The organism is Paenibacillus sp. Y951, assembly GCF_056786395.1.
Genome location: NZ_JBXCIY010000012.1, coordinates 1 through 57,671 on the forward strand (window position 1 = coordinate 1; position 57,671 = coordinate 57,671).

At 39.7% G+C, this 57,671-nt stretch carries 52 protein-coding genes and 1 pseudogene; 3 read left to right on the top strand and 50 right to left on the bottom strand.

Going from position 1 to position 57,671, the window contains the following annotated elements; translation table 11 throughout:
* Nucleotides 1–1,016: IS110 family RNA-guided transposase (locus AC1TPB_RS16530; protein WP_482077518.1), on the top strand; the 1,016-nt coding region annotated here is incomplete at its 5' end.
* Nucleotides 1,017–1,392: 376 nt separating this feature from the next.
* Here AC1TPB_RS16530 and AC1TPB_RS16535 read toward each other — a convergent pair.
* From AC1TPB_RS16535 to AC1TPB_RS16555, 5 genes are all read right to left on the bottom strand, one after another.
* A complete protein-coding gene (locus tag AC1TPB_RS16535) occupies nt 1,393–2,307 on the bottom strand; it encodes an ornithine carbamoyltransferase (protein WP_482077519.1) in 915 nt (304 codons plus the stop codon).
* A 174-nt stretch (nt 2,308–2,481) separates the two neighbouring features.
* On the bottom strand, nt 2,482–3,504 hold the full coding sequence (locus AC1TPB_RS16540; protein ID WP_482077520.1) for a DUF2332 domain-containing protein: 1,023 nt from the start codon (nt 3,502–3,504) through the stop codon (nt 2,482–2,484).
* A 520-nt stretch (nt 3,505–4,024) separates the two neighbouring features.
* On the bottom strand, nt 4,025–4,975 hold the full coding sequence (locus tag AC1TPB_RS16545; RefSeq protein ID WP_482077521.1) for a hypothetical protein: 951 nt from the start codon (nt 4,973–4,975) through the stop codon (nt 4,025–4,027).
* Entirely contained in the window at nt 4,975–6,558 is a 1,584-nt protein-coding gene (locus AC1TPB_RS16550; RefSeq protein WP_482077522.1) for a class I adenylate-forming enzyme family protein, read from the bottom strand. Before AC1TPB_RS16550 ends, AC1TPB_RS16545 begins: the two co-directional genes overlap by 1 nt.
* 457 nt (nt 6,559–7,015) lie before the next feature.
* Nucleotides 7,016–7,258 carry a hypothetical protein gene (locus AC1TPB_RS16555; RefSeq protein WP_482077523.1) on the bottom strand — a complete coding sequence of 81 codons (243 nt, stop codon included), beginning with the start codon at nt 7,256–7,258 and terminating at the stop codon, nt 7,016–7,018.
* A gap of 520 nt (nt 7,259–7,778) precedes the next feature.
* On the opposite strand from AC1TPB_RS16555, the pseudogene AC1TPB_RS16560 reads away from it, so the two are divergent.
* Nucleotides 7,779–9,196: pseudogene (locus tag AC1TPB_RS16560) on the top strand (RNA-guided endonuclease InsQ/TnpB family protein).
* A 325-nt stretch (nt 9,197–9,521) separates the two neighbouring features.
* Here the strand turns inward: AC1TPB_RS16560 and map are convergent.
* The 22 genes from map to AC1TPB_RS16670 all read right to left on the bottom strand — a co-directional run bounded on the left by map (nt 9,522) and on the right by AC1TPB_RS16670 (nt 33,109).
* Entirely contained in the window at nt 9,522–10,259 is a 738-nt protein-coding gene (map, locus tag AC1TPB_RS16565) for a type I methionyl aminopeptidase (protein ID WP_482077524.1), read from the bottom strand.
* Between the two features lie 89 nt (nt 10,260–10,348).
* On the bottom strand, nt 10,349–11,248 hold the full coding sequence (locus tag AC1TPB_RS16570) for a phosphatase PAP2 family protein (protein WP_482077525.1): 900 nt from the start codon (nt 11,246–11,248) through the stop codon (nt 10,349–10,351).
* Nucleotides 11,249–11,635: 387 nt separating this feature from the next.
* Nucleotides 11,636–12,145 (bottom strand): YlbF/YmcA family competence regulator, encoded by a 510-nt coding sequence (locus tag AC1TPB_RS16575; RefSeq protein ID WP_482077526.1) that lies wholly within the window; start codon nt 12,143–12,145, stop codon nt 11,636–11,638.
* 22 nt (nt 12,146–12,167) lie between these two features.
* Complete coding sequence (gene miaB / locus AC1TPB_RS16580; RefSeq protein ID WP_482077527.1) at nt 12,168–13,718, bottom strand: tRNA (N6-isopentenyl adenosine(37)-C2)-methylthiotransferase MiaB; 1,551 nt, start codon at nt 13,716–13,718, stop codon at nt 12,168–12,170.
* Nucleotides 13,719–13,940: 222 nt separating this feature from the next.
* Nucleotides 13,941–14,513 carry a phosphate propanoyltransferase gene (gene pduL, locus AC1TPB_RS16585; RefSeq protein ID WP_482077528.1) on the bottom strand — a complete coding sequence of 191 codons (573 nt, stop codon included), beginning with the start codon at nt 14,511–14,513 and terminating at the stop codon, nt 13,941–13,943.
* A 163-nt stretch (nt 14,514–14,676) separates the two neighbouring features.
* Nucleotides 14,677–15,612: a dipeptidase gene (locus AC1TPB_RS16590; RefSeq protein WP_482077529.1), complete on the bottom strand. Its 936-nt coding sequence runs from the start codon at nt 15,610–15,612 to the stop codon at nt 14,677–14,679.
* A 95-nt stretch (nt 15,613–15,707) separates the two neighbouring features.
* Nucleotides 15,708–15,968, bottom strand: coding sequence for a stage V sporulation protein S (locus tag AC1TPB_RS16595; protein ID WP_068534754.1), 261 nt, complete (start codon nt 15,966–15,968; stop codon nt 15,708–15,710).
* A 133-nt stretch (nt 15,969–16,101) separates the two neighbouring features.
* A complete protein-coding gene (locus AC1TPB_RS16600; RefSeq protein WP_482077530.1) occupies nt 16,102–16,899 on the bottom strand; it encodes a TIGR00282 family metallophosphoesterase in 798 nt (265 codons plus the stop codon).
* Between the two features lie 76 nt (nt 16,900–16,975).
* Entirely contained in the window at nt 16,976–18,517 is a 1,542-nt protein-coding gene (gene rny / locus AC1TPB_RS16605; protein ID WP_482077531.1) for a ribonuclease Y, read from the bottom strand.
* A gap of 208 nt (nt 18,518–18,725) precedes the next feature.
* Nucleotides 18,726–19,397 carry a regulatory protein RecX gene (locus tag AC1TPB_RS16610; RefSeq protein WP_482077532.1) on the bottom strand — a complete coding sequence of 224 codons (672 nt, stop codon included), beginning with the start codon at nt 19,395–19,397 and terminating at the stop codon, nt 18,726–18,728.
* Between the two features lie 262 nt (nt 19,398–19,659).
* Complete coding sequence (gene recA / locus AC1TPB_RS16615) at nt 19,660–20,709, bottom strand: recombinase RecA (protein ID WP_482077533.1); 1,050 nt, start codon at nt 20,707–20,709, stop codon at nt 19,660–19,662.
* A gap of 728 nt (nt 20,710–21,437) precedes the next feature.
* Entirely contained in the window at nt 21,438–22,691 is a 1,254-nt protein-coding gene (locus AC1TPB_RS16620) for a competence/damage-inducible protein A (RefSeq protein ID WP_482077534.1), read from the bottom strand.
* 87 nt (nt 22,692–22,778) lie between these two features.
* Complete coding sequence (gene pgsA / locus AC1TPB_RS16625; protein ID WP_482077535.1) at nt 22,779–23,354, bottom strand: CDP-diacylglycerol--glycerol-3-phosphate 3-phosphatidyltransferase; 576 nt, start codon at nt 23,352–23,354, stop codon at nt 22,779–22,781.
* An 83-nt stretch (nt 23,355–23,437) separates the two neighbouring features.
* Nucleotides 23,438–23,929, bottom strand: a complete 492-nt coding sequence (locus tag AC1TPB_RS16630; protein WP_482077536.1) for a YajQ family cyclic di-GMP-binding protein — start codon at nt 23,927–23,929, stop codon at nt 23,438–23,440.
* 34 nt (nt 23,930–23,963) lie between these two features.
* Complete coding sequence (locus AC1TPB_RS16635) at nt 23,964–24,824, bottom strand: helix-turn-helix domain-containing protein (RefSeq protein ID WP_482077537.1); 861 nt, start codon at nt 24,822–24,824, stop codon at nt 23,964–23,966.
* Nucleotides 24,825–24,844: 20 nt separating this feature from the next.
* Complete coding sequence (locus AC1TPB_RS16640; protein WP_482060965.1) at nt 24,845–25,612, bottom strand: DUF3388 domain-containing protein; 768 nt, start codon at nt 25,610–25,612, stop codon at nt 24,845–24,847.
* A 152-nt stretch (nt 25,613–25,764) separates the two neighbouring features.
* Entirely contained in the window at nt 25,765–26,016 is a 252-nt protein-coding gene (locus AC1TPB_RS16645) for a DUF3243 family protein (protein ID WP_482077538.1), read from the bottom strand.
* 106 nt (nt 26,017–26,122) lie between these two features.
* On the bottom strand, nt 26,123–26,872 hold the full coding sequence (gene ymfI, locus AC1TPB_RS16650; RefSeq protein ID WP_482077539.1) for an elongation factor P 5-aminopentanone reductase: 750 nt from the start codon (nt 26,870–26,872) through the stop codon (nt 26,123–26,125).
* Nucleotides 26,872–28,158: an EF-P 5-aminopentanol modification-associated protein YfmH gene (yfmH, locus tag AC1TPB_RS16655; RefSeq protein ID WP_482077540.1), complete on the bottom strand. Its 1,287-nt coding sequence runs from the start codon at nt 28,156–28,158 to the stop codon at nt 26,872–26,874. Before yfmH ends, ymfI begins: the two co-directional genes overlap by 1 nt.
* 2 nt (nt 28,159–28,160) lie before the next feature.
* The gene (gene yfmF, locus AC1TPB_RS16660) at nt 28,161–29,432 is read right to left on the bottom strand and encodes an EF-P 5-aminopentanol modification-associated protein YfmF (protein WP_482077541.1); all 1,272 of its coding nucleotides are present in this window, start codon (nt 29,430–29,432) and stop codon (nt 28,161–28,163) included.
* 110 nt (nt 29,433–29,542) lie between these two features.
* Nucleotides 29,543–30,322: a spore cortex-lytic enzyme gene (gene sleB / locus AC1TPB_RS16665; protein WP_482077542.1), complete on the bottom strand. Its 780-nt coding sequence runs from the start codon at nt 30,320–30,322 to the stop codon at nt 29,543–29,545.
* Nucleotides 30,323–30,424: 102 nt separating this feature from the next.
* Nucleotides 30,425–33,109 (bottom strand): DNA translocase FtsK, encoded by a 2,685-nt coding sequence (locus AC1TPB_RS16670; RefSeq protein WP_482077543.1) that lies wholly within the window; start codon nt 33,107–33,109, stop codon nt 30,425–30,427.
* Between the two features lie 270 nt (nt 33,110–33,379).
* Here AC1TPB_RS16670 and AC1TPB_RS16675 point away from each other — a divergent pair, with 270 nt between their 5' ends.
* A complete protein-coding gene (locus tag AC1TPB_RS16675; protein ID WP_482077544.1) occupies nt 33,380–33,574 on the top strand; it encodes a hypothetical protein in 195 nt (64 codons plus the stop codon).
* Here the strand turns inward: AC1TPB_RS16675 and AC1TPB_RS16680 are convergent.
* From AC1TPB_RS16680 to rimP, 23 genes are all read right to left on the bottom strand, one after another.
* The gene (locus AC1TPB_RS16680) at nt 33,558–33,764 is read right to left on the bottom strand and encodes a YlzJ-like family protein (protein ID WP_482077545.1); all 207 of its coding nucleotides are present in this window, start codon (nt 33,762–33,764) and stop codon (nt 33,558–33,560) included. The two genes, AC1TPB_RS16675 and AC1TPB_RS16680, sit on opposite strands and share 17 nt — an antisense overlap.
* Nucleotides 33,764–34,507 carry a ClpP family protease gene (locus AC1TPB_RS16685; RefSeq protein ID WP_482077657.1) on the bottom strand — a complete coding sequence of 248 codons (744 nt, stop codon included), beginning with the start codon at nt 34,505–34,507 and terminating at the stop codon, nt 33,764–33,766. Before AC1TPB_RS16685 ends, AC1TPB_RS16680 begins: the two co-directional genes overlap by 1 nt.
* Before the next feature lie 297 nt (nt 34,508–34,804).
* Nucleotides 34,805–35,659 carry a CAP domain-containing protein gene (locus tag AC1TPB_RS16690; RefSeq protein WP_482077546.1) on the bottom strand — a complete coding sequence of 285 codons (855 nt, stop codon included), beginning with the start codon at nt 35,657–35,659 and terminating at the stop codon, nt 34,805–34,807.
* Nucleotides 35,660–35,800: 141 nt separating this feature from the next.
* The gene (locus tag AC1TPB_RS16695) at nt 35,801–37,480 is read right to left on the bottom strand and encodes a ribonuclease J (RefSeq protein ID WP_482077547.1); all 1,680 of its coding nucleotides are present in this window, start codon (nt 37,478–37,480) and stop codon (nt 35,801–35,803) included.
* Nucleotides 37,481–37,742: 262 nt separating this feature from the next.
* A complete protein-coding gene (gene dapA / locus AC1TPB_RS16700; RefSeq protein WP_482077548.1) occupies nt 37,743–38,636 on the bottom strand; it encodes a 4-hydroxy-tetrahydrodipicolinate synthase in 894 nt (297 codons plus the stop codon).
* Nucleotides 38,637–38,723: 87 nt separating this feature from the next.
* On the bottom strand, nt 38,724–39,938 hold the full coding sequence (dapG, locus tag AC1TPB_RS16705) for an aspartate kinase (protein WP_482077549.1): 1,215 nt from the start codon (nt 39,936–39,938) through the stop codon (nt 38,724–38,726).
* A gap of 52 nt (nt 39,939–39,990) precedes the next feature.
* A complete protein-coding gene (locus AC1TPB_RS16710) occupies nt 39,991–41,025 on the bottom strand; it encodes an aspartate-semialdehyde dehydrogenase (RefSeq protein ID WP_482060977.1) in 1,035 nt (344 codons plus the stop codon).
* 36 nt (nt 41,026–41,061) lie between these two features.
* Nucleotides 41,062–41,649: a dipicolinate synthase subunit B gene (locus AC1TPB_RS16715; protein WP_482060978.1), complete on the bottom strand. Its 588-nt coding sequence runs from the start codon at nt 41,647–41,649 to the stop codon at nt 41,062–41,064.
* Nucleotides 41,646–42,545, bottom strand: coding sequence for a dipicolinate synthase subunit DpsA (gene dpsA, locus AC1TPB_RS16720; RefSeq protein ID WP_482077550.1), 900 nt, complete (start codon nt 42,543–42,545; stop codon nt 41,646–41,648). The genes AC1TPB_RS16715 and dpsA overlap by 4 nt, the downstream gene beginning before the upstream one ends.
* Before the next feature lie 568 nt (nt 42,546–43,113).
* Complete coding sequence (gene dut / locus AC1TPB_RS16725) at nt 43,114–43,557, bottom strand: dUTP diphosphatase (RefSeq protein WP_482077551.1); 444 nt, start codon at nt 43,555–43,557, stop codon at nt 43,114–43,116.
* Complete coding sequence (locus tag AC1TPB_RS16730; protein WP_482077552.1) at nt 43,538–44,806, bottom strand: M16 family metallopeptidase; 1,269 nt, start codon at nt 44,804–44,806, stop codon at nt 43,538–43,540. The genes dut and AC1TPB_RS16730 overlap by 20 nt, the downstream gene beginning before the upstream one ends.
* 285 nt (nt 44,807–45,091) lie before the next feature.
* Nucleotides 45,092–46,102: a polysaccharide deacetylase family protein gene (locus tag AC1TPB_RS16735; protein WP_482077553.1), complete on the bottom strand. Its 1,011-nt coding sequence runs from the start codon at nt 46,100–46,102 to the stop codon at nt 45,092–45,094.
* Between the two features lie 153 nt (nt 46,103–46,255).
* Nucleotides 46,256–48,358 carry a polyribonucleotide nucleotidyltransferase gene (pnp, locus tag AC1TPB_RS16740; RefSeq protein ID WP_482077554.1) on the bottom strand — a complete coding sequence of 701 codons (2,103 nt, stop codon included), beginning with the start codon at nt 48,356–48,358 and terminating at the stop codon, nt 46,256–46,258.
* A 100-nt stretch (nt 48,359–48,458) separates the two neighbouring features.
* Nucleotides 48,459–48,728: a 30S ribosomal protein S15 gene (gene rpsO, locus AC1TPB_RS16745; RefSeq protein ID WP_482060984.1), complete on the bottom strand. Its 270-nt coding sequence runs from the start codon at nt 48,726–48,728 to the stop codon at nt 48,459–48,461.
* A 142-nt stretch (nt 48,729–48,870) separates the two neighbouring features.
* Nucleotides 48,871–49,830, bottom strand: coding sequence for a bifunctional riboflavin kinase/FAD synthetase (locus AC1TPB_RS16750; protein WP_482077555.1), 960 nt, complete (start codon nt 49,828–49,830; stop codon nt 48,871–48,873).
* 37 nt (nt 49,831–49,867) lie between these two features.
* The gene (gene truB / locus AC1TPB_RS16755) at nt 49,868–50,776 is read right to left on the bottom strand and encodes a tRNA pseudouridine(55) synthase TruB (RefSeq protein WP_482077556.1); all 909 of its coding nucleotides are present in this window, start codon (nt 50,774–50,776) and stop codon (nt 49,868–49,870) included.
* A 1-nt stretch (nt 50,777) separates the two neighbouring features.
* Nucleotides 50,778–51,767: a DHH family phosphoesterase gene (locus AC1TPB_RS16760; RefSeq protein WP_482077658.1), complete on the bottom strand. Its 990-nt coding sequence runs from the start codon at nt 51,765–51,767 to the stop codon at nt 50,778–50,780.
* A complete protein-coding gene (gene rbfA, locus AC1TPB_RS16765; protein WP_482077557.1) occupies nt 51,767–52,120 on the bottom strand; it encodes a 30S ribosome-binding factor RbfA in 354 nt (117 codons plus the stop codon). Before rbfA ends, AC1TPB_RS16760 begins: the two co-directional genes overlap by 1 nt.
* A 7-nt stretch (nt 52,121–52,127) precedes the next feature.
* The gene (gene infB / locus AC1TPB_RS16770) at nt 52,128–54,890 is read right to left on the bottom strand and encodes a translation initiation factor IF-2 (RefSeq protein ID WP_482077659.1); all 2,763 of its coding nucleotides are present in this window, start codon (nt 54,888–54,890) and stop codon (nt 52,128–52,130) included.
* A gap of 8 nt (nt 54,891–54,898) precedes the next feature.
* Entirely contained in the window at nt 54,899–55,225 is a 327-nt protein-coding gene (locus tag AC1TPB_RS16775) for a L7Ae/L30e/S12e/Gadd45 family ribosomal protein (RefSeq protein ID WP_482077558.1), read from the bottom strand.
* Nucleotides 55,222–55,527: an RNase P modulator RnpM gene (gene rnpM, locus AC1TPB_RS16780; protein WP_258199703.1), complete on the bottom strand. Its 306-nt coding sequence runs from the start codon at nt 55,525–55,527 to the stop codon at nt 55,222–55,224. Before rnpM ends, AC1TPB_RS16775 begins: the two co-directional genes overlap by 4 nt.
* A 28-nt stretch (nt 55,528–55,555) precedes the next feature.
* Nucleotides 55,556–56,653 carry a transcription termination factor NusA gene (gene nusA, locus AC1TPB_RS16785; protein ID WP_482060991.1) on the bottom strand — a complete coding sequence of 366 codons (1,098 nt, stop codon included), beginning with the start codon at nt 56,651–56,653 and terminating at the stop codon, nt 55,556–55,558.
* A 33-nt stretch (nt 56,654–56,686) separates the two neighbouring features.
* Nucleotides 56,687–57,148 carry a ribosome maturation factor RimP gene (rimP, locus tag AC1TPB_RS16790; RefSeq protein WP_482077559.1) on the bottom strand — a complete coding sequence of 154 codons (462 nt, stop codon included), beginning with the start codon at nt 57,146–57,148 and terminating at the stop codon, nt 56,687–56,689.
* Nucleotides 57,149–57,671: the final 523 nt, after the last annotated feature.

Below are 57,671 nucleotides of genomic sequence, written 5' to 3' on the forward strand. Positions count from 1 at the left end.
GACACTACTGGTTCAGCCTCGCTCGTTGGCTTTTAGACAAAGGAATTGAAGCCGTTTTGGTGAATCCCCACCTCGTCAAAAAGAACAAAGAAAACCGCGACAATACCCCATCTAAAAGCGACCGTAAAGACGCACTCGTCATCGCAGATATGGTCAAAAATGGCTACTATTCTCCTGTACGTTTCAATCCGGAAGCATACGAGGAGCTGCGGATTCTTATGGCCAACCGGGACACAGTCACCAAAAGACTTAACAGCGCCGTTAACCAGATTCATCGTTGGGTAGACATTGTGTTCCCAGAACTTCGGCATGTCTTCAAAATTCTCACCTGCACCAGTGCCATTACCACATTAAGGTTGTTTCCTCTTCCGAAGGAAATTAGTCGGTTAACAACAGAACAAGTTATCGCCGGTTGGAAGCAATACGTTAAGCGTCATGCGGGTTTGCGGCGAGCTGAACAACTTATCTCACTCGCTAAACGTAGCGTAGGCGCTACTCAGGCTTTGTGTGCATACAAACTGCATTTAGGCCACTTACTTGAAGAATATGACTTGGCAAATCGTCAGCTGGAGCAGGTTGAATTTGAACTTCATCACATCTTGGAGCGTATTCCTTATGCTAAGAAGATGCTTGCTATCCAAGGTGTAAATGTAACCAGCTTGGCTGGAGTTTTAGGAGAAACAGGTGATCTCAGCGGTTATGCGCATGGAAATGCCTTGCTTCGCCATGCAGGGCTAAACCTGGCTGAGGCCAGCTCCGGAAAATGGCGTGGAAAAATGGTTCTCAGCAAGCGCGGACGCCCTCGGCTCCGGCGTTTCCTCTTTCTTATGACGATGTGTATGGTCATGACCAATCCAGATATTAGAGCTCTGCACCACTTCAATGTTGATGTGAAAAAGCTCAAGAAGATGAAGTCCATTATGAAATTATGTGGTAAGGTAGCCCGAATGCTTGTTGGTCTAGCCAAGAGCAGTGAAGATTACGACTCAACCAAAGTTATTCCACGAGCAGCTTAAGAGCGTTGTTTCACCAGCTGATGCATTCGCAGGATAATAAGAAGCACGGAGTATCGGGAGACGTTACGCAAAAGGGCTCGGACCCGTTCCGTTAGAAAGACCGACCTCCACCCCTTAGTTAGATGTGACGAAGGAATGAAAGGGCTTAGACCCGTTGAGACATGGGAGCGAGAATCGCTAAGGCTACGTGGAGACGTGCAGAATATGGAATAATATAGGTGATTAACACATCACTTTTGTTCCTGCATGCCCTTTTCACTCTCTCGTAGCCACTGGCTCCTCCATGTATTCTTCTTTCACATTTGTCCTAGGGTGAAATCCTGCGAATTCATGAGTCTGAGTGAGAAAACTGAATCATTTCGAGGGAGCTTAATGCCTAGGTTTCAAGAATATGCAATAACAAGCTTTTTTGAACATGCATCCTATTCTCGGCTTGTTGATAGATAATGGAGTTTTCAGATTCAATCAAATCCTCTTCTATCTCAAAGTCAGGATGAATTGGCATATCGTGCATGATGTATGGGGAATATCCACCTAGATTTCTCTTGTTAATCTGAAAAGGCATCATTACTTGAATCCTTCTATTTTTCTCCTCGTGATAATCAGCATTCTGAAAATATTCCATATCAACCCAAGTATCCGTGTAAATAAAATCAGTCCTACTAACAGCATCGGACAAACTCTTCAAATTTTCAATATACCCACTATGATAAGCGTTTTGCATAAGTTCTTCATCCCAAGAAGCTTCATTAACTATTGGGGTTACCAACAAAAGCTTAATGCCCAATGTAACACAACCCGCTATTAGTGAATTTACAACATTATTATGAATCCCTACATACGTTACAGTCACACCTGAGTAAGTTCCTTTTACTTCGTATATAGTCATCAAATCAGCTAGTGCCTGACATGGGTGGTACTTATCACAACATCCATTTATAACTGGAACATTGGAGTAATTAGCTAATTCAAGTAAATCAGAATGCTTTTTTAACCTAGCCATAATTACATCACAGTTCCTTGATGCGTAACGGACTTCATACTTTATTGGTGAGAGGCTAAAATTACTCGAATCCCAATCCATGGTTACAGCATAACCGCCTAATTGATTAATGCCAGATTGAAAAGACAAATTGGTTCTGGTCGAAGTTTTTTGGAAAAGCATTAAAAGACCTTTTCTCTCACACGCTTGGTAAAAATCTTTAGGATTATGTTTTATCTCAATCCCTTTTTGAATAATAGACAACAAAGTATCCTTGTCGAGTTCTTTTAAAGATAACAAATGATGCATTAATTTTTCACCACTTCCGTATTTTTATGCATAATTTCGTATATAAATACATTTTATTGTGGTGTTAACATAATGTCAAGATTTCCAGTAATCTGCCCGTTACTTCAATAACCAAAATGGAGCTGATGCAAAGCAAGCTCTTCAACTATCGTTCTCCGTTAGTTGAATCGTGAATCATAACTTCCAATGAAACCACCGACCGTGACCATCTGTTTTTGCCAGCGTTTCCCTTTGTTCTTTGCCATCTATATAGTAATCGAGATGGAGGTCTAGATCCCACATATTATTATAGAGGTGGAACACATCTCTTTCTTCACCGAGTTTTTGAATATGCTCACTCAATTTCATCTTAGACTCATGAGGTATCTGGTTTGCCACATGGGTATGAAAAACACATATTGTTGAATCCTTAGAAATCTTAGATACAATATCCGGAAGTAAAGAAACGCCATCTCCCTCAATTAACTCTATGGGTTGCTTGTCTAAACATAAAGTGGCATTTTCAAAGTACGAAATACGTTCCTTATGTTCCGGCCAAATCAACGCTTTCAGCCAAAGATAATCTTCGGGATTATTTAGATCATTCACGTGCAAATCTAGACCGATCCTGGATGTTACTGGTGGGCTAATTTCAAGAAGGAATGGAGTATTATCGCCTCTAATTTCAGCCGTTATCTCAAGAGCCGATTGTTCATCTCCGTACTTTTTATTGGATTTATAAGAGTAGCTATATTTATCCCAAAGGAGTTGCAATCCTGCACTTGTTCCTATTTCTATGAGAGCTAACGGTTTTTGCGTTATTTTATGAATGTAGCAAAAGCTAGGGTACAAGTATGCACAGCGTCTCACTTCGTTTGTTTGTACAAGCTTGCTTTCTAGAATCTGAATAATCTCATTTTCGTACTCATCACAAAAATCCCTGAAACAATTAATTGCTGTCGATGACTCCCGTGGTTTACTTACAATGCTGGCGTAATACTCAGCTAATTCGTGTTCTATCCCCCCTAATAGTAGATAGTGAACGGCACCCAATAAGAGGTTAGGAACAGGCTGTCCTGATCTCGAATAAGCCGCTAGTTTAAGCAACTTTGGGTCATTAGCAATGTTTCCTGCAAGATGTTCATAGAGACTGCTGGAATCCTTACATTCTCTTTCAGCAAAAATCCTAAAACACTCCGATAGTACATTCGTTTCCAAATCACACACCACCCTTTTTACAATTAATGGTATTATATCATCGGTATTCGATAAATAATACTTCAATATTTTTATACAGCATATAGATTTTTTTTATCACATAACAAATCCGTTACATGGATATTATGGAACTATCCTGCCCGTTAGCCATACATGCAGCGCAAGAGCGGCGCTGCACCACAGAGGATGAAAATGGATACCTCTGTTTGTACGGCTGGCGAAGAAGGTCGATAAGCTATGGTGCCATAGAGCCCAACCGTTAGTCTGACTCCAACGACCACGGTGCATCACAGATTCTCGCTCCCTTTTGGGAAGCACTCATGGGAGATTAATCCTACTCTGGTTTTTGCACCAGCCTTGCCTTTATTAGTTGTGGAATGTTGTTTTTCGTTATACCTAACTTTATAAAAAATCACATAAGGCTCAGCCCTTTTTTAAAAAGTGTTATTCTGAGTCTTCTTTATTTTGCTCTTTTTCAGGTTTTGAGCTGATTTTATTTTCATGACAGATACGGAAAGCTTTACTCACTAACCTCACCCGCTTTCTTTTTAAGATCGTTAATCCAGTGATAAGTATCCATCTTCCATACCTTATCTTCTTTTTGCAAGCCTAATAGCAGGGAATGTGTCATGATTCCTACTCCCGCTGTAACAACTAAGGTGACTTTATTCTCCTCTGCGGTATTTTCATCAATTTCTATGGATTCATAATATCGGTAATGAACTGCTATGTCTGAATCATGATTCGACGCATATTCAAAATATTCATTGCGGAACGTATCCTGATCTGGCAACAGACCCGCATTATAAGTGATCGCATAGATCAAATTAGGATCACCAATGGAGAGGGAATGTAGATAAACCAGTATCATGTCCTCTGGGGTAAAATCGTAAAGATAATGCAATTCTCCATCCGCTCTAAATTTCACAAATGCTTCCTGCTTCGCCACTGACAACTGTTCCAAATAAGAAAACCTTTCACCGTTCTCATCATTAATACTTTCGATGTTACCATTAGTATCAGATAGTTCCTCGTCAAAGTGAGAGTCTGAAGGTTTGATACTTTTTAAAAAAGGAGATCGAAGTTTATTACTATAAGAAGTAATAAAATAACGCTTACCCACTTCAATTAATGGTAGTCCTAATTCTGTTGTTTTAATTTTTTCTATTGTTCCATTTTCCTTCTCAATCATGATAAAACTATTTCCTTTTTCTGTAACGGTGGCAACTGAAATACTTCGGGCAAATATATTATAATAATAAAATATTCCAGCTATACATATGATGATTGCCAAGGATAACACTATCCCTGTTGATTTTTTTGACACTATGAATACCTCCTTATATTTCTTATCCATGAAATTAACCTTCTTACCTTTATCACCAATTTGATTTATTTTCCGTTTCCCCTCAATTATTCTGCCAGTTACTTCAATGGAAAAGCTGAGCTCCCATGTTGCAAGCCCCTCCACTATCTTTCTCCGTTAGCTGAACTCTTAGAAATTAAAGATAATTGCATGCGCAGACTTTTTTTATCAACCTTATCTACTGCAGTTCGAGGGAGAGTATCGAGAATAAAAATCTTAGTTGGCCATTTATATCGTGCAAGGTTAGGTTCACAAGACTCCCACAACTGTTCCAGTTCTAAGTTACCGTCTTCTCGAAGAACTATACAAGCAACGAGTTCCTCTCCTTCACTAGGTAGAGGAAGTCCAATAACAGCTGCTTCCGCAACCTGTTCATTGGTCACTATTACTTGTTCCACTTCAGGACAGAACACGTTAGAACCACCTACAATGACCATATCCTTGAGACGGTCTAATACATATAGATATCCTTCCGCATCCAGACAACCCCCGTCGCCTGTTCGAATCCACCCTTCGCTTATTGTTTCAATAGAAGTCTCTGGTTGGCGCCAATACCCTAACATCATTTGAGCACCTCGAACAACTATTTCACCAGGCTCATTTTCCGCTGCCTCCCGTCCCTCAGAGGTGATAACTCGAACCTGGAAGGCTTGTTCTCCCTGAACGGCTAGGTCGGCGGGACGTCCTACTGATCGAAGACGAATCGGATCATCTAAATGATGTATTGGTAGTAGTCGACTGATTGCCATCCCACATTCTGCTTGTGAATAGTTGTTGACGATCAACGCTCCTGGAAACTGTGCAACCGCGTTCTCTAGAGTAGTCGGTGAGATGACGGAGCCACCACAACCTATTACCTTAAGGCTTTGCAAATCTTTACCGGTAGCGGAAACCTCGTTTGTCAGGTCACGAAGCATTTGTCCGACCGTGCTGAGGTGCGTAATTTGTTCGCGTTCGACTGCAGCAACTATACGCTGAACGTTAGCCGGATATTCGTCGAGAAAGACCAGGACCCCTCCGGCCGCCATGGTCGCCCATAGTTGAAATTGCCCGACAAGGTGCGATAGGTTAAGCACTAGCACTCGACGTCCAATATCGTATCCGAACCCCGCGGAAGGAGTAAATTGATTCCAGGCTGCCATTCCACGATGTGAATGCATTACCCCCTTCGGTCTGCCTGTCGTTCCTCCTGTATAAATAAGTACGGCTGTATCATCAATTTTACGGTCACTCTTGCCAATTGGTGGTGATGCAAGATCCTTTTGTAAAAGGGATCTCAACGAATTAGAACTCGAACCTTCTTCAGTGGTAAATATTTTCAGAGAGCTCGAGAGAAGTTTTACAGCGGAGTAAGTGGTTTCGGCGTGACGATTGTCATGGATTAGGAAGTTCGGTTCAGCGTCATCAAGAATAGCTGCAATTTCTGGAGGGCTTAGCAACGGTGAAATCGTAGTTGGTATGACACCAATCCCAACAGCAGCGTAGAGAGCAATAACCATTTGGGGATCGGGATCCCCAAGAATCGCGAGTCGATCTCCTGGCCGGAGGCCTTCCACATAAAGGGCACTCCCGAGCTTTTCAGCATGATGATGAAGCTCCCCATATGTAATAGTCTGCCCATATCTTAAAAGTGCTGGCGCATCAGAAAACAAACTTGCTGCCAATGGTAGTCGTTCAAATAGAAACAATTCATTGCCCCCTTAATCTGATTTGAAAACTAGGATTAGGGAGAGTATACCATGTTTTTGGAAATAATAGGAATAACGCTTTTCAATTACCTTCATTAGCTTACCTAATAATTCACTGAATTAATCTGCCTGTTAGTTCAATGTTCAATCGATATTAAGCTCGGTGATTGACAAAGCCGTATAACTCCAATCCGTCATTTTCCTCATCATAAAGATGCAGTTTTTTTGCAGCTTAGATTGCGAATAACCTTAGTATTTTTCAATGAATGATCAAATGCTTTTTTTCTGACAGGACAGATATATTTTTATTTAGGTATTGGTAAAGAACTATTAAAATACCATCATTCTCCTAATGCGTCTCTTTGAATAATTTAGTTGCTCAATGATGGACTTGTTAGTTATATTCTTCGAGATACTTATCTAGCGACAAATTTGAATTTATTTTTTCCAGTTCAACTCATCCCGATCCACCTAATCCAATCTCATCAACGATGATTCCACTATAGTATAATAGTTGACCAGAAACTAAAATTGAGATAGCTGACAAACTAAAGACAGCAAAACCGTTAATCAGTTCATTTTTTAATTTAGGGATTATAATTATAAAAAATAAAAGTAGAGATATAACCAAAATAGTGATAAAAATAGGTCTTAGCAGAATGAAGGCGCCTAAAGATTCAAAAGATTTTTCTGTGTACAATTCTACTTCTCCTCCAATATATATTCTTATAATTCTAAATGATCTTATTAATCTATATTGCCCATTAGTGGAATCCCGAAAATCGTCGTGTTTCTAATTGCTTGCTCCACTTAATTAAAAAGAAAAGAATAATTATTGCGATAATCGTAATATGTAAAGGGGTAGCATAATAGCACCGTTCCAAAATTTGAATTCCATTCTGAATTTCCCTCCTATTTTATAGAGTAAAACTTCGCAGTCCCAATATACACAATTTCCATTTACATCCTATACGGAAACCCTAAGAGATTTGTTGCATTCTAGTCACAAGCAGTTAACATCTATCTCTAAGCTTTTTTGAACCCATTTGTACTGTACACCTTCTATCAGTTTTCGCCGATTCACCTCGCCACTTCTATAAGTGGCGAGGTGAATCGGCGATTTCTTGAATAATCCCACAAGATGTTCTTTCTTTCCTACATCCTAAGAGGTATAATAAATAGAGAACATACATTCGTATTTCCGACTGGAAGGGGGTGAAATGTTGTCAGATTTAAAGTCCATGTACAGAACCCGTCAAGTATGGATTAAGCCAGGTCATCGCTTGTTTCCGTACCTTGATCAAGCATGTCAGGACGCTAAGAACCTGTATAACACGACTAACTTTTACATCCGACAGATCGTTACTGCATTCGGGAGGAATGAACCTCTCCAGCCGTTGCAACGAGATGTTCTAGATACGTTGGCGTCACATCTTGATGTAATGAATGAACGACGAAGGGAAGGGAGCAGTTCCCATCCGTTCAAGCTGCCCTCGCAAGAAACTCCCTTTGTTCATTACAACTTCCTCGACGCCTTGTTCAAAGTGATGAATCAACTCGATTATCGAGCGCTCCCAACGCAGAGCAGTCAGGGAATCATGAAGGTGGTGTTCCACAATTGGAAATCCTTCTTTGCCAGTATCAAAGATTACCGCCAGCATCCTGAGAAGTACAACGGCAAGCCCCATATTCCGGGATACGCTCGGAACAGGGTCAAGGAAGTGATGTTCACCAATCAAGACTGTGTGATCAAAGAACGGAAATTTCTCAAGTTTCCAAAGAGCAAGCTACAACTGAACATAGGGAAGCTGGGCTGTACCGACGGACAACTGAAACAAGTACGTGTCGTCCCACGCCATGGCCAGTACGTCGTCGAATTAATCTTCGCTTATCCGCTTGAAACGAAGGAACGAGTACAAGACCACATGCTGGCGATGGATCTTGGCGTCGCCAATCTTGCAACCATCGTCACGACGACCGGAGCGAAACCGATCCTCGTGAAGGGCAAGATCGTGAAAGCGATCAATCAGTATTACAACAAGATGAAAGCGCATTATACCAGCATTCTTCGTCAGGGCAAAGAACCTCGCGAGGGGGCGTATACATCCAGGCGATTAGAACGGCTCCATCTGAAGCGCCATCGGAGGATCAAAGACTTGTTCCACAAGGTAAGCCATCATATTGTTCGGTTGGCGGTGGAATACAACATCGGTACAATCATCATTGGACATAACGATGGATGGAAACAAGCATCCGGAATCGGACGGCGAAATAATCAGTCCTTCCATCATATTCCCCATCACATGCTCATCAAGATGATCGAGTATAAGGCAGCTGAGCAGGGAATCATCGTGATCCTAACCGAAGAGGCGTATACTTCGAAAGCCAGCTTTGTAGATAAGGATCGTTACCGAGTTATGGTGAAGAAGGGACATGGATCTTCTCAGGCAAACGGATGTCTCGTGGTCTGTATCAAAACACGAAGGGTATGATTCATGCTGATGTCAACGGCGCAGCCAATATTATGCGAAAAGTATTCCCAAACGTATCGGTCAAAGATGCGAATGGGATAGAGGGGTTGGATGGTAACCAGACCATCAACGTGTCAACTCCACTGGTGTTAAGCATCCTGAAATAAATGGAATGAACCATCAGAAACCCCCACTTCAATCAAAGCGACAGCTTTGGTAAGTGGCGGGAGTATTCATTTAGTTATATCTTATTTATTATTTAACGAGGCAACTTCAGAACAATACGTATTTACAACGATAAAGGTATTTTTACACATAAAAATCCCGACTTATCTATGAAATAAAGAGATAAGTCGGGATTGATTTTGAAAGGTAAAAAGTATATTCCTAGCTTGTAGTCGGAAAGACTATTAATGAATTCTATTTGTGTAAGTTGCTATCAACGTTATGAAAACACCTTTTAATTAAGCTGCTTTCATAATTATTAGCGCTCTACAATGTAGTAATAATAGGTCCATCCTTCGTAACAATAATTGTATGTTCGTATTGAGCTACAAAGCTTTTTTCTGTTATAAAGGTACCGTCTTCTTTTTGGGTTACTTCTTCTTCTAAGGTCGAGATAAATGGTTCAAATGCGATAACCATCCCTTCCTTTAATAATTCATCGTCCCCTGTTTCATTATAATTATAAATGTGATCAGGTGCTTCGTGTATTGTACGTCCAATACCATGCCCTGTAAGATTTTTAATAACAGTTAATCCATTCTCTCTCGCTGTTTGGAATACTGCTTTTCCGATTCTACTTTTTTTTGAACCAGGTTTTGCTTTCTTAAGCCCTGCTTCAAAGGCTTTTTTAGCAACATCGCATATTTTCGTTAATACTTCTTCTCCTTCACCTACTACAAACGAGACTCCTGTATCTGCGAAATACCCGTTTTTGGAACCAGAAACATCTATATTTACTAAATCCCCTTCATGAATAACCCGATGACCCGGAATACCATGTGCTACTTCTTCATTAACACTAATGCAAGTATAGCCAGGAAAATCATATTCACTTTTTGGGGCTGAAATTGCACCTGCTTTTTCTAAAAGCTCTCCCGCTATATCATCGAGTTCTTTAGTCGTTATGCCAGGAATTGTTCTTTGTACCAATTCATTTCTAATAGAAGCAACAATTTTCCCGATTTCTTTCAAATTATTAAAATCTTCTTCTGTTTTTGCAATCATCGTATATCCTCACTTTTTAAAGTATCTCAGATTAGTAATCCATTTAGATTATAGCATAAACGGAACGACTTTTTCTTCAACTTTCCTACCTACCCTTTCACAGTAGCGAGTCGTAATTTCACGAAAACAAGCGGGGCAATTGCTATTGTCCATAATCCGATCATCCCGTATCTGAAAAAGTCAGCGATCACCGCCTCTGGTAAAAACAGCTTGAAGCCTTCTTTAATAGCAATGACCCCAATCAAACCAATAACGCAGGCAATGATCTTTGGTCCCCATGACTTAGCTATAATAAATTTAATCTGCTCACGTTCCCATACATATCCGAGTATTGAGAAGGCCAATAGTCCGCAAGCCCGATAAGCTCCTTCTTCATCTAATCTACCGTTAGTCATCCAATGATATAGCGGAAGTAGCACAATTGGAATGATAATCGCTATCGCAACGCATATTAGACTAGAAAATCTAGTTATCCATTGCTTCCGTATCACAATTAACGTAACGAGCACGATAATAGCTCCTAGCAGCCAGCCGAACATAACATCCTTCGGAAAATGAACGCCAGAATACAGTCTTGCAAAACCTACAGCGATAATAGCAACGATTGCAAATAGATAAAATGCTGGCCTCCGTATGACAGCAGCTAGAAAAGCCCACACCGCGAAGCTATGCTGGGAATGACCACTTGGGAAAGAATATCCACCTTGCTCAATTAACGACTTAATACGTTCAGCATGTAGCTGAAAAGGTCGCAACCATTCCAATAGATCCTTCATAAATACATTCACATAATAACTAACGAAAAGCACGATAGCTAGCTGAAATCCGACTCGTTTGGACACTAGCCAATAAACAATTGGTAGCAATATAGAAAAGAATGTCACATCTCCAGTAAAGTTAATGATTTTAACAACACTATCTACCATTGATCCGCGTAGTTCCATAAGCCTTTCTAACAACTCAACTTCCCATTCCAAATAGGTCGACACGAAGTTAATTCCTCCCTTCAAACTATTGATTAATCTTCGAATACAACAAAGTAACAACCCCAATTGTTGCAACGATAGCACATATTACAAATACAATATATCCAAACTTTGTCTTGGTCACAGTGTGTTTATCGTAAAAATCAGAGTTTCGACTGAAAAATCCAGTCCATAGCTCTCCGACTAAATTCAGAACAATAAGAGTGAAGCTTTTAAGAAGTTTCATAATTTCAACACCTCATTTCTCCCTATTTTATTCAAATTACAGTGTGAATAGTCAGATGATTTCACATTAATCGTAGCGTTATAGTTAATCCCCCTAAAACAAAAAAAAGCACATAAAGTTGACGGTCTCCTGTCATCACCTTATGTGCTAATCTATGTCCTATATTAATCCATACAGTCTTCAGCTTCTTCTGCAGGTTTGGCATCTTCCATGTTGATTTTGTCTGTTAATGAATCCCTAACAATTGAAATCACAAGTTGCAGTAAATAGTTGATGTCTGATTGGCTTTGTTGGAATATATTCACAACAGGTATGCCATCTAATTCATCTTGTAAACTAGCTATTTCCGCTTCAATTTTCGCCACCATATCTGCGTTTTTGAACGATTCAAAGGCAACTGCTTCTTTTTGCTTCTTCTTAACTGTAGTTATAATTTGTTGTACACGTTCGTGATTTTGAATTTTCGCTTCTGCTTGACGATATTGTGTAACCTCTTCGGATTGTGCCAGTAAGTCAGCAAGCTCTCTAGCCTTTGCTTGAATATCTTCCTTCACTCGTAAATCTGTAATCGTGTGAGTTGGAATATCCCCTTTAGGTCCATTATGACTACATGATCCACCTGCGTCACCGCCGTGCTGGAACATTTTTGCATCGAATTGTTTATCAAAATTCATTGTGTAAATTCTCTCCTATCGGTTATTGTATAAGTTGCGGTTCAGCTATTGGCTCTGCCTTAATATAATACGTTTGAGCTACGGTAACCTTTGCCTCAATAAGTGATCCAATCCATGCCCTCGGACCTTCTATATGTACTAGCTTATTCGATCTTGTGCGACCAGACAAGACATTTTCATTATTTTTACTTACACCTTCGATTAAAACTTCGATTTGCTGCCCTAATAATTGCTCATGACGTTCAAGTGAGATCAATCCCAGCAACTCATTCAGCTTATATAACCGACGTTTTTTCTCTTCCATCGGAACATTATCTTCCATCGACGCGGCAGGCGTACCCTCTCTTGCTGAATAAATAAAACTATAAGCAAAATCAAATCCGACTTCTTTCACTAACGAATAAGTATCTTCAAACTGTTCTTCCGTTTCTCCTGGAAAACCAACAATAATGTCCGTCGTCAATACAACATTAGGGATCGCTTGCTTAATTTTACGAACGAGTTCCAAATATTGTTCGCGAGTATATTTACGACTCATTAATTTCAACATAGCAGTACTTCCCGATTGAACTGGCAAATGAATATGCTCAACTAGATTTCCACCTTTAGCAAGTACAGCAATAAGATGATCGTCAAAGTCTCGTGGATGACTCGTCGTAAAACGAATGCGCGGAATATCTATTTTTGAAATATCATCCATCAAATCGCCGAAGCGATAATTCAGATCGTCAAAATCTTTACCATAGGCGTTGACATTTTGTCCTAATAACGTCACTTCTTTATAGCCTTCAGCAGCAAGCTGTCGAACTTCAGCGATAACATCCTCTGGGCGTCTACTGCGTTCCTTACCTCTTGTAAATGGTACGATGCAGTACGTACAAAATTTATCACAGCCATACATAATGTTAACCCAAGCTCGCATACCGTCACGTTTTTTAGGCATATTTTCAATAATATCGCCTTCTTTAGACCATACCTCTACGACTAACTCTTTGCTGAAATAAGCTTCTTGTAACAATTGAGGCAAGCGATGAATATTATGAGTGCCAAATACGAGATCAACAAATGAGTGCTTTTGCAGTATACGATTAACAACGGATTCCTCTTGCGACATACAACCACAAACACCTAGAATTAGATTCGGATTTTTAGACTTTAACGTCTTCAAATGACCAAGCTCACCAAACACTTTATCCTCTGCATTTTCACGAATGGCACAAGTATTAAGGAGAATCACATCGGCTTCAGCACGACTTTCTGTAGCAGTATACCCCATTTGCTCGAACATACCCTTCATTACTTCGGTATCATGTTCATTCATCTGACATCCATATGTATAAATAAGATAATGCCTACCTACACCGATTGACTGTAGTTCCTCGGGAATTGAAAAATCATAATGCACTTTGATATCTTCTTTACCGCGTTTTTTACCATCTGTATAAATTGGAGCTGCATGTAATTGAATATTACGTCCATTTATACGGATCGTTTGTGTTCCGTCTTTTTCGCTGATGAGTTTTGCATTAGAAAAGTTAAAATATTGTGAGTAATCCTTCGGTTCTTTGGACATTAACAATCACTCCCTCTTCGCCATCAGAATTTCAAATAGATATAAACCCTTAATTATGAATTATATCACTTTAGTAGATAGGAAGCTATTTTGTGTGGCATGATGAGGTAATAAAAACACCTTCAAGCAAGGCGAGTAGATACGCCACTTGAAGGTGCTCCTTGGATGATCGGCATTCATTGACAATGCCGATCTTCTGTCTATTCCTAATACTTTATAATTTTAGTCAATAATATCAGCCATATCTCCGTTATTAACAGCTGCTGCATTAGCTTCATCTGTATCAATGTGCATATCTAGTGCAAAGTCAGGTGATACTCGTGCAATGACATTTTCAAATATAACGCCACGGTCTCCACCAACGCGAACACGTAGCTTTTGTTTGTCAGCGATGCCCCATTTTTCAGCATCCGATGTATGGAAGTGAATATGACGTGCAGCAATAATTACGCCTTCTTCAATGGTTACTTCACCAGCAGGTCCTTGAATGGTAATTCCTGCAGAACCAGCAGTATCTCCGGATTCACGTAATGGAGCTTTCACTCCAAGTGCGAAAGAATCTGTACGAGAAACTTCCAATTGTGTTGCTTTACGAGCAGGTCCTAATATTCTTACCTTTGGAAATGATCCTTTTGCTCCAACTACTGCAACTGTCTCATTAGCAGCAAATTGTCCAGGTTGAGATAATGGTTTAAACTCAGTTAGCTGATAACCTTTACCGAATAACACCTCTACGTGTTCTTGGGATAGATGAATATGTCTTGCTGATACGCCTACAGATATTTTTTTTTCCATTTCTCTTGCACACTCCAATATTATGTTTTTCTCTCTTATGCTCTACGCAATAAGAAAGACATACGACTATTACCGCATGCCTTTATCATAACACTTATCCGTTTAACGGAACAAGCCATAGCAGCAATCTGTTGAAAATTTGTAATATTGGATCATCATGCGATTACCATATTTTCATCAAAAATTGATATGCATTTCTCCACATGATCTTCTCAACTAATTCATGATCGTAATGCTGATGAAGCAACTCCTCAAGATGAACCATATGTGACGGATTCATTAGACCATCAATATATTTATCAATACCATCGAAATCAGAGCCAAACATCAGATGATTTGCACCGCCAAGCTGTAAAATATGATCAATATGAGGAATGAGATCTTCGATCGTAGCCATCTCGCCTTCATTAACAAACCACGGCACAAATGTTAAGCCAATTAGTCCGTCCCGCTCAATAATCGCTTTAATTTGTTCATCGGTTAAATTACGCGGATGATTGCAGATCGCCCTTACATTAGAATGCGATGCAATGATTGGCTCTGTACTCGTGCGATAAACATCCCAAAAACTTTTCTCAGACAGATGCGACACATCAATCGTTATTCCTATTTGGTTACATTTGCTTACAAAATCACGACCTAAGCTGGAAAGTCCTGACCCTTGCGGCTCTAATACTCCATCTGCAGCCCAGTTCATAGCATTCCATGTAAGACCAGCAAAGCGCACGCCTAGACGATGGAGAATAGGAGCTAGATAGATATGCCCCTGTAAGCCGTCTACGCCCTCTAGCGACAGTATCGCGCCTACTTTGTTAGTAGCTTTACATCGCTCTACATCAATAGCCGAATCCACAAAAACAACATTAGGATGACTAATAATTTTCTCATAAAATATTTCCACACATTTAAGTATCGTTAATATATCTTTATTTCGTTCAGATGGAATATAGATTGCAAACACTTGAAGCATATAATCCGATTGCAGTAGTCGATCCAATGTCACATCTATTTTTGCTGAAAAATCATTCTCATCAAATTCAATCGTCTGATCCAACAGCATTTTACTAAGTACATCACAATGAAAATCAATTTTCCTCACATCTCACCCTCCACAATAGCAAATAACCTGTTTACGTAGTAAACAGGCCCAATAATAGCTCATAAGTATTTTTCGTATGGACCGTTACAACTGTACTATCTCGGTTCTACAATAAGTTTAATAGCGGTACGGTCTTCTCCATCAATTACAATATCTGTAAAAGCAGGTATGCAAATTAAGTCTACTCCACTTGGAGCTACGAACCCTCTTGCAATGGCTACAGCTTTTACTGCCTGGTTCAACGCACCAGCACCAATCGCTTGTAGCTCGGCTACACCACGTTCTCTTAATACACCAGCAAGCGCACCTGCTACTGAATTAGGATTAGATTTCGCTGATACTTTTAATACATCCATGATAAGTACCTCCCCTAGCATGTTTGAAAAACTCTACTTTATTAATACTATTCGAGTATGAGCGAATAATACCTCCCTAAAATAATTTTATCATTCTAAATATTCAGACTTTTCATCCGACAGAAAAAGCTGCTTATTGCATAAGCAGCCATGACTCTTCTGTTAAGCGAATCTTCTCGATTTTAATTGCTTTCCCCGTTTGATCATCAAGCTCAGCGATGATCCCATGTAGATGCCACTTACCTTCATCTACAACAAAACGAGTAGGCATTTGCGTTAAGAAACGGTGCAAGACAGCTTCCTTCTCCATACCTAGTACCCCTTCTTTGGATCCTACCATACCAACATCCGTTATATAAGCTGTACCTTGCGGTAAGATCGTATCATCGTTTGTTTGAACGTGAGTATGCGTACCAACGACAACGGAAGCTTGACCATCTAAATACCAGCCCATTGCAATTTTTTCAGATGTCACTTCAGCATGGAAATCGACGAATATATGTGGTGTAATTTCTTTCGCCTCTTCAATTAATGCATCTGCCGTACGGAATGGACAATCGATTGGCGGTAAGAAAGTACGTCCTTGGATATTTATAATTGCAAGCTTTTTGCCATGTACATTGATAATAGTCATCCCTCTACCTGGAGCTACTTCTGAAAAGTTAGCTGGTCGTACAATACGAGGCTCATCATCAATCCACTCAAAAATATTTTTATTATCCCAAGTGTGATTACCCATCGTAATGCCATGAATTCCCCAATTAAAGAAGTCATTCGCAATAGGGCGAGTAATCCCTCTGCCTGCAGCAGCATTTTCACCATTAGCGATGATAATATGGGGATTGTACTTATCTCTTAGCGCAGGTAACACTTGTCTTACCGCTTCTCTTCCTACACTTCCTACTATGTCACCTATAAATAAAACTTTCATTGTATACCTACTTTCACTATAAGCTGAAAAATAGAGAAGTGGCTGAAATCAGCCACTTCTCTATTACAGTTCATCGTTATTTTGCATATTCAACGGCACGTGTTTCACGAATAACCGTTACTTTAATATGTCCTGGATAATCTAGCTCACTCTCGATCTTTTTCGTTATATCGCGAGCAAGACGGAATGCTTCTGTATCATCAATCTTCTCAGGCTGTACCATGACACGAACTTCACGACCAGCTTGAATTGCATAAGATTTCTCAACACCTTCGAAGGATTCAGTAATATCTTCTAGTTTTTCCAAACGTTTAATATACGTTTCTAATGTTTCACGACGTGCACCTGGTCTTGCAGCTGATAATGCATCTGCAGCACCAACTAGCATTGCAATAACGGATGTTGCTTCAGTATCTCCATGATGCGAAGCAATACTGTTAATAACAACTGGATGCTCTTTGTACTTCTTAGCTAACTCAACACCGATTTCAACGTGTGAGCCTTCTACCTCATGGTCAAGCGCTTTACCGATATCATGTAATAGTCCAGCACGTTTCGCAAGCGTAATGTCTTCACCTAACTCAGCAGCCATTAGACCAGCTAAGTAAGCAACCTCCATTGAATGCTTCAGTACATTTTGACCATAGCTTGTACGATATTTCAAGCGACCAAGAATTTTGATCAAATCAGGGTGTAAGCCATGAACACCAACTTCAAATGTAGCTTGTTCACCGTATTCGCGAACACGATCGTCGATTTCTTTACGAGATTTTTCGACCATTTCTTCGATACGAGCAGGATGGATACGACCATCTGCGACAAGTTTCTCAAGAGCAGTGCGAGCAATTTCACGTCTGATAGGGTCAAAGCCAGACAAAATGACCGCTTCCGGTGTATCGTCGATAATTAGATCGATACCAGTCAATGTTTCTAGTGCACGGATATTACGACCTTCTCGACCGATAATCCGCCCCTTCATTTCTTCATTCGGAAGTGTTACTACAGATACCGTCGTTTCAGCGACGTGATCGGCAGCACAACGTTGAATAGCAAGAGAAATGATGTTACGAGCTTTCTTATCTGCATCTTCTTTAGCCTGTTGTTCAATATCCTTAATCATTTGTGCTGTTTCATGTCGTACCTCTTGTTCAACATTAGATAGAATAATTGCTTTCGCATCTTCCATCGTTAAGTTGGAAATACGTTCTAATTCACTGAGCTGTTGCTTGTAGAGCGAATCGATTTGTTCCTGTGTTTCCTCAATTCGTTTCTCCTTGCTGACTACAGTTTCTTCTTTGCGTTCAAGTGCTTCTAACTTTTTATCAAGAGATTCTTCTTTTTGAAGTAATCTTCTTTCTAAACGTTGTGTTTCGTTACGACGCTCACGAATGTCCTTATCAGCCTCTGAACGCACCTTATGGACTTCATCTTTTGCTTCTAGCACCGTTTCTTTTTTGACAGCTTCCGCATCTTTTTTAGCTTGTTCGACAATTTGAACTGCGGCTTGCTCTGCACTAGAAATTTTAGCTTCAGCAATCGACTTTCGTAACTTGTAACCAATCCCAAAGAAAATTGCGCCAACAAGGATAACAATCAAGATCCAGATGATCTCATTCATCTTGTTCACCTCCTTGTTGCATACACCAAGGCATTGCTTGGGATGTTATTGTGTTTTAATCGGTTCCATACCGTCTCAATTACGTCATTTGACGAATAAATAAACATTTTGCATCAACTCTTGGAAGTTAGATTGAAACAAAATTTGAAGGAATACTACTTCATTTTATCTGTTCGCAAATTCAATTGTCAAGCAATTCCCTATTAATCTATTCTTCACTATTACTTTTCTGCTCAATTTCTACGAAGTTCATCACTTTTCTGATTAATGTACTCGTATATCCTTTGCGTAGTAGAAAAAGTTGCAGCTTTCTTCTTACTTCGCGTTCCTCACCCGACAAACTTCGAAGTTTCTTAAATGCTACGCGACATGCAGCTTCAAATTCTTCCTCTTCATCAAGCTCAGACAATGCCATTTGGATAGCACTTTGTGAAATTCCTCTATTTTTCAAATCATGAGCAATTTTAACTCTTCCATTGCCCTGAATTCTAGTTTTCGATTGTACGTAAGCAATAGCATATTGCTCATCATTCACATAGCCGTCCTTTTGCAAACGTTCTAGTGCATGCGAAATATGTTCGTCGTTAAATTCTTGTCGTTTCAAATAGTCTGCAATTTGTCTACTTGATCGTGCTTTTACTCCAAGATAACGAATAGCTTTAATATATGCCATATATTTGCCATTCACCTCTATAATCTCGGCAATTAATGAAGAAGTTAAACATTGTCCCTTCATTAATCGATACTTTATGAACATATCCTCGTGTACGACAATTGGTTCCTCGATATGTTCTATGCAGAGTATATACTCTTTATTCTTTTTACGATCTACTTTCACAGCAGTAATAATATGCTCCAGAGCAGAATGTATTTCGCTCATCTATAACAAAACCTCCTAAAACTTTTCATTTGCTACTTGATTCATCCTCTTGCTAATGAAAAGTTACTTCGTAAGCATATACCATACTTTTCATTTGCTACTTGATTCATCCTCTTGCTAATGAAAAGTTACTTCGTAAGCATATACCATACTTTTCATTTGCTACTTGATTCATCCTCTTGCTAATGAAAAGTTACTTCGTAAGCTCATTCAATATAAAAATCGCCGCTCTATATTAGACCGGCGATTCCATTAATTATGGTTAAATTTCCTCATCAAAATCGTCGTCTTCATCTTTACCGTGAGCTAAATCCATATTAGGATTTTTATTAAGATCGTACGTTGCACGGATTTGAGTTTCAATCGTTTGCGATACTTCAGGATGATCCTTCAAATATTGCTTCGCATTTTCACGACCTTGTCCCAAGCGTTCCCCACTATAGGAGAACCATGCTCCACTCTTCTGTACAATATCCATATCTACACCGATATCGATAATACTTCCTACTTTAGAGATACCTTCACCATACATAATGTCAACTTCTGCTTGTTTGAACGGTGGAGCTACTTTGTTTTTAACAACTTTTATACGAGTACGGTTACCAACGATATCGTTACCTTGTTTCAATGATTCGACACGACGAACTTCAAGACGAACACTGGAATAGAACTTCAAGGCACGTCCACCAGGAGTTGTCTCTGGGTTACCGAACATTACGCCAATTTTCTCACGAACTTGGTTGATGAAAATAGCAATCGTTTTGGATTTAGAAATTGCACCTGAAAGCTTACGAAGAGCCTGTGACATTAAACGCGCTTGTAAACCCATATGTGAATCACCCATATCGCCTTCGATCTCTGCTTTCGGTACTAGCGCAGCTACCGAGTCGATAACGATAATATCAACTGCACCACTGCGAACAAGCGCTTCAGCAATTTCTAACGCTTGCTCACCAGTGTCTGGTTGGGAAAGTAATAGCTCATCAATGTTAACACCAAGTTTGCTAGCATATAAAGGGTCAAGAGCATGCTCAGCATCGATAAATGCCGCTTGTCCACCAACTTTTTGCACTTCTGCAATCGCGTGTAGTGCAACCGTTGTTTTACCAGAAGACTCAGGACCGTAAACTTCAATAACACGACCACGAGGATAACCACCGATTCCTAAAGCAATATCAAGAGCAAGTGCACCACTTGATATAGTCTCTACTTGCATATGTGTAGATTCACCTAACTTCATAATAGAGCCTTTGCCAAATTGCTTTTCAATTTGACGTAAAGCGTTATCTAACGCTGCACGACGATCACTCACTAGATCCACATCCTTCAATATTTATAATATTATGATACCCTTTTTCTGCTCGCTTGCCAACACTTTTTTTCGAACATACATTCGTGTTTTTCCCACCTCGCTTTCTAAAGCCACTTCTTCTGATCCGAATAACGAAAAAGAACCGTGGCAAAGAGTGATCTTTGCTACGGTTCTTCCATAACTAACTTCATTATAATCGTTAACAGATTTTGGAGCAAGCTATTAACTAACATGACCGACGTAATTTATACCATTCCATCGGAAATAGTACACTTCATTCTAAATTATCAATGCTCCTTAATCGTTTGCCATAATTAATATTGCAGAAAGCTGCGCTTTATTGGATCGTACATAGCTCCGAGAACCAAAGAAAATATTTATTTTTAATTGCATGATACATGGTTGGTATCCAATTGAGGGAATCAGATTTCACGATATTTAGACAGTATTTTTACTGTCCATGCGGCGTGCTAGCTACTTTTACGAGCCGTAGACAGTATTTTTACTGTCCATGCGGCGTGCTAGCTACTTTTCCGATCCATAGACAGTATTTTTACTGTCCCTGCGGCGTGCTAGCTACTTTTACGAGCCGTAGACAGTATTTTTACTGTCCCTGCGGCGTGCTAGCTACCTTTACGAGCCGTAGACAGTATTTTTACTGTCCCTGCGGCGTGCATAGCTACTTTTTATGGCAGCGCCGTTTATGGGACCATCGTATAGCTACAATATTATTGATGCTCCTTAATCGCTTGCCATAATCTATATTGCAAACTCTTCACGGTTTTCAATTGAATGGAGCTTCGATCACCACTCAAAGATAATTGAAACACCTTCGTTTCTTTGCCTCGTGCCGCTATCCCAATGAAAACCATACCGACAGGTTTGCCTTCCGTAGTTCCAGGACCCGCTACGCCCGTCGTAGACACGCCGTAATCACTATCTAACAGTTCGCGTACACGCTCTGCCATTAGTTGCGCAGTCGAAGCACTAACCGCTCCTGGTGCAGACTCTCCTTCTAGATGTTCCATTGGTATCCCTAACAATCTTTGCTTCATATCATTCGTATACGTTACAATGCCGCCATCAAAGCAATCGGAGCTTGTTGGCACTTTCGTCATCAGTAAAGAGAATAATCCACCTGTACAGCTTTCAGCAGAAGCAATCGTCAACTTCTTAGATTGCAGAAGATGTACGATTTCTACTTCCATCGGAATATCCTCTTGTGCATATAGATGCGCCCCTACGAGTTTATCAATGGCTACAACGGTCTCATCGATTTTACGGTTTGCTTCATCCAAACTATTAGCCTTAGTTGATACGCGAATAGAAACTTCGCCTTCTTTCGCATATGGGGCAAGCGTGGGATCAACTTGAGTCTCAATTAAAGGCAACAGTGCTGCTTCAAGATTAGATTCGCCAATACCTGCGAATTTCAGAAGGCGACTATATAAAGGCTTCTCATCGGTCATAACGGTACGTAACCAATCGACAACAGGACCATTCAACATTGTCCGCATTTCTTTAGGTGGACCTGGCAACAACACATACAGCGTATGATCTTGAGCTAAAGCATTGCCGACAGCAAGACCCGCTGCATTATGCAATGGCGTCGCTCCAATGATGGAATGCGCTTGGCGTACATTACTTTGTACCATATCTAGACCACGCGATGAAAACAAATGTTCAATTGTTTCCATTGATGGAGAATGTATTTCAAGCTCTCTACCTAAATATTGTGCGAGGATATCCTTCGTAATATCATCCTGAGTAGGACCAAGCCCCCCTGTAAACAGTAGTAGATCAGCACGCGAGCGACCGATTTCTATTGCTGCACGAATTCTGTCGGCATTATCTCCTACAACCGTTTGATAATACACATCTATTCCTAATTCCGCTAATTTCAACGAAATATCTCTCGCATTCGTATTTACAATTTGCCCCATTAACATTTCCGTGCCTACTGCAATAATTTCAGCCTTCATCAATACACCTCATCATCTGTTTGCTTTTGATAATCGTACACAAATCTAATAATGCACCCCTTCTATATTCCGAAGAGGTGCATTACATTATTCCACTGGAATTAATGATTTATTTTTCACAAAATAGTCGATACCTGAATAGAGCGTAATTGCAGCTGCAACCCATGAAATAATAATATCAAATGGGAAGTCTATAAGTGCAAATGGGAAGTTATTCAAAAGAATGGAAATAATCATTGTAATTTGAATGGCCGTTTTCCATTTGCCCCACGTACTTGCAGCAACAACTTTACCTTCCAGTAAAGCAATTTGTCTGAGACCAGTAACCGCAAATTCACGACTTATAATAACAATAGCAATTAGGGCGCTTAACTTATCCATTTCAACTAAAGCAATTAATACAGAGGCAACTAATAGTTTATCAGCTAAAGGATCAAGCAACTTACCCAAATTAGTAACGATCTTGTTTTTGCGGGCAATGTAACCATCTACGCCATCCGTACTTGCTGCAATAATAAAGATGAGCACAGCAATAACTTGCGCATACGTAATCGTGAAATCCGATAAAACAAAGGATCCAAAATTAACATTAACTAACAAGAAAAACAGAATGATAGGCACCAAAAATATTCTAGCTATCGTAATTTTATTAGCTAAATTCAAAAAAATTCCTCCCATCGGCGCCACGTAGTTCTCATATCGTAGGCCAAGCTTCATGATGACTACTATGTATGTGGTTTTATTATCTATCGAAAATTAGTAAATTGCAAATCTATAGGCAATTCAGCACCACGTAATAAATTCATTACAGCTTGCAGATCATTTTTGCTTTTTCCAGTAATACGTAGTTGATCACCTTGAATTTGACTCTTCACTTTAAGCTTCGAATCTTTAATTAAATTATTGATCTTTTTGGAAATATCTTGTTCAATACCTTGACGAATTTTAATCGTTTGACGAACAGCTCCACCAGATGCACCTTCTACTTTACCATAGTCCATATTTTTCGTCGGAACACTACGTTTCACCATTTTGTCAATTAAAATATCGATCGTATTTTTAAGTCTATTGTCATCATCACTCAAAATCGTTAATTCTTCTTTTTCGATCGTAATTTTCGTTTTACTGCCTTTAAAGTCAAAGCGTGTTCCAATCTCACGCTCAGCTTGTGTCACTGCATTATTCAATTCTTGTAAATCAACTTTGGATACGATATCAAACGAACTTTCGTTACTCATAATAATCCCCTCTCATTATCAAGCAAGACGACAGCTACTGAGCTGTCGTCGTATTTTCTACAGCAGCTGTGTCTAATTTTAATAGTATACGCGATCTTTCAATATCGTCATCTTCGATCATGACGCCATCCATTGTCGCTTCAATATAACCGGCATAACGCATTACGATATAAACATCTTTGGAAACATTATAGTTAACGGTGTCTCCATCTGCCATTGTAGCATAATGAATTCGCGTTCCATTTTTTCCGCCTTCATATATTTCGATCCAGCTAGCACCACCGGATGCGACTAGTTGTAAGGAGTATGCGTCTTTCATAGGACTGATCTTAAACACATCATCTTCACCAACTTTTTCAACAAACGATATCGTTACTGGTTCAACAGTAGGAATAGGCGTTGGTGTTAACGTCGGCACTATAGTCGGTGTTGGTGTAACCTTAGAAACATCAGAATTACCGGTAATCGGCTTAGAATTATCATTATCGGCAGGTTCACTTTCCTTATTAAAAGCAGCAAAATACCAAATAACGAAAACAATTAATATAAGAAAAGACCACATCAGAAGTGTAAATCCGATTTTCCCGAACTTTTCGGATGAGGCAGAACGCATTCTTTTCGGCTTACGTGCTGGGATCGGCTCATTAACAACCTCTTCTGTTGTAGGCACTTCATCATGATAATATTTTAATACTTCCTCAGCATCTAATTCAACGACATCAGCATAATTTTTAATAAACGCGCGAATATAGAACTTTCCGGGTAATACATTATAATCTCCTGTTTCTAATGCTTCTAAATAACGCTTTCTGATTTTGGTTACATCTTGTAAATCATCAAGTGACAATCCCTTTTCTAATCTAGCCTTTTTTAATACTTCACCTAATTCAGACACATGGTATCCTCCCTTCAAAATTAATATTCTTCTGTATAATGTGTAGTAAATGTTTCATACGTTATTTCTTCATCTGGAGTACTTCTTAATTCAACAATAATATCGAAATGACTATAATCGTAATTGGACTCCCGTATAAAAATGTCTGGATGCTCAATCACTTTCGTGGATGGCAATGACATAATTTCCTGAATTAAAGAATAATGACGTTCATTAGATCGAATGGTAGAAACGATCCCATCAATAATAAATATATTGTTAGGGTCCATTTCTTGTTCCGAAAGCTGGCTGCGCACCGTTTGCCTTAATAGTGTAGAGGACACAAACGTCCATCGTTTATTAGAGCAAACACTTCCTGCAATAATTGATTCTGTCTTCCCCACTCGAGGCATACCGCGTAATCCGATGACATAATTTCCATCTCGCTTGAATACTTCTCCTAGAAAATCAACTAATAAACCTAACTCATTGCGAGTAAATCTAAATGTTTTGCGATCATCTGAATCTCGTTCAATATATCGCCCATGACGAACTGCCAAAATGTCAACAATGGTTGGAGCTCTTAATTTATTAACAGTGATGTCATCGACCTTCGTTAATAGCTTACCCAAAAGCTCGATTTTTTCCTCATCGTCTGTTTGTAGAAGTAAGCCTCGAGTATGATGATCTACACCGTTAATTGTTAAAATATTCACTTCGAGCATCCCTAACAAAGAAGCAATATCACCGAGTAAACCTGGTCTGTTCTTATGTATTGTATACTCCATATACCATTGTTTGTGTTCCAAAACTGTCACCACCCTATGCCTATAAGAAAAAATATTTACAACCTATTATTTATAATACAAAATTCAACACTTTCCTGCAAACTTTATTAAAACATCACAGAAAAGCCTCCAATTGGGGAGGCTTTTCGCAAATCTTAACTGTGAAGTTAACGTTAGGATTTTTCTGCTAATTTGACCATCAATTTGGCGATAGAATGACGATCTGATTCGTCACCGACATCCCATAATTGCTTCAGCACCGCTTGTTCATCATTTTTGGGATCGACACGTTCATCGAGAAATGAACCAATCTCATAAGCAAGATTAGAAATCGTTTCTTCAGACAAGCCTAAAGTTTTACCTTGTGCTACGCGATCCTTCAAAAAACCTTTCCAAGACTCAAACTGATCAAGTACTGATGACATTCAATCGCCTCCTAAATTCATTGATTGTTCTCTAGCTGTATTATTGTGTGTAATTGCACAATAAGTATGCTGATCAAACAATGTCAACATAGGAAGTTATGAACAGTTACGTTAACCAGCCACCGTTAGGGCTAATAATTTGACCTGTAATATAAGAAGATTCAGGTAAGGAAAGGAAATATACAAGGGAAGCAATTTCATCGGTCGATCCAAAACGACCAATCGGTATTTCTTGCTCCAATGCTTCTTTTTCCTCGATATTGAAATCCTTCATCATGTCAGTCTCTACTACTCCAGGTGCAACCGCATTAACCGTAATTCCCGAAGGTGCAAGCTCTTTCGCTAATGCTTTAGTAAAGGCATTCATGCCACCTTTTGTTGTGGAGTATAGCACTTCACAAGCTGCACCCGTCATCCCCCATACAGAAGAAACATTAATAACGCGACCGTATTTATTAGCAATCATATGTGGCATGAAGAGCTGCGTACAAAGAAACATTCCTTTCAAATTCACATTCATGACGTAATCCCATTGCTCCTCCGTTATATCCATTAACATTCCATAATGAGATATACCGCCATTATTGACAATAATATCGGGCAAGACATTCATGCTGTCTAACTTCTCTTTCATGCGTTGCAGCTGCTCTTTGGAGCTAAGATCAGCTGCTATCGTGACAACTTTTGCTCCGAGCGCCATACATTCACGTGCTGTTTCATTGGCTTGTTCATGTGAATTGAGATAATGGATGACGATCTGATAACCTTCCTTAGCAAAGCGCTTCGCAATAGCGGCGCCAATACCACGGCTTCCCCCGGTTATCATCACTGTCATTTCTTGAAATGCTCGATTCATTAAGCCTTTGGAGATTCCACGATTGAAACAGCCAATTGATCAAAGTCAAAATGATCAACTAAACGTTGATTAACGTCAGCTAACGTGCATTCCTCATAATATTTAAGCACATTAAACATATCACAATTACGGAAGCGGAATTTAGTAAACTCACTAGCAATTGCTTCAGGGGAATTGAGCATTCTTAAATAGCTACCGATTTTTTTACGTTTAATTCGATTGAAGTTCTGTTCATTGATACCTGTTTTCAATGTTTCTTTCACATATTGTGAAATTTCTTCGATTAGTATATCTGGCTTCGGTGTGTCTCCGCCAATGACCGAAAAAGCATATTGTTCTGAGCAGTTATATTCATAACCGAACGAATCATAGATCAGCTGTTGATCATACAATCGTTGGTAAAATGCTGAACTGCTACCAAAAAGTACATCAAGCATTACTTTACTAACCACTTCTTGCTTCACAAGCTCTTCACCTGACAATGTCACTTGAGGTTCTTTGAAGCCTAACATTACTTTTGGTAATGAAACGGGCAATTGAATAATTTTTTTACGCTCTTTGATTGGACCTGGCTCGGGCTCAAAGAAGCGATTAATCGGTTCAATAGGCGTGAAGCTTTTACTTGCTTGATTAGATCGAACTAATTCCATCACTTGCTCCGCATCCACCCCACCGACAATAAATAATAGCATATTAGACGGATGGTAAAATGTGTTATAGCAACGATACAATGTATCTTTATCGATTTTGTAGATGGATTCGACCGTTCCAGCAATATCTATCGCAATCGGATGTGTTTGATACATCGCTTCAAATAGCCCGTAATAGACACGCCAATCCGCGTTATCACTATACATATTAATTTCCTGTTCAATAATTCCTTTTTCTTTATCTACATTTTGCTCTGTAAAATAAGGATTTTGCACGAAATCAATTAATGTCGTTAAATTTTCATTAATTTGCTCTGTCGCTGAGAACAAATAAACCGTTCTATCGAATGATGTAAAGGCATTTGCGGAAGCCCCTTGTTTAGCAAAGGTCGCAAATACATCCCCTTCTGGTTCTTCGAACATTTTATGCTCAAGGAAATGAGCGATGCCGTCTGGCACTTTAAGTGGCGGCTCGCTGCCAACTGAGAAATGGTTATCAATCGAACCATATTTCGTAGCAAAGGTCGCATACGTTTTCTGAAAGCCCGGCTTAGGCAGTACAATGACTTCTAATCCATTAGGAAGTATTTCACGGTATAATGTTTCCTCTACTGCATCGTATTGTAATGTATCCATTCCTACACCCCCTGACGATCTCTTAAGAAGTAGATCGTATCCAGTTCAACTTGCTGCGCAACAGCTTGCACATCACTAATCGAGATCGCTTGCACTTCCGTTAACAATTGATCAATGGTCCGGTTCGTATTAGCATAGCGATTATTAAAGTCAAAGCCAAGCATTTCATTCGCATTATCAAACATTTCACGTAGTGAATTAGAAAGCATCGCAATCGTCTGCGACAATTCAACATCTGTAATGTTACCAGCTCTCATCTCCGCTAATTGTTGCTCAATAATATTCAATGCTTTCTCATAATTGGCAAATTCAATACCTGATTGAATCGACAGGATGCCTTTATGTCCATCTAATCGGGAAGCGCAATAGTAAGCCAAACTTTCCTTCTCACGCACATTAACAAATAATTTAGAATGAGGGTAGCCACCGAATATTCCATTGTATACTAATGCCGCTGCATAATTAGATGATGCATAGCCAGTGTTCATGCGAAGTCCGAGATTCAACTTTCCTTGATTCACATCTAGCTGTTCAACTATTGTTTTCACGGCATCTACACTGTGAACAACATCAGCACGCTCATACGGCTTCGGTGAACGTTCTGGCAATACGAAGCTTTGCTCAATATAGCCCATCACTTCCTCAAGCGTAGTATCACCTACGACATACAAATCAAGTTGTGCTTCAGATAACCACTGCTGATAACGCTCATATAATGTTTGCGCATCGACCTGCGGCAAATCTTCTAGACGACCGGCTGCATTAAGACGATATGGTTCATTCGCACACATTTCCTCCATACAACGTTCAGATGCATAGCGAATTTTATCGTTAATTACCGATTCCAATTGCTTTTGTAATGTCTGTTTTTCTGCCTCTACATAAGCTGGACGGAATTCACCATTTTCGATTAATGGCTGTGTAACCATTTGACCGATATATTTGATTGCTTCCGACAATAAAGAAACCTCGCTCTTCACAAAGCGGTCATTAATGACATCCATCCGAAATTGTACAAATTGTGTGTTGCCACGCTTCGTAATATTGAAACCAAAGCCCGCACCATACAATTCATCTAACTGCTCCCGTAGCGCAATCGTTTCTGGCTTAATAGCCGTTCCTCTACGTAATACATATGGAATAAGTGCAGTTGACGTTACCGTCTCCTCCTGCAATGGTGTACCTGCAAATAACGTAATCGTAAACGTTTTGAATCGATTGGTTGGCAATACATGCACATTGAAACTTTGCACTGTTCCTTTTTGAAAATTCATAATTATTATGGCTCCTTTCTATAGTAGCCTTCCTTATTATTCTAACTTATGCGAAATGGAAGAAGCAACCACCAGACAAGCTCTGAATGATTGCTTCTTTTTTCACGTAATTATTTACAAAAAATATGTTTCCCGATCGTCATAATCTGCTGTCTAGTCCAAATCCAAGCTGAAGTTGCAGTATCAGGGTTAAAATAATAAATACAACCATATGTAGGGTCCCAGCCATTAATGGCCTCCCTAACAGCTTTCTTTGCATTTTCATTAGGCGTAAGATAGATCTGACCATCAGCTACTGCGGTAAATGCTCTCGGTTCAAAAATGACGCCATAAACCGTATCAGGAAAATCCGGATGCTTTACACGATTCAAAATAACAGCGGCTACTGCAACTTGACCCTCGTAAGACTCTCCTCGAGCTTCACCATATACAGCATTCGCCATCAACTGTATATCATTCTCTGATAATCCTAATAAATTTGATTGCCCTGTACTGTTTGAATTAGAATTATCACTATTACTATTACTATTACTTGAACCTGATTCTGGTCCGGTAGTCATAGATGCATTCCATTTCGCTGTTGCTTTGACGAGTTTTTGCTTCGTACTTTTGCCAACAACTCCATCAGATGTTAGACCGAATTCCCATTGAAACCATGTTACAGCACTTTTCGTCTGTGATCCGAATGCTCCATCAACTTCCCCGTTAAAGTAACCCAAATACTTCAATCGACCTTGTAGCTCACTTACATCCGAGCCGTATGATCCGACCTTCAATGTTGCAGAACTGAAAGTCGGTACAGTACTCTCATCCGTAAACTTGTTATACATGTAAAGAGTCGAAAAAAGCATTACTACAATAACAAATACAGTTAGTTTACGTAATCTCATGTTAATTGCGCCTTTCTCCTACTGCGTAATCAATAGTCATTGTTGACCTGCACATAGTATGAGAAAAGGAGTTGATTAATATACACATTTAACATTTTCCTATTATTTAGCATTCCATTGCTCAATAGAAACGAGCACAATACGCGGCTTACTGCCTTCATATGGACCAATAATTGACTTTCCTTCTAGCTGATCAATGATTCTAGCGGCACGTGTGTAACCAATTCGCATACGCCGCTGTAACAACGAGACTGACGCCTGTCCACTCTCTATTACAATTTTGGCAGCATCATCGAATAAATCATCATATACTTCATCATAATCATCTAATTCATCGTCAAGCTCTGGTACGATATCTTCATTATAATTGACTTCCCCTTGACTACTTACATAAGCAACAAGCGCTTCAACCTCTTCATCTGACAAAAATGCACCTTGTACACGAATCGGTTTATTCATACCCATTGGCAAGAAGAGCATATCGCCACGGCCGAGTAACTTCTCAGCACCCGCAACGTCAAGAATGGTACGTGAATCTACTTGCGATGATACCCCGAAAGCTATTCTAGATGGAATATTCGCTTTAATAACACCAGTAATAACATCTACAGAAGGTCTCTGCGTTGCAATAATTAAGTGAATACCTGCTGCACGAGCCATTTGCGCAAGCCTAGCAATGGCATCCTCGACATCATTGGAAGCAACCATCATCAAATCAGCCAATTCATCGACAATAACGACGATATACGGTAGAAATAACGTAGGATCGTCCTTTACAAGTTGATTATATCCTTCGATATTACGTGTACCAGATTTCGAGAATAGCTCATACCGTTTTTCCATTTCCACTACGATTTTCTTTAACGCAAGTGAAGCACGCTTTGGATTGGTCACTACAGGAGCAAGCAGATGTGGTATACCATTGTACATATTTAATTCAACCATTTTCGGGTCAATCATAAGAAATTTCACTTCATCAGGATTCGCTTTGTACAAAATACTTGCAATAATCCCGTTAATACAAACTGATTTACCAGAGCCCGTTGCACCAGCAACGAGTAAATGCGGCATTTTCGCTAAATTACCGACAATACTTTGTCCAGAAATATCACGACCGAATGCAATCGACAATTTCGATGCCGCATTCATAAATACTGGAGTTTCCATTACTTCACGCATCGTAACGACAGAAATCTCGCCATTAGGTACTTCAATTCCAATCGCAGACTTACCCGGAATTGGAGCTTCCATTCTGACATCTTTAGCTGCCAAAGCAAGTGCGATATCATCTGTTAAGCCAACAATGCGACTAACCTTCACACCAGTAGCGGGCTGAACTTCGTATCTTGTGACCGCAGGACCTCTCACGACATCTAATACCTTCGCACGTACACCAAAGCTCTCTAATGTAGCTTCTAGCTTACGACGCGAGTCATACATTTCTACCCCGTCTGATCCCTTTTGTGTATTAACTGGTTTATTAAGTATTGTGAATGGTGGCATCTGGTATGGAATCGCAGTAGGCTGTACATTGGCCTCGATTTTTCCCGCTTCATCTCCATTGTTATGCTCCGTTATGAATACATCTGAAGTGACGGCTTGTCCCTCAGGATAATCGTAATCATCATTGCTTTCATTGCTGGCATTACTGTCACTATTTTCATTATGTTCATTGCTGTTGATCGTATGTAATGGTTCAGCTTGCTCAGCTCGCTCTTCATATCCATCTAATATCGCTGAACCTACTTCAGCTTGAGCATTGTCTCCATTAAGAACTGGCGGCTCCGTCTGCTCTGTTAATTGCCATTCCGTATCATCGCGCGGCAACGGTTGTTCAAGGTGCTGCTCCAAAGAATCTTGGTCAGCTCTATCGTTAAACGGTAGCTGTGAATGCTGCATAACAATCTCAGATTGCTCTTCGACAATTTCTTCATAATGCTCAAGGACATGATCATTAGCGGCAAGTGATTCTTGATGATTCAACTCCCATTCATCATCTGGTTCCTCTGTACGATCATGATTCCATTGGAAGAAATAAGATTTACGCTTAGGCTTTGTAATCTCAACCTGCATATCTTCATGATTCTCATCATCATCAATGTAATGAACATCTTTGCTGACTTTTGCCAAAGCTTTCCGCCTAGCTTGAATAATACCTACCTTCGCAACGACTAATTTAATAAGACGAGATAACTTCACTTTCAGGAAACGAAGCATCTCTACATATGATTTACCAGTTATTAACAATATCGAGATGAGATACATTACAATATTAACAATTAAAGCACCATAATAGCCAAATAGCATAAATAATAGCGAATATTGAATCGCCCCTACATAGCCACCACTGATCGAGAGATCACGAATGGAACTATCTTGAGACAATTGTGTATCAAATAACTGAGAACGAATCTCCTTATCCAACGTTTTCATAATAACCGATCCAGTAATTGAACTATTATCGAGGCCCATATACCTTGCATTAATATGAGAGATCGAACTGCTTAACGTTAGTGCTAATATCGCTATAATTAGACCCGTTTTTCTTGTACTCCATCCACTCGGCCATGCACGCTTAATCATAACGGTTAATCCAACGACGATACCTGCAATCGCAAGTGCAAAGTAAAATTTCCCTAGAATAACACCGAATAATTTCGATAGAGCTTGACCAACAGTCGCTTCCCCTGAGAGAGCAATCATCGATAATGTAATAATAAGAATACCATATACTTCATATTTCAATTGAGATCCCAATGATCTCTTCTTTTTACGTCTTTTGGCCAATAAGCTCCCCTCCGACTTCCATTATATCACATGAAAATATTGTGATCTACGAGCAAAGAGGGAGAAGCTTAATAAGATATTCTAATTATCAGCAATTTTCGCACGCAAAAAAGACTGAGCCATCCATACTCAGCCTTTAAAAGGTATATTCTATAAATGTAGGTTTCCTCCATATTCGACATCGAATATGTTGTCTTGAACTACAATCCTTTGAACTTTAATCCTTCGAACTTTAATCCTTCGAACTTCAATCTTTTGAAATAACTTTAAATGAAGGTTCAAAAAGCGGGCTTTCAGAATCGAGAAGATGGAGCGCTACTTGAGAAAGGCGGAAGCGCAAATGTACGTTATTGGTACATGCGAACCGTACTTTCCAAGTTCGCTTCATATTCGACGTCGAATAAGCTACGTCAGCATAACCATCGTTATCAAAGCCCGCTTTTTGAACTTACCTATAAGGGATGATACTGCCTGGCGCGTAGTTCTCGTCTAAGTAACAATCCAGCGGCGGATTAATTAGACGAACGATCATCGCGTTGCCTGATACTAACGGCTTAACCTCCATTAACATCCCTTGATACACATAATCTTGACAATGATCGTCACGCTTTTGTTCCCCATAAACGTATTCAACAGGTACAATGGAATATAACATTACACTTGGTCCTCCTTATGATCGTTAATTAGATTACGTAGTTGTTGTAGAGCATCCCCTATTCCACCCACTTTATCAATAAGACCGTGACTTACTGCATCCGCACCAATGACGGTAGTACCAATATCTCTTGCTAGTTCCCCGGTTTTAAACATTAGTCCTTTGAACGTTTCTTCCGTAATTCGCGAATGTGCGATAACGAAGCGAGTTACTCTTTCCTGCATCTTGTCCAAATATTCAAATGACTGTGGCACACCAATAACTAGTCCATTCATCCGAATCGGATGAATCGTCATCGTAGCTGTCTCAGCAATAAAGCTTACATCACCAGAAACAGCTATTGGAACTCCTATAGAATGTCCACCGCCTAATACAAGCGTAACCTTTGGCTTAGACATTGTGCTGATCATCTCTGCAATAGCAAGACCTGCCTCAACATCTCCACCTACTGTATTAAGAATAATAAGCAAACCTTCAATTTTACTATTTTGCTCAGCAGCAACGAGCTGAGGAATAATATGCTCATACTTCGTCGTTTTATTTTGTGGTGGTAAGATCATATGACCTTCAATCTGCCCGATAATCGTTATACAATGAATATTACTTTCTTGAGTGCTCGGTACGCTGGCCACCCCGAATTGTTGTATAGCCTGCAAGGTTTGATCGACTGTTGACCTTGTTTCTTCTGACTTATTCGGTTCATTAGGTATTTGATCACCAGTCAAATTCGGATAAGAATCCATCATATGCCTCCTAAACTTTTTGTAGCTTCGTGTAATAACTTCTCATGTAGACAAAAAGTCACTTCGAAAGCATAGACTAACTTTTTGTAGCTTCGTGTAATAACTTCTCCTGTAGACAAAAAGTCACTTCGAGAGATTAACTTTATTATTTATATGATTAGTATGGAGTATTATGCTCAACTTATCCGAAAACTACTTAATAACAAAAAATACCCATAGCCGAAACACCATTTTCAAAGTGTCCAGTCTATGGGTACCTTACTCTTATCTCTCATTTCAGAAAACTATGACCTATTACTAGTTATAGGGCAGTACAAAATCTTGCGTGTAATAGGTTTTATAAGCACCTACTCCAAGCTCCTTATATTCGGAATACAGCATATTTTCTCGATGTCCCAATGAATTAATCCAGCCTACATAAACAGCAAATCCATTTTCATAGCCGTAAGCGATATTTTCACCTCCGCCAAAATTAGTTAGTCCCGCTGCCTCCATTCGAGCTTGTGGATCTAATCCTGCTTTATTAATATGATCAAGATATTTGTGCGTATACATATCTTTACTATGCAAATACGCTGCCTTCGCTGCTTTCTCATTCCAAGATAACATATTTTTAAGATTATGTTTGTTACGGAAAACATTAGTGAAATCTAGAATTTGCTGTTCATAACTTGAATCTATTTGTTCTTGTCCAGCTGTACCTTTCCCGCTGTATGTTGCATCATATTGCAAAATTCCATCTACAGCATTATCGGAAAACTTATCTACGTAATAATTTGTTATAATTCCATCTTGTTTAGATTGATAATAACTAAATAGGTTTAATGTAACTTCCTTGCCGATATATTTGTTTAAACTAGTGTGGCTAGAACCTACTAATATATCATTTTGTTGTCCCCATACATTTCTAGCATTCGAATATAGTGCAACAACTTTATTTTCATTAGAAATACCATACATTGCAAAGCTATTATAATCTTTATTATAAATGTACCATGTAAAATTAAATTCAGAAGCGTCTTTACGATTGGGCTTACCTAACTTACTAACTAACGCAGCCTCCGTATCACCGATAACTACATCACGCAAACCGGTAGAATAGCTTACACTTTTGCCAATATATTGTTTCACAGAAGGATATTGCTGCTTCAAGCGTTTAATAAAGACGATCGCTTCCGCTAGTTATTCAATTCAACAATGAACAATTAGGGCTAAAGACATAAAAAAAACTAGCTAATAACTACTCACATATGAGTAATATTAGCTAGTTAATTTAGGTGAATGGAATATAAATTATACTTCCATAATAATTGGTAAAATCATCGGGCGACGACGAGTTTGTTCGTATAAGAATCTACCTAGAGAGTCTTTCACATTTGTTTTCAATGAAGCCCACTCATTAACTTTATCGTTCATTAGTTTAGTAAGTGTAGAAGTTACGATACGGTTTGCTTCGTCAAGAAGTCCTTCGGACTCACGAACGTAGACAAAACCACGAGAAATAATATCTGGGCCAGATAGAATCGTGCCATCAGCCTTGCTAAGTGTTACAACAACAACGAGAATACCATCTTGGGAAAGCAGCTTACGATCACGTAGCACAATATTACCTACGTCGCCAACTCCTAGTCCGTCGATTAGTACACGACCTGCTTGAACTTTAGGTCCACGAGCGGCTTGACCACCTTGGAACTCAACAGTGTCACCATTGTCTAGTACGAAAATATTTTCTGGAGCAATACCAACCTCTTCACCTAGACCAGCATGAAGACGAAGCATACGATATTCACCGTGAATAGGAATAAAGTATTTAGGCTTAACAAGGTTAAGCATAAGTTTCAATTCTTCTTGACTACCATGACCAGATACGTGAACACCAGATACTGATCCTGGTCCGTAGATCACATGTGCTCCAAGACGGAACAACTCATCTACTGTTCTACCTACATAGCGCTCATTACCAGGGATAGGCGTCGCGGCAATGATCACCGTATCACCAGGCAATATATCTACTTTACGATGTGTTGAACGTGCCATACGAGTAAGTGCGGACATTGGTTCGCCTTGACTACCCGTACATAAAATAACGACACGATCAGCTGTCATACGATTAACTTCTTCTGGCTCAATAATCATTCCTTCTGGAATATTCAAGTAACCAAGTTCACTAGCAATCGTAACGACATTTACCATACTACGTCCTACGACTGCAATTTTGCGGCGTGTTGCAATCGAAGCATTAATTACTTGCTGAATACGATGTACATTTGAAGCAAATGTAGCTACAACAACACGCTGCGTTGATTTACGGAAAATATCTTCAAGTTCATTACCAACATTACTTTCAGATGGTGTATATCCTGGACGTTCAGCATTTGTCGAATCAGATAGAAGTGCTAATACACCTTTGCTACCGATTGCTGCAATACGCTGCAAGTCTGCAAATTGATCATTAACAGGTGTATGATCGAATTTGAAATCACCTGTATGAACAATTGTACCTTCTGGTGTATCTAAACATACACCGACAGAATCAGGAATACTATGATTCGTTTTGAAGAAGCTCGCAGTAATTGTTCCAAGTTGGATTTCACTATCGGCACTAATAAGAATACGTTTCGTATCTCCTAGTATGCCTGCTTCTTTCAATTTTACATCGATTAATCCTAATGTTAGCTTAGTAGCATACACAGGAACATTTAAGCTTTTCAATACATATGATAAGCCGCCGATATGATCTTCATGTCCGTGAGTAATGATGATTCCGCGCACTTTATCTTTGTTTTCAACGAGATAACCCACATCTGGAATGACGATGTCAATTCCAAGCATGTCCTCCTCAGGGAATTTCAAGCCTGCATCTACAACTACAATATCGTCGTTATATTGAACGACATACATATTTTTACCGATTTCGCCGACTCCGCCTAATGCAAAGACCAGCAACTTATCTTGGTTATTCTTTTTAGACAAGTGAATCTATACCTCCTAAAGGTTATACCTTATTTAATTTTTGTTCTACTCAAACAATCTATTAACAAAAAACGTCAGATGCCGCTCTGACGGAATGTTCAAATTCAATATTTAATTGCCGCACCCATTCACTTAATTCCATTATACATGATTAAAAAGCGATTACACAAGTCAAAGGCAATATTTTCGCTTTGTTTTCAAAATATATGTAGTAACAACAAAAGCCGATGCCTATTTCGCAACGGCTTCCGCAGGTTTTCTATTACGAAATTATATTTTTAATTTGTTTCAAATTTCGTACGAATTCAGCCTCAGAATCTGTAATTGGTGCTAAAGGCAAACGAACTGAGCCTACAGCAATACCGATTGCTTCTAGCGCATATTTCACTGGAACTGGATTAGACATCGGATGTGGACAGTTAAACATGCCCTTGAAGAATGGCAGTAATTCACCATGAAGCTTAGCCGCTGTTGTAACGTCTCCGGCTAAAAAGGATTGAATCATTGATTTCATTTCTTGACCAACGATATGAGCAGCAACACTTACAATACCATATGCACCTACTGCAAGTACTGGAAGTGTAGCACTATCATCACCGGAGTACACTTTGAAACCTTCAGGTGCACCACTAATAATTGCAGTAAGTTGATCTAGGTTAGCACAATCCTTTGTTGCAATAACATTAGGGATTTGTGCCAGTCTAAGTGTCGTATCAGCGGATAAATTAGTGCCCGTGCGGCCTTCAACATTATATAAAAATACCGGAAGCGTAGTACTTTCTGCAATCGCTTTGAAATGCAAATATAGACCTTCTTGGCTTGGTTTATTGTAATAAGGTACAACAAGCAATAAGCCATCTACTCCGCATTGCTGCGCGCGCTGTGATAAATTAATTGAAGATTTTGTATTATTACTGCCTGTTCCTGCAATAATACGTGCTCTACCTGCAGATTTCTGAACAGCAAACGTAAACAAATGTAATTTTTCTTCTTCTGATAAGGTTGGTGACTCCCCAGTAGTCCCGGCAATAACAATGCTATCACTTTGCTGATCAACAATTAAATACTCGATAAGCTGTTCAGCAATTGCCCAATCAATATTACCTTCTGCATCGAAAGGGGTTACCATTGCGGTAATCAATCTTCCGAACTCCATCCGAAACTCCTCCTACCATTTCAGTAATATTTTTTATTTTTCAATCTATTTATTTGTAAAATAAAACACTTTGTTTTTGTAAAACGTTCAACGATTCAGGTCAAACGTTGAATGTAATGCGATAATTCCCTTTACCATATGCTGCTCCTTCACTAATACCCATATTGCCGCATTAGAGTCTGCTGATTGCAAAATAGGAACATCATGATCTGATAATGCTGTAATAATGTTAGCCATCACACCAGGCTGCCCATTCATGCCGCCGCCAATAATTGAAATTTTCGCACAGCTTGATTCAAGCTTCACTACTAATTTTTGAGCTTCAAGCAATTGTTTTGCCGTATTTGCCTGCTCGGAATGAACAGTAAAAACTGCACCATTTAGCGTTACATTAATAAAATCCACACTAATGCCATGGTGAGCTAGCGTTTGAAACAATAATTGCGGAGCACGATGATCCGCATCTGAACTATGGACAGTAAGCTGCGTAATTCCTGCTACGTGGGCAATTCCTGTTACATGCCGATCAAGAACGGCATGTTCATTATGTTCCCATGCTGCATCTTTCACAAGAGTACCTTCTTCATCGGAAAAAGTAGAACGAACACGGACGGGTATACGAGCTTGTTGCGCAATTTCAACAGCACGAGGATGAACAACTTTAGCACCTTCTCTTGCCATATGACAAATTTCAGCGTAGCTCAATGTAGCGATTGGTTTCGCATCAGTAACAACTCTAGGATCAGCAGTTAATACACCATTAACATCGGTATATATATCAACGTACTGGGCATTTAGCGCTGCACCAAGTGCCGTTGCCGTCGTATCACTGCCACCTCTTCCTAATGTCGTAACATCACTGTTACGAGTTCTACCTTGAAACCCTGTTACAACTACCACTTTACTTTGCATCAATGCTTGGATTATTTTCTCCGGTTTGATCGAAGTGATTTTCGCAGAGCCAAATTGTTCATCCGTCTCTATTCCCGCTTCTGCCGCAGTATATACAATTGCTGGGATACCCGCAGCACGCACTTGAGCGGCTAACAGCGTGGCAGAGATAACTTCGCCACAACTTATTAACAAATCCTTCTCACGCGCGTCTAGGCCGCCCTGATGAGCGTCTAACAATTCTAATAAGGTGTCAGTTGCATATGGTTCACCACGTCTACCTATCGCAGATACAACGATGACAACGGCATAGCCGTTGTCTCGTTCGCGCTTGATATGATGAATCACACGTTCAGTTGCTTTTGTTGTCGCTAATGAAGTGCCGCCGAATTTTTGAACTAATATTCGCATAGCTTCGCCTCCGAAATACATCAAGCCTGACTAAGAAGTTGAGAGAGATAGCTTAACCTTTTGCAATATACTCAGCAATTTGTACTGCATTCCATGCAGCACCTTTTAGTAGATTATCAGAAACAATCCACATATTAAGACCTTTTTCACCTGTAATATCGCGTCTAATGCGACCTACAAATACATCTGGTTTACCAGCTGAATCTGTAGCAAGTGGGTATAGTTGATTCGTTGGATCATCTACTAATGTAATGCCTGGAGCATTAGCAAGTAATGATTTCACTTCTTCAACATCAAATTCATTGTTGAATTCTACATAAACAGACTCAGAATGTCCGTAAATTACCGGGACACGAACGCAAGTAGCAGATACTTCAATTGACTCGTCGCCCATAATTTTTTTCGTTTCATTCGTCATTTTCATTTCTTCATAGGTGTAACCATTGTCAGTGAATTTATCAATTTGCGGAATCGCATTAAAAGCAATTTGATGCTTAACTGGTAGTCCGCCTACTGGCAATACGTCTGGATTAACTTCTACTTGGTCAAGCACTGCTTTTGTTTGACGAAGCGTTTCTTTAATTGCGCTAACACCCGCACCTGAAACGGCTTGGTAAGTAGACACAATAACGCGTTTAATGCTATAGCGATCGTGTAATGGTTTCAATGCTACAACCATTTGCGTTGTAGAACAGTTTGGATTAGCAATAATACCATTATGCGCTTTAATTTGTTCAGGATTAACCTCAGGCACAACAAGTGGTGTATTGGGGTCCATACGGAATGCACTCGTATTATCGATACAAACAACGCCGCGTTTTGCAGCTTCTGGAGCTAATACTCTAGATACATCGCCACCAGCACTGAACAAAGCGATTTCTACACCATCAAAGCTATCTGGTGTTGCCTCTTCAATAACATATTCATGACCTTTAAACGTTAGTTTCTTACCAGCCGAACGAGCTGAGGATAGAAATTTGATTTCATTGATAGGGAAGTCTCTCGTCTCTAACAACTTAATAATTTGTTCCCCTACTGCTCCCGTTGCTCCGACTACTGCTAAATTATACAATTTTTGGTTTGACATATGATGTCTTCTCCCCTCTATACTGTGGCTAATATATTAATGCCGTTCGATTAGCATTGGTTGTAATTGCTTACCTTGTAAGGCTGACTCACAAGCTTCCATAACCAGATCCATTCTAGCAACTAATGAATTAGGTTTATTAATAGGATCATCTTGACCGAACGGCACAAAATAAATATTTTTCGTAACTAACAGCTTCGCTATGTTTGCGGCATTCAATCCTAGACCATCGTTAGTAGAGACAGCAATGACGATTGGACGACCGTTACGCATTTGCGACTTAGCTGCCATAAGCACTGCACTATCCGTAATCGCGTTCGCTAAGCGACTTGTCGTATTACCTGTGCATGGTGCAATAGTTAGCACATCGATTTTTTTCGATGGTCCCAGTGGCTCTGCTTGCACAATCGTTGAAATAATCTCATTACCGGTAATCCGGATCAATTCACTGCGCCACTTCTCTGCTGTACCAAAACGTGTATCCGTTGTTAGCAATGTATTGGAAACAATCGGTATTACGTTAGCACCAGCATCAATAAAACGCTGTATTTGAGGCATTATTTCTTCTAATGTACAGTGTGAACCTGATAAAGCATAACCTACTGTTAATCCATCCCAATTCATCGTAAATCCCTCCGCATCGTCAATTCCGTGTGAATTAATTGACTTAAGCAATCTGCTAGTAGTAAACCTGCAGTTCTGGGGGCTACGATGCCAGGCAAGCCTGGTGCAAGTATAGCTTTCAAGCCTCGTGCTTCTGCAAAGTGGAAATCCGTTCCACCTGGCTTAGTCGCGAGATCAATAATAACCGTACTTTTTTGTAGTTTTTCGATTATTTGCGCTGTGATTATCATAGTCGGAATTGTGTTAAAAAGCAAGTCAATATTACCTACAAACTGCTCAAGATCCTTTGTATAAAAAGGATTGAAGCCCATTTCATACGCTCTTGCATATTGCTCAGAACGCCTTACACCCAAATAAACATTTGACCCTAATGCTTGTAATGTCCTTGCCATTGTGACCCCAGTCCGACCAAATCCTAACACCATCGAGTTCGATCGATGAATCGTAATGTCCGTATGCTGAATCGCCATCATTAGAGCACCTTCAGCTGTAGGAATAGAGTTATATATAGCTACATCATCACGTTCAAACAACTCTACTAGCCGGTAATTACTATCATTACATAATTGCTTCAAGTAGCTTTTGGCGATTCCAGTATAAATGGTGCAATGATTAGGTAACGCTAGCAAATACTCCTTCGTTAACTGCAAGTTCTCACTACTGAAAACAGTATGAATAAAGCCATCATCATCCGTACCAACTGCTGGCAGGATTAATGCATCAAGATCCTCAAACGATCTAATATCTAATTCTACAGCAACTGCGCGTGGATGTAGTTCTTTCTTCTGATCAAATCCACAAATGGTAACTTGAGCATTCAGTTCACAAAGCTTATGAATCACTTCAAGTTGCCTAGCATCGCCGCCAAGTAGAAGTACTTTTACGCCTGTTAACATCAGGCACACTCCTTTCTGGCTCAAAAATATAAGTTATTGTATGCTTCGACTCGCTAATGGGTGATTATCCATGCCCGATCGTTTTGCACAATACGACTTTTGTTAAATGCGATCTGATTCACTGGCGGCTGCGGCTTGCTTCTCGAATATGCTTCGTAGAATTTCATTATGGGCTGGTTACTCGGAAGTTTCTCTTGAACTTGCTCCGATGCTTGCGGGTCGCTGCGCCACCATGTAGGCTCCGATCACTTTTGCAAGCTAATTTTCTATAATTATCACTCAAAGTAGAAAATCAGCTTACAGGGCGAACGCTTCGCTTCTCCGCTCTACATGGTAGCTTCGCTGCTTCGAGGTCTTTTTTGTATGGTTGTTCTTCGATGTTCTATTGTTTGCTGTACTCCGATACTTCTTAGACACTAATTTTAATGCCCCTACGGCGTTATTATGTAAATTCAGCTCCCACCATATATTCAACTTCATAGGGAAGCACAAAAAAAGCATCTCTTTGCTACTAGTTAAGTAACAAAGAGATGCTTAGTAAAGTTAGTGTATAAGTCCGATTAATAATTTAGACACCAGTATGTCCGAAACCGCCAGCTCCACGCAATGTATCCGGAAGCTCGTCCGCTTCAATGATCGTTACGTTAGGGACAACTTGGAATAGCATCTGCGCGATGCGTTCGCCACGTTCAATCGTGAACGGAGCTTGACCATGATTGATCAATAATACTTTAACCTCACCGCGGTAGTCCGCATCGATCGTACCTGGTGAATTAAGACATGTAATACCATGCTTATAAGCTAATCCACTGCGTGGACGAATTTGTGCTTCTAACTCAATGGGCATCCCCATCGCAAAGCCGGTCGGAATAAGTTGGCGCTCACCTGGAGCTAGAACAACTGGCTCCGCTACTGCAGCTTGCAGGTCAAAACCTGCCGATCCTTCTGTCATCCGTTTTGGAATAAGCAAATCTTCATTACCTTCTAGTCGTTTAAATAACACTTGAAACAAGCTGATCCCTCCTAAGTTTCGCAATTGCTTTATCATCAGTACCTACCATCGACACCGCAAACGGAGTTGACAACATAATCTTTGTTACTTCTCTAATCTCGTCCATTGTAATATTATCAATGTGAGTCAGTAAAGTATCTAATGAATTATGCTTACCCAGCATCAGCTCATGTTTACCATTACGATTCATACGACTGCTTGTACTTTCAAGATTCAAAATTAATGAACCCTTCAATTGTTCTTTTCCTCTAGCAACCTCTGCATCAGTTAATCCCTTTTGACCTACCTCGTGCATCAGTTCCATCGTAAGATCAAGAACATCCTTCGTTTGCTTCGGCGCTGTACCTGCATAGATCGTGAACAGGCCAGAATCAGCAGATGAACTATGATAGGAATATACAGAGTATGCTAATCCTTTTTCCTCACGAATAACTTGGAACAATCTTGAACTCATGCCGCCACCTAATGCGTTATTAAGCAGGATCATTGCATTTTGCAATGGGTCACCTAATGCACAGCCAGGGAATGACATACAAATATGATTCTGTTCTGTTTTCTTTTGGAAGAACGAGTATTCACCAATAAATTGAGGAACGACGATGCTATCTGTTAACGGCTCATTATTTTGATAATGACCGAAATATGTTTCTAATAAATCCAGTAACGCTTTTTCCTCTACATTACCCGCTACACTAAGGACAATATTGTCAATCGTATAGCGTTCCTTCATAAAGTCTCGCAATGTTTGCGAGTTCATACTTGCTAATGTTTGCTGTGTTCCAAGTATAGAATAAGCTAATGGATCATTGCCGTATGCAGCTTTAGCAGCTTCATCGTGAACACGATCGTCCGGCGTATCCTCATACATTGATATTTCTTCTAAAATAACATTACGTTCCTTCGCAAGTTCTTCTTCATCCATTTGCGAATGGAAGAACATATCTGAAAGCGCGTCTACAGCTAACGGTAGATGCTGATCCAAAACTTTAGCGAAATAGCAAGTATATTCTCGTGAAGTGAATGCATTTACGTTACCACCAATTCCGTCGAATAAATCAGCAATATCGCGCGCACTTCTTTGCTCCGTACCTTTGAACATCATATGTTCGATAAAATGTGAAATTCCGTTATTAAGTTCTGTCTCATTACGCGAGCCATTTTTTACCCAAATACCAATTGAGACGGATCTAACCGTAGGAATTTTTTCGACAACGACACGCATGCCGTTGCTAAGCTTGAACTTTTCCACCAAGCAACCTCCCAAAACTTTTTGTTTCATCATGATTGACTTCCTAGCCACGAAAAGTTACTTCGTAAGCATTATCCAACTTTTCGTATCTTCTTGATTGACTTTCTAGTAACGAAAAGTCACTTCGAAAGCATGAACTAAAACTTTTTGTTTCATCATGATTGACTTCCTAGCCACGAAAAGTTACTTCGTAAGCATTATCCAACTTTTCGTATCTTCTTGATTGACTTACCAGTAACGAAAAGTTACTAGGAAGCATATAAATTATTGAATCATTCAACTATATCAGAATAAATCTACTCCCTCAACTGTATCCTTTAATCGTTCGGACGATAATGTATTACTCACTGTGCCAATGGAGTAGCCTTGGTCTTTAATAATTTTGATCATTTCAGGCATTGCTTCAGCCGTTGAGATCGTTGGATGCATTAATATTAATGCGCCTGGCTCTAATTTCGTCGTCACACGTGTTACAACCGTTGCTGCCGGTGGTCGCCTCCAATCAATCGTATCAATCGTCCATAGTACCGTCAATAAACCTTGATCTCGCGCAACTTGTATCGTTGCCTGATTGAATGACCCTGATGGCGGAGCGAACCATTTATTCTCTACATTCAGTTCTTTCAATAATTGTTCTGTGCGTGTAATTTGTCTCGCTTGTTCAGAGCGAGATAACTTCGCCATATCTGGATGAGAATATGCATGATTGGATAACTCATGACCAGCATTTTGAATCTTAATAGCTAATTCTTTATTGTCACGAAGCCATGTTCCATCCAGAAAAAATGTAGCATATACTTGCTCTTGCTCTAGCGTACTAAGTATAGATTCTATATATTCATTGCCCCATGCGACATTGATCATGAACCCAATTATTTTCTTATTAGCATTACCTTTGTAGATCGGATGGTTCCCCAAATCTTCAAGCTTAACCACAGGTTCTGTATTTTTGTAGATGAACCTTATTTTCTCTCCACGTACCATCTGCAAATTATATTCATATGTTTTCTCGATATCTACTTCTATTCCATTGTAGCCAGGGATCGCATGAAAAACTCTATCTATTCTTGCATTGATCGGTTCAATCTTATGCTTACCCGCTTCTGCTTCGATTTGAGCATATAATTCCTTTTTTTCAGTCTCTGAACGATTCACTTGCATGAAGGTATATACCGCATCCTGATCTTGAACATGATGAATGAAGCTAGACAGATTTCCATTAAATTTTATGAATACGACAAGCGCTAATGTACTTGCCACGATAAAGGAAGCTTTTTTCCACCATTGGATTCTCACGTTTCTCACTCCTGCACCATTTACTGCATACACCTGTACAAGCGTATCTGTAGTACATGTTATGAGTGAACGCCTTCAATTATGTGTGAAACGCAAAAAAAGAGACAGATCTAATCTGACTCTTCATCGCATTGCTATTCAACTATCATTCAATTAAGCTTTTGGAGTTTCTTCAGCAACGAGTACCGCTTTACGAGATAGGTTAATACGACCTTGTTGGTCGATTTCTGTTACTTTAACAGTGATTTGATCACCAATAGCAACAACATCTTCGCATTTCGCTACACGGTCAGATGACAGTTGTGAAATATGAACTAGTCCATCTTTACCAGGTAGAATTTCTACGAAGCAACCAAATTTCTCGATACGTTTCACTGTACCTAAGTAAATTTCACCAATAACGACAACTTTGACAATACCTTCGATAATCTCTTTTGCTTTTTGGATCATTTCTTCATCAGATGAAGCGATGAATACTGAACCATCTTGCTCAATATCGATTTTCACGCCAGTATCTTCAATGATTTTATTGATGATTTTACCACCAGCACCAATAACATCACGAATTTTGTCAGGATTGATTTTCATACTAATAATTTTCGGTGCATATTTAGACAATTTTGGACGAGAAGCAGTAATAACTTCTGCCATTTTATCTAAAATAAATAAACGGCCTTCTTTAGCTTGATCAAGTGCTTGAGTTAAGATCTCACGATTGATACCAGAAATTTTGATATCCATTTGGATAGCCGTAATTCCCTCAGCAGTACCCGCAACTTTGAAATCCATATCCCCAAGATGATCTTCCATCCCTTGAATATCAGAAAGAACTGAGAAGTGATCTCCGTCTTTGATCAGACCCATTGCAATTCCTGCAACTGGAGCTTTTATCGGCACGCCTGCATCCATCATCGCTAACGTACTTGCACAAATACTTGCTTGCGAAGATGAACCATTAGATTCAAGCACTTCGGATACAAGACGAATTGTGTAAGGGAATTCTGCTTCAGAAGGAATAACTTTAGCTAATGCACGTTCTCCTAATGCACCGTGACCGATTTCGCGACGTCCTGGAGGACGAAGTGGTCTAGCTTCACCAACACTGAATGGCGGGAAGTTATAGTGATGCATGAAACGTTTTGTTGTTTCAACTGAGATACCATCTAAAATTTGGATATCACCCATCGCACCTAGCGTACAAACACTTAATGCTTGAGTTTGCCCACGAGTAAATAGTCCAGTACCGTGCGTACGAGGCAATATCGCAACATCACACTCGATTGGACGAATCTCACCTAAAGCACGACCATCTGGACGAACTTTATCATGAGTAATTAGACGACGAACTTCTTCCTTCACGATATCGTAAAGAATTTCTTTCACGTCAGCAATTAATTCTGGAGTTTCAGCATATACTTCTTCGAAGTGAGCAACGGTTTCGCTGTTAACTACATCGATTGCCTCTTGACGAGCATGCTTCTCAACAGTTTTCACTGCTTCAACAAGACGTGCACTTGCATAGGCACGAACAGCTTCGTTGGCTTTCTCATCAACAGCATGAAGAACAACTTCCATTTTTTCTTTACCTGCAAGAACGCTGAACTCTTCGATTGCTTTAATAAGTTCTTTGATTGCATCATGACCGAACATAATTGCTTCAAGAATAACCGTCTCAGACACTTCATTAGCTTCAGCTTCTACCATCATAATCGCATCTTTTGTACCAGATACAACAAGATAAATATCAGATTCTTCTGATTGAGCAATCGTCGGGTTAATAATGAATTCACCATTAATTCTACCAACGATGACTCCACCAACTGGACCATCAAATGGTACATCTGATATCGTTAATGCCGCTGAAGTACCAATCATAGCTGCAATTTCAGGTGCGTTATCTTGGTCTACAGACATAACAATATTAGCAACTTGTACATCATTACGGAAACCTTCTGGGAATAATGGACGAATTGGACGGTCAGTTAGACGGCTAGATAGTATAGCTTTCTCACTTGGTCTACCTTCACGCTTAATAAATCCTCCAGGGATTTTACCTACTGCATACATACGTTCTTCATAGTTTACCGTCAGTGGGAAGAAATCCAAATCCTTTGGTCCAGTTGAAGCCGTTACAGTACAAAGTACTGCAGTATCTCCGTATGTTACCATTACAGCAGCATTGGCTTGCTTCGCCAAACGACCTGTTTCTAGCACTAGCGTTCTTCCACCTAGCGTCGTTTCAACACGATGTTGCATTCAAACCCTCCTTTTCTATTACAAAAAGCAACCCATAGCCTCCACGATCCAATAATGGACCTGCTAAAGGACTGTCAGGTTGCTTTTCATTACACTGATCTTAACGGCGTAAGCCTAATTTTTCAATCAATGCGCTATAACGTCTAACATCTTTGTTTTTAAGGTAAGCAAGTAATTTACGACGTTGACCTACCATTTTCAACAAACCACGACGTGAATGATGATCTTTCTTGTGAGTACGAAGATGATCTGTCAAAGTCACGATGTTTTCCGTTAGGATAGCTACTTGAACTTCTGGAGACCCTGTATCACTTGCGTGAGTTTTGTGTGCCTCGATAATTTCATTTTTACGTTCTTGTGTAATTGCCATCTGGTTTCACCTCCTTATCATAATCGCCATTAGCCTCGTTATCGGCGGTGAGCTCGATAACCATGCCAAGGTTCAGTTACTGCTGCTTGTACATGTGAAATGCACAAGTGCAATATCAGTACATAGTATAGCATAGATGAATTTAGTTTGTCGAGATTATGTTTGCAATAACAGCTGTAGCTTGCTTAGCATCAAGCTTCAACTGTTCAATCAAAGCAGCAATCCCCTCAAATTTACGCTCTGAACGTAAATATTGGACAAGCTGAATCGTCATCGTCTCACCGTAAATATCTTCTGAAAAATTGAACAAATGTGCTTCCATAACTGGAACAATATCTTGTTCATAGAACGTCGGCTTCATTCCATGATTCATAACACCATAATACGTTTTTTTGCCAAGATGAGCGATAATCGCATATACACCTAAGCGGACCGTAACGTATGGAGCATGAAGCCGAAGATTTGCTGTAGGAAAACCAATCGTACGTCCGCGCTGATCGCCTTGAACGACCGTTCCCTCAACTTCAAAATAACGACCTAATAAATGGTTAGCTCGCTTAATATCTCCACTTTCCAACCACTCTCTTATTGCAGTACTACTAACTTTCACTTCATCAATAAGATAAGCCTCAATAACGTCCACTTGAATCGCTGGTTCGCATAATTTCTTCATAATATCCGGATTTCCGGAACCACCTACACCAAAGCGGAAGTCGAAACCGATCACAACATTGACGACATGAAGTGTTTGTAAAATGTTAGTAACAAATTCATAAGGAGTAATTTTTGAAAAATTACTATCAAATTTGACGATAAACACATAATCAACGCCAAGTTTTTCAAACAATCTAGTTTTCGTAAATAGTGGGGTAATGCACTGAACGTATTGTTCACCTTGACCTAAAATCGCTTTTGGATGAGGATCAAATGTCATGACTGCCGACGCTTGTCCATTAGCTTTTGCAGTAGAAACTGCTTTAGAAATAACTTGCTGATGCCCTTTGTGAACACCATCAAAATGTCCTATTGCAATCGATAATGGTTGATCATTCAACTCTATCTCACTAAGTGATATAGGGTAAGTCAAAGTTATGATTTTCAAAGTTGACACACCTACATTTCATCATTAACATTTTCGATCAAGAAAATACTTTAATTGGTTTCACAACATGATTTTGTTTATCAAGTTCGAAAATCCCCAAAAAAACATCTTCTTCATCAAAGACACGAACCAAGGAATGATCCGCTAACAACTGATGTCCTGTTATATCCGTCCAATAAAGCTTTTGGCCTTGGATCGCATATCTCCGCTTGATGCTTTGTACTGTCGTAGCAGGAAGATGATCAATAGCAAGCTCTGGCGCAACAAGTAGCTGCTGGAGTGTACCGTTGTTCATATGTTCTTCCACTTGCTCTAGTGTTAAGCATTGAGACTTCGTTATGCCTCCTGACATCGTACGAATTAATGATGCCATCGTAGCAGGTACACCTAATGCCTTTCCAATATCAACACATAATGTACGAATATATGTACCTTTTGAGCATTGTACGGAAAAGCTGAATTGTGGATGCTCCCCATCTAGATCAAGGTTTAATAGCTCGATCGAGTAAATCGTTACTTTACGTGATTTACGTTCCACCGTCTTGCCTTCACGAGCAAGCTCGTACAAACGTTTGCCATCTACTTTAAGCGCAGAAAACATAGGCGGGATTTGATCTATTTCACCAAGAAAACTATGGAGCACCTCATGTATTTGTTGTTCCTTTATAGCAGATACTTCAGCAGTTTCAATGACTACGCCTGTAATATCTTCCGTATCCGTCGCTACTCCCAAACGAATTGTTGCTTCATAAGCCTTCGGACGTTCTTGAATATATTCAACTACTCGAGTGCCTCTGCCTAAACATAACGGAAGTACACCCGTCACCATAGGATCAAGTGTACCCGCATGCCCAATTCGTTTCATTCCAAGTAGGCGGCGAGCTTTCGCCACTACATCATGTGATGTCCAACCTTCAGCCTTCCAAATGGCTAGTACGCCGTCCATCTTATGTCAACGCCTTTCGTATCGCTCCAACTAATTCTTCAATACTACTGTTCATATCAGCATTCAATTTACAGCCAGCAGCTCTCACATGACCGCCGCCACCAAAACTATGTGCTACAGCTGCAACATCAACTTTTCCAGCGGAACGGATACTTGCTTTCACAAGCCCTGACTCCGATTCCTTGAAGAGAATCCCAACCTCAACACTATCGACATTCAACACATAGTTGACAATGCCTTCAAGATCTTCTGGAACAGCACCACAAGTAGCTAAGTCATCAGACATCACAGATACCCAGCCAATTCGATGATCTTCACTGAAGGAAATTCGCGCTAATAATGTTTGAAGCAAACGAAGTCTTGCATACGTCATTTTTTCTAGTAAATGATCTGCAAGTTCATAAGCAGAAACACCAAGAGCCAGAAGCTCAGATGCCATCGCCATCACTTCTGGAGATGTATTAGAATATCGAAAACCGCCAGTATCCGTCAATAACCCCGTATACAGCGCAATGGCGCAAGGTAAGTTCGGAGTTAGGTTAGCGTATTTAATAAGATCATATATTATTTCAACTGTTGCTGCGGCATGTGAACGTACAATATTCAATGTACCAAATTCATTATTAGTAGGATGATGATCAATATTGAGCAGTGGAGTAATTCCAGTAGTAAACAATGTTCTTACTTCACCAAGACGAGAATAATCTGCACAATCAAGGGCAATCACCGCATCAAATTGCAACGAGGCTTCACGATTGAATCGCTTTATATTATCGTATTGATACAAATAGCTAAGGCGACCAGGTAATTCGCTCTCATTAATAATAATTACCTGCTTGTTATATTGCTCAAGCAACCAAGTCATTGCTGAACATGAACTAATCGCATCACCATCTGGTTGTTCATGAGCAACAACTAGAAAGGAATTATAGCGTTCTATAAACGCTATAGCTCCTTCTAGTTGCTCATCATAAGGATGTAATGAAGTCATCACTCTTTAGAGTCCTGATTAATTTCTGTAAGAAGATTCTCGATACGACTTCCATACTCAATGCTGTTGTCAAACTTAAAGTGTAATTCTGGAGTATGTCGGAACTTAATTCGCTTACCTAGCTCAGAGCGAAGATAGCCGGTAGCTTTAGAAAGTGCTTTTAGAGTTTCTTCTTTCTGTTCATCGTTACCAAGTACACTCAAGTAGATTTTAGCTTGTGAAAGATCATTTGTCGTTTCAACACCAGTGACTGTAATAAAGCCAACACGAGGGTCTTTTATTTCAGTCTGTATTAAATGACTAATTTCTTTCTTAATTTGTTCACTAACACGACCTACACGAATTTTAGCCATTACTTATTCACCTCTCAACTGTCTCCATAACAAATGACTCGATAATGTCTGATTCTTTAATATCGTTAAAGCGATCAAGTGTAATACCACACTCGAAGCCTTGTGTAACTTCTTTCGCATCATCTTTGTATCGTTTCAAAGTATCGATCTTACCAGTGTAGACTACAATACTATCACGAATAACGCGCGCTTCTCCGTTACGAACCATTTTACCATCAGTAACCATACAACCAGCAATGGATCCTACTTTTGTAACTTTGAAGATATTACGAACTTCTGCGTGACCAGTAATAACTTCTTTGTAGATTGGATCTAGAAGACCCTTCATTGCTTGCTCGATTTCATCGATGATTTTATAGATAATTGTGTGCAAACGAACATCTACTTTTTCTTGTTCAATCGCATATTCAGCTTGTGGTTCTGGACGAACGTTAAAGCCGATTACGATGGCATTTGAAGCAGAAGCCAAGTTGATATCAGATTCAGTGATCGCACCTGCGCCACTATGAATGATTTTAACGCGAACACCTTCAACGTCAATTTTCGCAAGAGAACCTTTCAAAGCTTCTCCAGAACCTTGAACATCGGATTTAATGATAACGTGAAGATCTTTCATCTCGCCATCTTTAATTTGGTTGTACAAATCATCAAGTGTTACACGAGTGTTTGCACCGATTTCAGACTGACGATGTTTGATCGAACGACGATCAGCGATTGCACGTGCTTTACGCTCATCTTCGAACACCATAAACGGATCACCAGCAAGTGGAACTTCCGTTAAACCTGTAATTTCAACAGGAGTAGAAGGACCCGCTTCTTTTAAGCGACGACCACGGTCATTGACCATTGCTCTTACACGACCGAAACAGTTACCTGCAACGAATGCATCCCCTACTCTTAACGTACCATGTTGGACTAGAATACGTACAACTGGACCTTTACCTTTATCAAGTTCAGCCTCAATGACAGTAGCACGAGCACGTTTGTTAGGATTTGCTTTAAATTCATTCATTTCTGAAACTAATAAAATCATTTCAAGCAGATTTTCAATACCCATACGTTGTTTCGCAGAAACTTCTACGAAGATTGTATCGCCGCCCCATTCTTCTGGAACAAGCTCATATTCAGTCATTTCTTGCTTGATTTTATCAATATTTGCTTCAGGTTTATCGATTTTGTTCACAGCAACGATAATTGGCACACCAGCAGCTTTCGCATGGCTAATTGCTTCAATAGTTTGAGGCATAATTCCATCATCTGCTGCAACAACGATAATTGTAATATCAGTTACTTGTGCTCCACGAGCACGCATTAATGTAAACGCTTCGTGACCTGGTGTATCAAGGAATGTAATTTTCTTGTTGTTGATTTCAACTTGGTAAGCACCGATATGTTGGGTAATACCGCCTGCTTCGCCTGTCGTAACATTCGTTTTGCGGATAGAGTCAAGTAATGTTGTTTTACCATGGTCAACGTGACCCATAATCGTAACAACTGCCGGACGAGTTACTAGATCAGCAGCTTCATCTACTTCATCAACCGTTTCGAAGTTATCTTCTTCAACTGGAATTTTCACTTCTACTTCAATGCCGTATTCTGTTGCAATTAGCATAATCGCGTCCATATCAACCTCTTGGTTAATCGTAGCCATTACACCTAAGAATAGAAGCTTTTTGATAACTTCCGAAGCATCTTTATGAAGTATCTTAGCCAGTTCACCAACTGTTAATGTACCGCGAACGATAATTTTCTTCGGTGTATTATCAATTTTTTCACGAGGTGGTTGGTTTTGATAATTATTTCTGCCACCGCGACCTTTATTATTGCGATTATTTCTGGAGTTAGATCCGGATTTCCCATCCTCAAAACGATTGCTGCTATTTCTACCTTTGTAATTTGAATTCGAGTTTGAGTTCGAATTACGATCGCCAGTAGTTGTACGCGAACTGTCAAAACGAGACTCAAATGCACGAGATGGTGCAGGTGAAGTCGAGCTAGTTGAACGATTTTGACCACCGCTAGTAGGACGGTTAGATGAAAATTGACCACCTTGACCGCCGCCTTGTGGACGACCACCAGAAGATTGACCACCGGCATTATTGTAAGGGCGAGCTTGACCGCCTTGACCACTACCTTGAGGACGATTGAAGCCACCTGATTGACCTTGCGGACGACTTTGGCTACTTCCTTGACCCTGTGGACGAGATTGACCGCCACCTTGACCTTGCGGACGACTACTAGATTGACCTTGTGGACGACTTGAACTGCTACCTTGTCCTTGTGGACGAGACTGACCGCTACCTTGTGGACGACTTCCACTTTGACTACTTTGTGGTCTACTTTGGCTAGAGTTTTGCGTTCTTGGTTGTTGCTCTCTAGCCCCTTGACTACTTGCAGTTGTTGATTGTGTTGAACGTGTAGGAGTATTCGTTACTTCCTGTTTTTCCTCACGGTTCTGATTTTCGTTAGTATTAATAGAATTCCTTGTCTCCTGTCTGTTCTCTTGCGAGATTTCCTTTTTCTCTTGTGTTGCTTCCGTACTTGTAGTAGCTGATGATTCAGCATTCGATCGTTTCACTGCTGCATTTTCTTTGATTTCACGAAAAAAACCTTCAACTTTAGAAACCATTTGGTTTTCCATTACACTCATATGGTTGTTCACAGGTAAATCCAGCCTCTTAAGAATGGTGATAACTTCCTTGCTGCTCATATCTACCGATTTTGCATATTCGTATACGCGCAGCTTGTCTTTATTTTCCTTACCCTCTATATTATTACTCAAGTAAGATCCACCTCCGTTTTTTGGCTTAAATGACCCACAATTAATTGAGCAAATTGCACGTCAGTAACTGCAATAATTACACGATCTGGCTTTCCAATTGCTCTCCCTAAGCTTTCTCGATCATAAGCTTCGACAAGTTTCACATTGTAAGTGCCACACTTATCTGAAAATTTCTTTTTCGTGTTTTCGGAAGCATCTCCAGCAACAATAACTAGTTTTGCTTTTCCAGCACGAACGGCCTTCAGAACAATTTCATCGCCAGTCGCTAACTTTCCGGCTCTCATCGCCATTCCTAGCGCAGATAAGGCTTTATTTATTTTCATTCAATTGTTAGCTCCTTATTCGCAATGAACTCATCTTCTAGCTTAATAAAATCTTGTTCTAATTGATCGTATATTTCTTCTCCAACCGGCTGCTTTAATGCACGATCAAGCGCTTTGCTCTTTTTAGCTAGCTTAAAGCAAGTTACTTTCCCGCATAGATAAGCACCTCGGCCTGATTTTTTACCGCTTAGGTCAATCAGAACTTCATCATTCGGTGTCCGTACGACCCGAATCAGTTCCTTCTTCGACATCATCTCTTGACAAGCAACGCATTTGCGAAGCGGTACTTTTCTTGGTCTCATCGCACACCCTCCATTCATTCTGATTCAATTAATCGATAGAAACCGAATCTTGATGCATAACGTCTTGTGTCGTTTTTGGACGTCCGTATTCTTGCTCTGCTTGAGTTTCTGACTTAATGTCAATTTTCCAACCAGTTAGTTTTGCTGCAAGACGAGCGTTCTGACCTTTAATTCCGATTGCCAATGACAACTGGTAATCTGGTACGATAACACGTGCCATTTTTTCTTGTTCAAATACGTTAACTTCAATGACTTTCGATGGACTAAGTGCATTCGCAACATATTCCGCAACATCATCGGACCAACGTACAATATCGATTTTCTCACCTTTTAGCTCGTTCACGATCGTTTGAACACGTAGACCTTTAGGTCCTACACAAGATCCTACAGGATCTACTTCATGATTGCGTGAGAACACAGCAATTTTGGATCTAAAGCCTGCTTCGCGAGCCACAGAGCGAATTTCAACAACACCATCATATATTTCTGGCACTTCAAGTTCGAACAGACGCTTCAGAAGACCTGGATGTGTACGAGAAAGAATAATTTGCGGACCCTTAGTCGTATTTTCCACCTTCGTAATAAAAGCCTTCACACGATCAAGATGCTTGAATTTATCTGTCGGCATTAATTCTGTCAGCGGCAATACTGCCTCAACTTTACCTAAGTCAACAAATAAATTACGTGTATCTTGTCTCTGTACAAGGCCCGTTACGATATCTTCCTCTTTATCAATAAATGCGTTATAGATTAGTCCACGCTCAGCTTCACGAATACGTTGAGTAACGACTTGTTTGGCTGTTTGGGCAGCAATACGACCAAAATCACGAGGCGTAACCTCGATTTCAGCAATATCATCTAATTGATAATGCGGGTTAACTTCACGCGCTGCATCTATTGCAATTTCTAATCTAGAGTCAAGTACATCCTCTACTACATTTTTACGAGCATACACTTTAATAATACCATTATGACGATTGATTTCTACTCTAACGTTCTGTGCCGTGTTAAAGTTTCGTTTATAACTTGAAATAAGTGCTGCTTCAATTGCATCTAAAAGCACTTCTTGGGAGATACCTTTATCTCTTGCAATCTCTTGTAGCGCCTCAATAAAATCCATACTCATTGGAAACTCGTTCCCCCTTTCATCTAATAAACGTTAGAATATAATAGCAAGACGTGCGCTTGCAACTTTAGCATAAGGTACTGTGTACTCTTTCGTGCCTACACGCACTGTAACTTCTTCACCATCAAATGCAGTAAGTTCACCTTCAAATTCCTTCATACCGTTAAGCAATTCATAGGTTGTTATGAAGACATTTTTACCTACTGATTTTTGTATATCCTCAGGTTTCTTAAGTGGTCTCTCCGCACCAGGAGAAGATACTTCAAGGAAATAAGCGCCTGATATTGGTTCTTTCGCATCAAGTTGCTCACTTACATATTCGCTAATTCGAACGCATTCATCAATATCAATGCCGCCCTCTTTATCTACAAATATGCGCAGAAACCAATTACTACCTTCCTTTATGTATTCAATATCGACCAATTCAAATCCATGTTCATTGAGAAAAGGTGATATCATAGCCTCAATTGCGGTGTTGATCGCTGATGTACTCAAATTGTGTTCCTCCTAAAACTTTTCATATCTACTGTGATATACATTCCTGCAATGAAAAGTACATCGTAAGACTAAACTTAACTTTTCATATCTACTGTGATATACATTCCTGCAATGAAAAGTACTTCGTAAGACTAAACTTAACTTTTCATATCTACTGTGAAATGCTTCTTGCAATGAAAAGTACTTCGTAAGTTAATACTTAACTTTTCATATCTACTGTGATATACATTCCTGCAATGAAAAGTACATCGTAAGCTTATTTTCATCTATAATCTAATATGACTTCCTAATATACAGCATGTCGGAAGTTATACTACAATTACGCGAATAAATGATTTTTGGGTTAAACAACACATAAAGAGTGGGTTTCCCCACTCTTTGATCATTAAAGCCCTATCAACATCATTGCCACAAAAATTATATCATAATCGTATACTAGTGACAAGAAATGATTTCTAGTCACTTACAGTGCATGTATAAAAATGGACTTTCGCAAGCCGTCAAGATTAGAATGCAACTA

What these genes read in the sequence shown, in the direction of transcription:
- dpsA (WP_482077550.1), bottom strand. Translation starts at nt 42,545, where the DNA reads ATGTTAACAGGCGTAAAAGTACTTCTACTTGGCGGCGATGCTAGGCAA.
- rbfA (WP_482077557.1), bottom strand. Translation starts at nt 52,120, where the DNA reads ATGGCTAAAATTCGTGTAGGTCGTGTTAGTGAACAAATTAAGAAAGAA.
- yfmF (WP_482077541.1), bottom strand. Translation starts at nt 29,432, where the DNA reads ATGAATTTTCAAAAAGGAACAGTGCAAAGTTTCAATGTGCATGTATTG.
- AC1TPB_RS16680 (WP_482077545.1), bottom strand. Translation starts at nt 33,764, where the DNA reads ATGTTATATTCCATTGTACCTGTTGAATACGTTTATGGGGAACAAAAG.
- AC1TPB_RS16685 (WP_482077657.1), bottom strand. Translation starts at nt 34,507, where the DNA reads ATGGATTCTTATCCGAATTTGACTGGTGATCAAATACCTAATGAACCG.
- dapG (WP_482077549.1), bottom strand. Translation starts at nt 39,938, where the DNA reads ATGCGAATATTAGTTCAAAAATTCGGCGGCACTTCATTAGCGACAACA.
- rny (WP_482077531.1), bottom strand. Translation starts at nt 18,517, where the DNA reads ATGAATGAGATCATCTGGATCTTGATTGTTATCCTTGTTGGCGCAATT.
- AC1TPB_RS16535 (WP_482077519.1), bottom strand. Translation starts at nt 2,307, where the DNA reads ATGCATCATTTGTTATCTTTAAAAGAACTCGACAAGGATACTTTGTTG.
- AC1TPB_RS16595 (WP_068534754.1), bottom strand. Translation starts at nt 15,968, where the DNA reads ATGGATGTATTAAAAGTATCAGCGAAATCTAATCCTAATTCAGTAGCA.
- miaB (WP_482077527.1), bottom strand. Translation starts at nt 13,718, where the DNA reads ATGTCCAAAGAACCGAAGGATTACTCACAATATTTTAACTTTTCTAAT.
- AC1TPB_RS16760 (WP_482077658.1), bottom strand. Translation starts at nt 51,767, where the DNA reads ATGACTTCATTACATCCTTATGATGAGCAACTAGAAGGAGCTATAGCG.
- AC1TPB_RS16600 (WP_482077530.1), bottom strand. Translation starts at nt 16,899, where the DNA reads ATGAAAGTTTTATTTATAGGTGACATAGTAGGAAGTGTAGGAAGAGAA.
- AC1TPB_RS16575 (WP_482077526.1), bottom strand. Translation starts at nt 12,145, where the DNA reads ATGAATTTTGATAAACAATTCGATGCAAAAATGTTCCAGCACGGCGGT.
- AC1TPB_RS16645 (WP_482077538.1), bottom strand. Translation starts at nt 26,016, where the DNA reads ATGTCATCAGTACTTGATCAGTTTGAGTCTTGGAAAGGTTTTTTGAAG.
- sleB (WP_482077542.1), bottom strand. Translation starts at nt 30,322, where the DNA reads ATGAGATTACGTAAACTAACTGTATTTGTTATTGTAGTAATGCTTTTT.
- yfmH (WP_482077540.1), bottom strand. Translation starts at nt 28,158, where the DNA reads ATGGATACATTACAATACGATGCAGTAGAGGAAACATTATACCGTGAA.
- AC1TPB_RS16775 (WP_482077558.1), bottom strand. Translation starts at nt 55,225, where the DNA reads ATGAAAATAAATAAAGCCTTATCTGCGCTAGGAATGGCGATGAGAGCC.
- pnp (WP_482077554.1), bottom strand. Translation starts at nt 48,358, where the DNA reads ATGCAACATCGTGTTGAAACGACGCTAGGTGGAAGAACGCTAGTGCTA.
- AC1TPB_RS16630 (WP_482077536.1), bottom strand. Translation starts at nt 23,929, where the DNA reads ATGAGTAACGAAAGTTCGTTTGATATCGTATCCAAAGTTGATTTACAA.
- nusA (WP_482060991.1), bottom strand. Translation starts at nt 56,653, where the DNA reads ATGAGTATGGATTTTATTGAGGCGCTACAAGAGATTGCAAGAGATAAA.
- rpsO (WP_482060984.1), bottom strand. Translation starts at nt 48,728, where the DNA reads ATGGCAATTACACAAGAACGTAAAAATGAAATTATCGAGGCACACAAA.
- map (WP_482077524.1), bottom strand. Translation starts at nt 10,259, where the DNA reads ATGATTGCAAAAACAGAAGAAGATTTTAATAATTTGAAAGAAATCGGG.
- AC1TPB_RS16620 (WP_482077534.1), bottom strand. Translation starts at nt 22,691, where the DNA reads ATGAAGGCTGAAATTATTGCAGTAGGCACGGAAATGTTAATGGGGCAA.
- AC1TPB_RS16675 (WP_482077544.1), top strand. Translation starts at nt 33,380, where the DNA reads ATGAAGGTTCAAAAAGCGGGCTTTCAGAATCGAGAAGATGGAGCGCTA.
- AC1TPB_RS16610 (WP_482077532.1), bottom strand. Translation starts at nt 19,397, where the DNA reads ATGAGCGAAATACATTCTGCTCTGGAGCATATTATTACTGCTGTGAAA.
- pduL (WP_482077528.1), bottom strand. Translation starts at nt 14,513, where the DNA reads ATGGAAAAAAAAATATCTGTAGGCGTATCAGCAAGACATATTCATCTA.
- AC1TPB_RS16715 (WP_482060978.1), bottom strand. Translation starts at nt 41,649, where the DNA reads ATGAATTGGGATGGATTAACAGTAGGTTATGCTTTATCAGGTTCACAC.
- AC1TPB_RS16710 (WP_482060977.1), bottom strand. Translation starts at nt 41,025, where the DNA reads ATGTCAAACCAAAAATTGTATAATTTAGCAGTAGTCGGAGCAACGGGA.
- dapA (WP_482077548.1), bottom strand. Translation starts at nt 38,636, where the DNA reads ATGGAGTTCGGAAGATTGATTACCGCAATGGTAACCCCTTTCGATGCA.
- truB (WP_482077556.1), bottom strand. Translation starts at nt 50,776, where the DNA reads ATGGACGGCGTACTAGCCATTTGGAAGGCTGAAGGTTGGACATCACAT.
- ymfI (WP_482077539.1), bottom strand. Translation starts at nt 26,872, where the DNA reads ATGAATCGAGCATTTCAAGAAATGACAGTGATGATAACCGGGGGAAGC.
- rnpM (WP_258199703.1), bottom strand. Translation starts at nt 55,527, where the DNA reads ATGAGACCAAGAAAAGTACCGCTTCGCAAATGCGTTGCTTGTCAAGAG.